The organism is Planococcus chinensis (assembly GCF_042681545.1).
In the GTDB taxonomy this organism is placed as follows: Bacteria; Bacillota; Bacilli; order Bacillales_A; family Planococcaceae; genus Planococcus; species Planococcus chinensis.
The window spans coordinates 1-56,523 of the sequence record NZ_JBHUFW010000009.1 but is presented as its reverse complement, the minus strand read 5'-3'; the positions used below and the strand labels follow the sequence as shown (position 1 = coordinate 56,523).

Below are 56,523 nucleotides of genomic sequence, written 5' to 3'. Positions count from 1 at the left end.
TCCTTTTCTTTCGGATTTGCAAAATCACTGATATCGAAGAGGGAAATCTTCATGCCCCCTGTCACGACACGCGGCTCTCCGTCCTTCACAGGCTCCAGCTTCGTATCGGATCCGAACCCGATCAGATGGTTTTCATCCAATGGATGCAGGTAGTTTGAAAAGCCGGGAATCTTTAATTCGCCCAGGACTTTTGGGGCTGAAGGTGTGGCTACATCGATGACAAACAGTGGATCGGTTTCCTTGAATGTCACCATATAGGCTTTGTCTCCGATAAAGCGTGCAGAGTAGATGCGCTCACCCTTCGCCAAATCTTCAACAGATCCCACCTGCTTCATGCCGGCGTCAAGCACGAACAGATGATTTTTGGAAGGAGCGTCTTCATTCCATGAAAATCCTTCCGTCGTCACGATGCGGAAATAGCCGTTGTGTTCATCCATTGAAAATTGGTTCAGCAAGGTTCCGGCCACTTCGCCCGATGCCAGGAATTGCACGTCCGTGCCTTTGAGGCTGAACTTGAAAACTGCGGTATTGGCCAGCTGCGGCAGCCAGATCCGCACGTCCTCCCCTTGTGTATCTTCTTCTGCCGGCAGATAGGCTGCGGCCGTCAGGTACAAATGGTCTTTCGTCATATACAATTGTTCACTGCCGCCGAGGAAGCCTTTCGTACTGACTTCGTTCTCCGCAGGATTGGACAGGTCGATGGAAGAGATGATGCTGTAGCTGCCGGACATCGTTCCGGGCAGAATTGCCAGGTTGCTGTATTCCATCGCTTTCATGTCTCCGCTGTCCTTGGAATCATAGGTGAGGGGGCGGAGCTCCGCATCGTCCTGCTCTTCCATCCGCCAGAAATCGGGATAGACATTCGTGACATAATACAGCACATTGTCCGCCAAGCGCGCGCCATTCAAATAGCCTTCTGTGCCGAAATCCCGGATCAACACAGGCGATGCCGGATCTTTCACATCGTATAGCGAGACCGTCGTCATTCCGTCGCGCGGATAGATCCCTTCTTCAATTCCGTCTGCAGGCTGCATGACATACCGGTTGCCAAGCACCGCCAGCACATCCCCAGAAAGGAACAGCTGCTGCGGATACCATTCTTTTTTAAATACCAGTTCATCCGCAACCTTCAAATCTGCCGGATCTCGGACATCCGAGATGACAACGCGGTTCTCGCTTATGGAGTAAATGTAGGAACCGTCTGTTTTCACCATGTCCGCTTCGTCTACACCTTCCACCTGCTTGTTGGTTGTGGAATAATCGCCGCCTTCAGCACTGCCGCCCGAGCTGTCTGACGATTCTTCGGTCCCGCCAGCCCTCTCGGCCATTCCGTCTTTTCCTTCATTGCTCTTTTGCAGAGCAAGCAGCTGTTCAAAATACGCTTTCAGTTCTTCTTCGCCTGATACGCTCTGGATTTTCTCCTGCACTGTAAATGCGACTTCATCTTTTTCCAGTGTCTTGAAGAAACTGCCGGCTACTGCTGAATTTTTGATGTGGAGCTTATACTCTCCAGGCGGCAGCTGCGGAATTTCCAGCGTCTGCCGGTTTTTCAATAGCACCATTTCCGTCTCGACCGCTTCACCGGCTGCATCCGTCAAATAGATATCGCCTTCGGCCACAGCTCCGGGCTGAAGCACAGAAGAGAAGTTCACCCGCCACCCCTGTTCCGACAAAGCGACTGCCGGGGCGCTTACAGCCACTTTTTCAAACATGAACGCTGCTGCAATGGCGATTGCTGCAATGATTACAGCCCCCGCCAGCCATTTGCTTTTTCGTTTCATCCCTGCTCCCGCCTTTCGAGGCTCACTTTTCCCATTAGACAGTCCCCACTGAAAAAAGTTACAGAATTCCCTGCATATTTTTAACAACTCTGCGGAAAGCCTTGCTTAATTCCACCGATGACTGCGAATTTTCTCCGCCGCCTTGGACAAAACCGGCGTTGCCTCCGCCTTTGCCGGACGTCAGTGCCAGCAATTCCTTCAGCACGTCCCGGACGTCCCCTTCCGCTTCCGCGCCTTTCGCACAGACGAACCTCATGCCCGAAGCATCCTGTACCAGAAAAAGCAAATAGGCTTTCGGAAAGTCCGCGGCCACGAGCCGCGCCAATTGCTGGACTTCTTTCACTGAACGGTTGGTGAATTCTTTTTCAATCACTCCATCCCCGTCCGGCTGGAACATTGCTGCCTCTGCCTGGAGCAATTTCGACTGGATTTCCTTCAGCTCTTTTTCAAGCGCCGTTTTCTCGTCCAGTACCGCTTCTGCCGCTGCCGGCAATTCCTGCAAAGGGGCATTCAACAGACCGACCAGCTTGTCCGAAACGCGGATGAGCTCGCGGAAATAGCTTGCCGCCCGGCCTCCGCAAAGAAAATAAACCCGGGTCCCGCCTTTCGATTTTTCCGTGCTGATGATTTTAATTTGGCCGATGTCTGCGGTATTTCCGGGATGCGTCCCGCCGCAGGCATTCAAATCGACTTCCCCGATTTCCACCAAACGGATCTCCCCGCTGACAGCAGGCGGCTTGCGCAAAGGCATCGCTTTCGCCTGAGCGTCGCTGACCCATTGCACCGTGATCGGCAGATGCCGGCGGATCACTTCGTTAGCCGCCTCTTCTGCCTCTTGCAGAATTTCCGGAGAAATTTCCGGCGCATCCAAATCGATGGACACCCGTTCCGCTCCCAAATGGAAACTGCTGGTCTTCAATCCATATCCGTCATCGAAAATAGCGCTCAGCACATGCTGGCCCGCATGCTGCTGCATATGGTCCCACCGACGGTTCCAGTCAAGCGACGCCCGGTAGCCGCCCGCTTCGACCCTTTCACCGGTGTAATGCCGGATCTCGCCTTCTGCAGTCTGCACGTCGAGCACGCGTACTGTGCCGATTGTTCCGGTATCTGCCGGCTGTCCGCCTCCCTCAGGGTAAAAGGGCGTTTTGTCCAGAACAGCATAGTCGCCCCGGCTGTCCTTTCCGGTATGGATCACTTCAATTTCCGCTTCTTTCATTTCAGGATTTTCGTAATATAATTTCAAGGTCATCAATGATCGTTCCTTTCGGTTTTCGGCCCCTTGCTTCGGTGTTTACCAGCTTCTGTTTAGTGGAAATGAATACCGACAGCACTTTTAGGAGGAATAAGCATGCCGAGATTTGATCGTTCCATTCTATTGTATAACGGCACTGCGGGAGCGTCCACGAGCGGCACCATCATCCCTTTGGCAGTACCGGCGCTCGCGCGCGCCTCCAAGCATCTGGAGCTGATCCAAACGGACTCCCAGGAAGAGTTTGAAGAAGCCTGCCGCTCTTCGTGCGACGCCCTTTTTGTGGCAGGCGGCGACGGCACCGTCCATACAGCCGTCCAGGCATTGAGCGGCCTGGACAACCCGCCGGTCCTTGGCATCTTGCCAAGCGGCACCTGCAACGATTTCGCCCGCACATTGAACATTCCGCTGCTCCTTGAAGAAGCGGCCGAAGCGCTTGTTGACGGCGAAATCAAGGCAATCGACACTGCTCTTATCAATGACGGTTCGTTTTTGAACTTTGCTGGCATCGGCCTGATTACCGACGCTTCGCTCAACATCGACCCCGACCTGAAAGAACGCTATGGCAAACTGAGCTATTTTATGAGTGCGTTGCAGACGATGCGGCAATCTGCGCCATTTTCCGTGGACTTGGAAGTGGACGGCATCCACTATGCCGAAAAAGGCGAAGCTGTGCTGATCATGAACGGCAAATCGATTGGCACGCATATGCTGCCGATGGAGGAAATCAGCCCGTCTGACGGCCTGCTGGATGTATTCATCATCCAGGCAGCGACACTCGCTGCTATCCGTGAATGGTTCTCGCTCAGCCGGCCGAATATAACGCCGGATGACCTGGAATACATCACTCATTACCAAGGGAAAAATATCAAAATCCGGACGGAAAATGAGATGCAGGTGGATACCGATGGCGAAGTCTATCTGACGACCCCCCTGGATATCCGCATCCAACCGAAACAGCTGATGATGCTGGTGCCGCGTCCTGCGGCCGAAACTCTCCCGGAATGAAAAAAAGGATGAGCGGGTTGCGCTCATCCTTTTTTTTGCCTTGTCTCGGGTTGCTTTTATCCTTCTGCCGGCCAGTCCGGAAGCATGCGGTTCAGCTTTTTATCGCTGCGTTTTCCAAGAACGTATTCCGCCTGCATGATGGTATGGATTTCACGCGTGCCTTCATAGATGACCGGCGCTTTGGAATTCCGCAGAAAACGGGCGACTGGATATTCATCCGAATAACCGTAGGCGCCGTGGATCTGCACCGCATCGTCTGCCGCTTTGTTGGCGAAGTCGCACGCCTGCCATTTCGCCAGCGAGGTTTCACGGGTATTGCGAATCCCTTTGTTTTTCATCTCGCCGGCACGGTAGACGAGCAGCCGGCTCATCTGATAGCCAGCTTCCATATTGGCGATCATTTGCTGGACCAGCTGGTGATCGCCGATCGGCTTGCCGAACGTCGACCGTGCATGGCAGTACTTCACGCTTTCTTCCAGGCAGGCCATGAGCAGGCCGACTGCCCCGGCCGCTACAGTAAAGCGCCCGTTATCGAGCGAAGCCATGGCGATTTTAAAGCCTTCCCCTTCTTCGCCCAATAGATTTTCTGCCGGAATCCGCAAATCGTCGAAAAAAAGTTCGCCCGTATTTCCGGAACGGATGCCGTATTTGCCCTTAATCGCTTTTGAGGAAAACCCTTCCCGCGTCCGTTCGACGATAAATGCGCTGATGCCGTTATGCTTTTTCGCTTTATCGGTATAGGCGAAGACGATGAAGTGGTCCGCCACGTCACACAGCGAAATCCAGGTCTTCTGCCCGTTCAGGACGTATTCATCCCCCTCCCGTACAGCGGTTGTCGATAATGCCGCTACGTCGGATCCGGCCCCAGGCTCCGTCAATCCGAAAGCACCGATCTTCTCGCCTTTTGCCTGGGGAATCAAATATTTCTGTTTCTGGTCTTCTGTCCCCCATTGCAGAAGCGTCATCGAATTCAGGCCGGTGTGCACGGAAACCGCGGTGCGGAAAGCCGTATCGCCGCGTTCCAGTTCTTCGCAGACAATGGCCAGGGAATTATAGTCCATGCCGCTGCCGCCGTATTTCTCCGGAATGCAGACCCCCATCAGCCCTAGGTCTCTCAGCCGCTCCCAGATTGCCGGATCGAATGCACCCCCGGCGTCCCAGTCGGCAATATGCGGCACAATTTCGTCATCGACAAATTGCCGCACGGTTTTTCTGAGCAATTCCTGTTCTTGTGAAAATCCGAAATCCATCTGTATTCCCCCTTCGTGTTCGAAGCTTCAGTTTTGGTAAGCGGAACGGTGCACGGCTTCTTCGATCATCACACCGCGCTTTGCCATTTCCTTGATATAGACATCCCCCGGGACAATGAGTTCCGGCGGATAGGATCCTCGTTTGCTGATGGTGCCGTTGCCGATCAGTTGGGCAACGACCGAAATCGTATACGCGGTCGCCCGCGCCATCGCCGTTACGCCCGCATCTTCCCGCAGCGTAATCATATTGTATTCATATGTGAGCGCTTCTCCATCTTTCGTTCCGGAGACGCGGACCCGAAGCAGGACGGCATCCTGCTTTTCACCAAGCGCGGTTATTGGCGCCAGCACTTGACGCAGGACATCCCGAAGCCTGATTTCCACGCCATTGACCGTAACGGTTTTTTCACGATCGGTGAATCCGAGATCGACAAGCAGCCTGAATTTTTCTGCGTGCCCTTTATAGCGGACGGTCTTGTATTCGAGCGTGTCCACATCGCTGAACGTATCGATCAGCGTCGACGTGCCGCCGGACGTATGGAAGGCCTCCAGTTCGCCGAAGCCTTCAAATTCAACATGTTCGATTTCGGATAAAGACCGGACCTCGACTTCCCTGCCGTTCCGTATGACATGCGACGGGTCGCTGTAATGGTCGAACACGCCTTCTAAAGAAAACACATGATTGTATTCGAGCGGAGGCTCCGGTTCCACGGGAATGCCGCCGACGAATATGCGGATGTCCTGAACGCGGTCCAACTTTCCTGCCCCGTACCCGGCCAGAATATTCATCATTCCGGGCGCGACCCCCAAATCCGGAATGAGCGTCACCCCTTTTTCTTCTGCCTGCTCGTGGAGCGACAAGACCGCATCGGTTGCCCCGCCGATATGGCCTCCCAGATCGACCGCATGGACGCCGCACTGAAGCGCAGTCCGCGCCACTTTTTCATTGAAAGTATAGAACAGCGCATTGACCACCACATCGGCTTTTGAAATCACCGCTGCGAGCGCTTCGTCATCGTTGGCATCAAGCTGCAGCACGTGCAGTTTGGCGCTCCCCAATTGCTCTTTGAACAATTCGGCCTGTGCGACATGAAGATCCGCCAAGAAGACTGCTTCCACCTCCGGATTTTCCACCAAATCACCGGCAGCCTGCTTTCCCATCAACCCTGCTCCCAATACCGCTACTTTCATCCTCCTCGCCCCTTTCCCTTCAGTTGTCGTTATCGATTTGCGCACGCTGCAGTTTGCCGCTGTAGTCGACGTAAATGCTTTTCCATTCCGTAAAGACATCGAGCGCCGCGACGCCTGAATCCCGGTGGCCGTTTCCGGTCCCTTTGGTCCCGCCGAACGGCAGATGGATTTCCGCGCCCGTAGTGCCGGCATTGATATAGACGATGCCCGTATCCAGGTCGCGCTGCGCCTTGAACACCCGGTTGACATCCTGTGTATAGATGGAGCTCGACAAACCATAGATAACGCTGTTATTGACTTCAATCGCCTCTTCGAAGCTTCCGACTTCAATCATGGAAACGACCGGACCGAAAATTTCCTCTTGCGCAATCCTCATATCCGGCGCCACTTCCGAGAACACTGTCGGTGCGTAATAGTTCCCTTTATCGTAAGGGGCTTCTGACAGGATGGTGCCCCCAGTGAGGAGTGTTGCCCCCTCCTGCTGGCCGATTTCAATATACGAGTGGATCTTCTCCAACGCTTTCTTATTGATGACCGGGCCTACCTTGACCGACTCATCGAGCCCATCCCCGATGGTCAGTGTTCCGATTTTTTCAAGGAGGCGCTTTTGCAGATCCTCTTTGACATCCTTATGGACAATGACGCGGCTGCAGGCAGTGCAGCGCTGCCCGGCCGTCCCGTACGCGCTCCATAGAATCCCTTCGACGGCAAGGTCCAAATCCGCATCTTCCATAACGATCACGGCGTTTTTCCCGCCCATTTCAAGGGATACTTTTTTCAGGTTGCGCCCACAGGCTTCCGCTACTTTGCGACCTGTCTCCGTCGAGCCAGTAAATGAAATGACCCGGATATCCGGGTGTTCAATCATTGCAGTCCCGACTTCCGATCCGCTGCCGAAGACAATATTGGCGACGCCTTCCGGCAGCCCGACCTCATCAAAGATTTTAGCCATTTCATATGCCATCATCGGCGTCTCAGTCGCCGGTTTCCACAGGAATGCATTTCCCGCCACAATCGCCGGGAAGGATTTCCATGTAGCGATGGCCACCGGGAAATTCCAGGGCGTGATAAGCCCAACGACTCCGATCGGCGAACGGACGCTCATGGCGAATTTATCGGCAAGCTCCGAGGGGGTCGTCTCTCCGAACAGCCGGCGCCCTTCGCCTGCCATGTAATAAGCCATATCGATCCCTTCCTGGACTTCCCCCCGTCCTTCTTCAATCACTTTGCCCATTTCCTTAGTCAGTACCTGGGCCAGATGCTCTTTCCGTTCTTTCATCAGACGCCCGATTTCGTATAAATAATCCGCCCGTTTGGGAGCAGGGACTTTCGCCCATTTTTTCTGTGCTGCTTTTGCGGCCTTTACGGCGGCTCCGACATCTTCTGCTGTCGCCAGCTGCACTTGTGCCAATTCTTCCCCATTAGCCGGATTCAGTACGGGAGCAAATTCAGCTCCTGCAGCGTCCTGCCACTTCCCGTTCACATAATTGGTCAATTTCAATTTGAATCCCTCCTATGTATTTTTTGAAAGCGCTATCAATCCCATTATTTCACAGCCCCTTGTAAACTGCCACCCCCTCAAATGTAAAATTAAGAATTTTCTTTCTATAATAATTGTGAGTGAATAGACCCGTTTTAGAAAATGCGTTCCCCTGCCTCTTTGTGAACAATGTGCCATTTCAGAGAATTTCTTTTTATTCTATTGACACTCACGGTTCGTAATAGTCTAATCTAAAGGTAGAGGTGATGATAATCGTGTACAAAGTACAGGAAGTAGCAAAGATTGCAGGAGTCAGTGTCCGCACACTCCACCATTACGACAGCATCGGGTTGCTGAAACCCTCCAATATCGGAGCCAACCGTTACCGTTATTACAACGGCGAAGATTTGAAGTTGCTCCAACAGATCCTTTTCTTGAAAGAACTCGGATTTCCATTGAAAAAAATCCAGGAAGTCGTGGAGCACGGCTTTGATTCGAATTTTGCACTGACCCAGCACATTGAACTTCTTCGCCAGAAGAAAGCGCGCTTGGAAGGATTGATCGAAAACGCCGAGCAGACATTGCTTGAAAACGCCGGCGCACTTTCATTGACAAATGAAGAACGTTTCGCTGCATTCTCCATCAAAAATTCCGCCGACAACATCAATTTGTACAAGATGGAAATTCCGGAACTGGCCCAAGAAGAGCTGATTACGCAAGAAGCGGCTGAAACGGAAGAACCGGAGCTGGTTGAAGCGCTTGTCCAGGCAACCGCCTCTGCAGCAGAGACGGGTGGCGAGGGCAATTCGTTTACAGCTGAAGATCCTGCGGAAGCGGTAGTTTACGAAGAAGCACCGGCAATAGAAGAAAAGCCGGAAAAAGAGGAAGAGGATCTGGAAGAGATCAACCGTGAAGGCAACCGCATCTACTCGGCGGTCGCTTCTCTCATGCACCTTCCAGCCGATACCGCTGAAGTCCAAGTTGAAATGCAGGCTTATTACACGCTGCTCAACCGCTTCTATGACTGCACACCGAGAATGTTCCGCGGGCTTGCTGACCTTTACGCATCAGACCAGCGTTTTGCAAGCAACATCGACCAGCATGGCCAGGGGCTATCCCAATACCTGAAAGAAGCGATGTACATATACGCCGCCGGGCTTCAGGATGCGTGAGCTTATCGGACCTTGCAGCAATTGCGGCAAAGACGTTTATTGCCGCGACGGGTTTTTGGACGGCACTTATATCGACGGTGAACTATTCTGCTTCGACTGTGCAGAAAAAGAAGAAACGGCGCAAAAGTAACCCTTTTGCGTTTTTTTCTATATCTATTTGGTAAATAAAGGATGTTCCATCAACACTGAAATGAGTGACGCAGATATGTCTTTGCAGCAAAGAATCTTCTTATTCGGCGCATTTTTCATCTCCACCGCCATGGTGGTCGCCGGCCTTCTCTTTTATATGACCATTTCCGATGCCATCGAGGAACAGGTCGGAAAGCGGGCGTTGAACATTGCGGTGACTTCCGCGGAACGGCCCGATATCCAGGCAGGCTTCTCGGCCCCGAATCCTGCGGCAGCCCTTCAGCCGATCGCTGAAGAGATCCGCAAGCAGACCGGCGCTGAATACGTTGTCATCGGCAATAAAGACGGGATCCGCTATTCGCATCCGATGCCCGACCGGCTCGGCAAAAAAATGGTCGGCGATGATAACGAACGAGCGCTTGTCCAAGGGTTGTCCTATATTTCTGAAGCTACCGGCTCCCTCGGCCCTGCCCTGCGCGGCAAGGCTCCGATCCGCGATGAAGCCGGCACGATCATTGGCGTGATCTCCGTCGGATTCCTGAAAGCCGATATGGCATCCGTCTTCCATGAATACTTGGACTCCATCAGCGCCATCGTTTTCATTGCCATCGTGATCGGTTTGTTCGGTTCGATGGTGTTGGCACATAACATCAAAAAAACGTTGTTCGGCCTCGAACCGACAGAGATTGCCAACCTCTACAATGAACGGAACGCCTTGATCGAATCCGTCCGGGAAGGCATCATCATGGTCAACAAGACCGGAGAAGTCACGATGGCGAATGCTGCGGCGTATGACATGCTGTCCTTGCCGGAAGGCAGCCGGCTCATCGGAAAAGCCATTGATGATGTATTGCCGAATACGCTGCTGCCTCAAGTGCTTGAGACAGGCGAGCCCCAACTGGACCGGCCGATGAATTTCCTTGGGAAGAAGACGATCGTCAACCGCATTCCGATTTTGATGGGTGATGAGATTGTCGGCGCGGTTTCAAGTTTCCGCCTTCAATCGGATATTGAAGGGCTCAGGAGCGAACTTTCACAGGTCAGGCAATATGCTGAAGCCCTGCGTGCACAGACCCATGAACACCAAAATTCCCTGTATACCATTTCCGGATTGATCCAGCTGAATTCGCTCGAAGAAGCGATGCAATTGATCCATCATGAAACCGAGGAACAGCAGTCGCTCGTGCACTTCGTTACGACGCGGCTGAAAGATGCGTTTCTTGGCGGTCTGGTCATCGGGCTCTACAACCGGGCGCGGGAACTGAAAGTGCGCTTCCTGCTCGACGAAGACAGTTACTTGGACGAACTTCCGGCCCAATTCGAAAAAAGCCTGTTTGTCTCGATCCTCGGAAATTTGGTAGCGAACGCCTTTGAAGCGGTCGAACACTTGCCGGAAGAAGAACGGATTGTGCGCCTGTTGATTGCTGATAACGGCAATGAGATACTGATTGAAGTGGAAGATTCAGGTTCCGGGTTGGACCCATCCATCCTGCCGGTTCTTTTTAAAGAACGGATTTCCACCAAGCCGGGCGACGACCGCGGCTACGGCATGGTCAAGGTCTTTGAAAGCGTGCGCGACCTTCACGGCGAAATCGCGATGGAGACAGGCGACCTTGGCGGCGCGCTGTTCATCATTTCCATAAAGACGGAGGAATTATAAATGATTGAAATTCTTATCATTGAAGACGATAAGCGTATAGCGGATATCCACAAGCGATTCATTGAAAAAATCGACGGCTTCCAAGTGGTGGGCTCTGCCCATAACGGCGCAGAAGGGAAAGACTGGATCGAAGCCCTGAAGCCGCAGCTGATTCTGCTGGACGTCTACCTGCCGGATATGAAAGGCACCGACCTTCTTCCATTCATCCAAAAGGAAAGCCCGGACTCCGACATCATTTTCATCACAGCGGCGTCGGAAACCGAAATCGTGAAAAAAGCGTTTCGCAGCGGTGTCGCGGATTATATTCTCAAACCGCTGACTTTCGGGCGCTTCCAGGAAAGCCTGCTGGCGTACCAGGAAAAAAAGCGGGCGCTTGAAAAAGACGGAACGTTAGACGAAGCGGCCATCCAACGGCTATGGAATATGGACCGCCGAAATTCCCTTGAAGCTGCAGAAACGCCAAAAGGCATCGATCCGAACACCATGTCCCGCATCCGGGACCGGCTCACCGGCTCACCCGAAGGAATGACGGCGGAAGAAATGGGAGCCGCTTGTGGAATGAGCCGCTCGACAGCGAGGCGCTACCTCGAACACCTGGTCACCGAGCACCTGGCGATTGCGGAATTGCTTTACGGCACAATCGGCAGGCCCGAAAGGCGCTACTTCCCCCAGCCGTGAACTTTATGAACAAAATTATTAATTTGAACAATATCCCCCTTATTTCCAAAAACTTTAATTGCATAAAAGTTCTGATAAATTAAAGACAGCGCATGAAAGCGCTGTCTTTATTTATTTCAAAGGGGGATGTTCAAATGTTGAAAAAAATGATTTCGTTGTCATTGGCAGGTGTCATGGCGTTCAGCTTGGCCGCTTGTTCATCAGGCGGAGAAACAGCAGCAGACAAGGAAGCAGGTTCTAATTATCCTGAACGCGGCATAGCTATTGTTGCTCCATCAGGCGCTGGCGGTGGATGGGATTTAACCGCACGTTCAATCGCGAAAACGATGAACAGCACAAAACTGATCGAAGAACCGATTACCGTGGAAAATAAACCCGGGGGCGGCGGTGCTGTTTTCATGGCAGAGTATGCTACCAAAGAAGTGGATAATGATTATATGATGATGGTGAAATCACCGCCAATCTTGATCAATAACAACAAAGCTGAAGGCAATAGCCCTTATGGCTATAAAGATACTACCCCGCTTGCGCAATTGACGCGTGATTACGGCGCAATTGTCGTTAAAGCGGATTCAGAATACCAGACATTGGAAGAGCTGCTCGAAGCAATCAAAAAAGATCCGACAGCCATCACATTGGCAGGCGGTTCTGCACCCGGATCGATGGACCATCTTGTCGGCATCCTGCCTGCTTTTGAATACGGCATCGATGCGAAATCCGTAAAATACGTTTCTTATGACGGCGGCGGCGAAGCAGTCGCAGCACTTCTTGGAAGCAATGCAGATGTGATCGCCACGGATGCTTCCACAATTGCCGAGTATGTGAAATCCGGCGATGTCCGCGTCCTTGCAGTGAGCTCACCTGAGCGCCTTGAAGGCGAATTGAGCGAAGTCCCTACTTTCAAAGATTCCGGAATTGATGCAGAATTCACGATCTGGCGCGGAATCTTCGGACCTAAAAATATGTCTGAAGGCGCGAAAACATACTGGACTGAAAAGCTGGAAGAAATGTCGAATACCGACGAGTGGAAAAAAGAACTTGAGCAAAACGGCTGGCAGAGCGAATACAAAAATGCCGCTGATTTTGAAGAATACTTGAAAAACCAGGAGCAAGTCATCGTTGAATTGCTGACTGCACTTGAAATGCAAAAATAATGGGCAAGCGGCTTCGGCCGCTTTCTCCATTTAAGGAGTGGAATTTATGAGTAAAACGTTTGACCGCTTTGCGGGAATCGCCTTTCTTTTGATTGGGCTTCTTTTCGTTCTGGAAAGTCGGAAAATCTCTGAAAGTTCTTATGGATCTTCTGTCGGTCCGGACATTTTTCCAATCGGCCTTGGCATCCTGTTGATTTTGCTGAGCATGCGGCTATTGTATGAAACCTTCCGCTACCAGGCGGTTGACGGCAATTCCGAAGGAGTGCAGTACGGCAAATTCCTGGTGATCTTCATCGGCGCAGTCCTTTACGCAGCGCTTCTTGAACCCCTGGGGTATGTCATCACCACTTTCGCTTTCCTGCTTCTTGCTTTTCAGACAATGGAACGCGGCAAGTGGATTCAGTCCCTTGTGATTGCCGGCGCATTTTCATTCGGCGTCTATTACTTATTTGCGGAATTCCTCGGCGGTTCATTGCCCGGGTTCCCGGTATTTTAACAGGAAAGGCGGAATATCATGAGCACTTTACAATTCTTGATGGATGGCTTCAGCGTCGCCTTCCAATGGCAGAATATCCTTTTCGCTTTTGTTGGTGTCTTGATCGGAACGGCAGTCGGCGTTCTGCCGGGCATCGGTCCGATGAGCGGTGTAGCCCTGCTGATTCCGGTTACAGCTACGCTTACAGCTGGTCTGCCGCCAGAAGCGGCTGCCGCGAGTTCGATCATCCTGCTGGCCGGCGTCTATTACGGGGCCATGTATGGCGGTTCCACCACCTCGATTTTGCTGAACACTCCAGGTGAATCCTCTTCAGTCGTAACGACGCTTGACGGCTACCAGATGGCGCGGCAAGGCCGTGCCGGGGCAGCGCTTTCGATTGCAGCAATCGGATCGTTCGCAGCGGGGATCATTTCCCTGATCGGCCTCGTCCTTCTGGCGAAGCCGTTGTCGAATATCGCACTCGAGTTCGGCCCTGCCGAATATTTCGCATTGATGCTCCTTGGGCTTGCTGCTGTAAGCGGGCTTGCAGGAAAATCGATGACCAAGGCATTGATGATGACCGTTTTCGGTTTGATGCTCGGCACCATCGGCATCGATGCCGTGTCAGGCATTGCCCGCTTTACCTACGATTTGCCGATCCTTTATTCCGGCCTGGAATTCTTGACGATTGCCGTCGGGCTTTTCGCCCTTGGCGAGGTTTTCAAAACAGTACTTGAACGCGATCATGAAACAGGGTCGATCGCCAAGATCGGCCGCATCCTTCCAACCCGGCAGGATATGAAAGACAGCACTGCACCGATCTTGCGCGGTTCATTCCTAGGGTTCTTTATCGGTGTTTTGCCGGGTGCCGGCGCCACATTGGCATCGTTTTTCTCCTATATTGCCGAGAAGAAATTCAGCAAAACGCCTGAAAAATTCGGAACCGGCGCCATTGCGGGCGTAGCGGGACCGGAATCGGCGAATAACGCTGCTTCCGGCGGAGCCTTGATCCCCCTCTTGACGCTTGGCATCCCGGGTTCCGGGACAACTGCAATCTTGATGGGCGCGCTCATCATGTACAACATCCAGCCTGGCCCGCTGCTTTTTGACGACCATCCGGAAGTAGCGTGGGGACTGATTGCAAGTATGTTCGTCGGGAACTTGATGCTTTTGGTGCTGAACATGCCGCTTGTAAAAGTGTTCGCTAAAATCATTCAGACGCCTAAGAAATACTTGCTGCCGATCATCATTGCCATTTCTTTCTTCGGTGTTTACGCAGTGCAGTACACAACGTTCGACTTGTTCCTTCTGCTTGGCTGCGGAATACTCGGCTACCTGCTTGTCCGGAACGATTTTCCAGTGGCACCGCTCGTATTGGCGCTTGTGCTTGGACCGATGATCGAGAACAACATGCGCCGCGCATTGACCATCTCGAACGGCGATTTCTCCATTTTCGTCACCAAACCGATTTCCCTGGCTCTTTTGATCGTCGCCGCTGCTTGGCTGCTTGTGCCGCTGCTGCTGAAATTCAAAGGACGCGCCATCATTGTGAACGAAGAAGATTAAGCTCAATAGAAAGCATGTGAAAAAGCCGTCCTCAAAAGGACGGCTTTTAGCTTGTAGACAAAGTTTAATTATGATGAATAGAGATGTATAAGCCCGACCGGGCTGGCCACTTCGCTTTCCGTGGGCTCGGCTTCAGCCGCTTCCCTCGCTTCGCTCAGTCCAGGGTCTTCAGCTCGAGCTGGTCCCACAGGAGTCTTCGTGGCCAGCCCGGTCGGGAGCGTCACCTGTATCATAAAAAAGGATTAAGACGCTAATTCTACTTTGTGCAGCTGGATGCAAGCCGCTGGCTTCAAGATCCGCTACGGAAGGCGGCGTCTCCTGCGGGATAGCGATGTGCCGAACTAACTCGGACGCCAGTCCGAGTTAGTTCGGCGCGAGCCCGCGGAAAGCGTCCGCCTGAAGTGAAGGATCCTACACAGCTTCCATTAGTTTTATTCAGCTAATTGAAAAATTATTCTTTTGTCTACAAACTGAAAGCCGTCCCCAAAAGGACGGCTTTTTCTATGTTCTTAGACTTCAGTTGTTTCTTTTAGTGCATCCAAACGTGCCTGTACGTCTGCACCAGTCAACCCATGCTCGAAAGCATAGCGGTTGCGCGGGTGCTCGCGGCATTCGTCTGAACAAGAACGCATGTATTTGTGTTCGTTTTCTTCAGAAGCAAGGATTTTCTTGTTGCATTCGGGATTCGCGCAGTTCACGTAGCGCTCGCATGGTTCGCCTGTGAAATGGTCTCTTCCGACGACGACATGTTCCACTTGGTTGACCGGAACGGCAATGCGCTCGTCAAAGACGTACATCTGCCCGTCCCAAAGCTGTCCTTTGACTTCCGGATCTTTTCCGTAAGTTGCGATGCCGCCGTGCAATTGCGCCACATCTTCAAAACCTTCTCTTTTCAGCCAGCCGGAGAATTTTTCACAGCGGATTCCGCCTGTGCAGTACGTCAAAATTTTCTTGCCTTCGAACATTTCTTTATTTTCACGGACCCATTCCGGAAGATCGCGGAAGTTCTCTACATCCGGACGCACAGCGCCGCGGAAATGGCCCAAGTCATATTCATAGTCGTTGCGTGCATCAAGCACGATGGTATCCTGATCCTGCATGCGTTTATAGAATTCAGCAGGCTCTAAGTAAGTGCCAGTCAATTCATGCGGATTGATGTCTTCTTCCAATCCCAAGTGAACGATTTCTTTTTTCGCGCGCACATGCATTTTCTTGAATGCATGGCCTTCCGCTGCATCAATCTTGAAGACGATATCAGCAAAACGCGGATCGCTTTTCACCATTTCCATGTATGCATCCGTCTGTTCGATCGTACCGGAGCAAGTACCGTTGATTCCTTCATGGGAAACCAGAATACGGCCTTTCAAACCGATTTCTTTGCAGGCCGCCAAATGTTCAGCCGCAAAAGCTTCCGGGTCTTCGATCGGTGTGTATAAATAATAAAGTAAAACGTTGTGCGTATGATTTTGCATGAATCATACCCCCTATTCTTCGATTAGTTCTCGTTGCCAAAAAAGCATTAAAAACCTAAATCATTTTACAATAAAACCCGGCAAACTTCAACTTCTCTTCAAAGGAAAGGACAGCTGCACAAAGCAGCCGCCCTTTTCTCCAAATTCTTTCATTGTTCTTTTTCAGCGTTCAAGTCCCAGACAAATCCGAATTTGTCTTTCACTTTCCCGTATTTGGCGCCCCAGAACGTATCCTGCAATTCCATGAGCACCTGTCCGCCTTGGGCCAGCTTTCCGAATATCGCGGTTGCTTCCGCTTCGCTTTCGCATTCGACGACCAAGGCTAGTCCTGAGCGGGGCTGAGCCGGCGCTTCCTCGACGGAATCCGCCATCATCAGGCGGAAATCGCCCTTTTGCAGCAAGCAATGCAGCAAATACTCTTTTGCGTGCTCCGGTGCAGGAAAACCGGCATTGCCGTATGTCTGGCTTCCTTTCAGTTCCAAGCCGAAAATTTCTTGGTAGAACGCGGACGCTTCAGCTGCTTGTCCGTAAAATGTCAAATAGGGCGTGATTGCACCTTTCATGGGCTTCTTCTCCTTTTTTTCAGCAGAGCCGGTTTTCGACTTTTCCACCTTCAAGGCAAGCCTTGATGGCTTTCGCGTTCATGTCCATCATCGCCAGGCGCGTCTGGACAGTGGCACTGCCGATATGCGGCAGTACGGTAACATTCGGCAAAGTCAGCAATGGATGATCAAGCGGTACCGGTTCCTGCTCGAACACGTCGAGGCCGGCTCCCCAAATCCCGCCTGATTTCAGCGCTTCGTAAAGCGCCGTTTCATCCACGATGCCTCCCCGCGCGACATTGATCAGGCATGCCGTTTCTTTCATCAGGGAAAGCTCCCGGGCGCCGATCATGCCTCTCGTCTCTTCTGTAAGCGGGGTCAGGAGGACCACAAAATCGGACTTGCCCAAAAGTTCGTCCAATGCTGCGTATTTGACATCTTCAAAACTGCGCCGTGTCCGGTTATGGTACAGCACTTCCATACCGAAGCCCTGTGCACGCCGTGCGACCGCTTCCCCGATGCGGCCCATGCCGATGATGCCCAGTGTAGCGCCGCCGACATTCCGGCCAGCCATGCCCATCGGCGTCCATGATTTCCAATCGCCGGAGCGGACCGAGTCCGATGCTTCGACAATGCGCCTTGCTGTCGCCAGAAGCAGCGCGAACGTCAAATCAGCTGTGCTTTCCGTCAGCACTTCCGGTGTATTGGTCACCATGACATGATGTTCATGCGCCGCATGCAAGTCAATGTTGTTGAAGCCGACCGCAAGATTGGAGACGATTTTCAGGTTCGGCGCATTTTCGAATACTTCCTTGTCAATCTTATCGGAAAGCATTGTCCATAACGCATGCGCCTCTTTGGCTTGGCGAAGGAGCTCCTCGCGCGGGGCCGGCATCTCTTCGTCTTCCCACATCCGGACTTCGAATGATTCCTGCAGTCCGCTGACCGCTTTTTCTGGCAATTTTTGCGTAATAAAAATAATTGGTTTCATAATGGCCTCCCTCAGATTCTATTATCAAACAATTATAACAACTAAAAAAACTGCCGGCAAATGCCAGCAGTTTCCAGTTCTGTTCAATCCATCGGACGGGTCCGGATTTTTTTCATGTAATACCAAACGGCCAGTAGTCCTACCAAGACAATCAAGGCGTAGACAATGTTCGAATAAACATCCAATTGTTCCAGAATCGCTTCACGGTTGTCCCCCACCGCTTCACCGACGTAGACGAGAACCGTGTTCCAAAGCAGCGTCCCGAGTGTGGTGAACGTCAGGAACAGCCAAAATTTCATGTTCGACATCCCGGCGGGAATTGAAATCAGGCTCCGGACCAGCGGAATGAGCCGGCCGAAAAACACGGTCCAGATGCCGAACCGGTCGAACCAGGCGTCAGCCCGGTGGATATCTGCACGCTTCACACGCAGCAGGCGTCCGTATTTGTCGACGATTTTCTCCAGCCGTTCAACATCCAGCAGCAATCCGATGCCGTACAAGACGACAGCACCCGAAAGCGACCCGGCTGTCGACGCCAATATGACGCCCGGAATGGTCATGGTCGTAGTGGTGGTCATAAAACCCCCGACCGTCAGAATGACTTCTGACGGAATCGGCGGGAAGACGTTCTCTAACATAATCAGTAAAAATATTCCAAAATATCCGTAGTCAGACATGATGTCTGTAATCCATTGTTCCATGCATACTCTCCCTTTACATTGCTTTTTCGAATTTCATTTTAATCGACCATAATTCAGAACGGCTGCCGATCCGGATTGGAGGTCCCCAGAACCCGAAACCGGAACTTACAAGGAAATGGGTTTTGCCGATTTTCCTGTGTCCATAATCCAGCTCGAACACCTTTCGGGTGATGAGGCTGTTCGGCCACATCTGCCCTCTATGGGTATGTCCGGAAACATGGAAATCTGCCCCCAGCTGGACCGGCTTTTTCAGATCCGACGGCGTATGGTCCATGACAATCCATGGCAGCGTTTTTTCAGGAGCCAAGAGGTCGAGGCCATGCCGCTTTCCATTCGTGCGGTCTTCGCGCCCTGTTAAATAGAAACGATTGGCAACCAAAATAGTTTCATCCCGGAGAATCCGGACTCCCGAACTTTCCATCAAACGGACGAGCAGTGGGATTTTCCTGCCGTAATATTCGTGGTTCCCTAGGACGCCGTAGACGCCGAGCGGCGCGTTCAGCCGCTCCATTTCCTCCTGCATGCCATACCGTGCATACCAGATCGGATCATCATCAACTAGATCGCCTGCCAAAAGCGCCACATCCGGTTTCAAACCATTGGCCTTGTCGACAAAACGCTTCAAGTGGCGCTTGCCCGACAAGACGCCGAGATGGAAATCGGAGCCTACAACGATATGCAGAGTTTCCGCCGGTCCATGCTCTACCAGAATCTCCACTTCCCTGACGACCGGGCTATACGCCAGGTAAGAGCCGGCCAAGAAGATGCCAGCCATCAGGACAGCTATGCCATTGCCGATGAGCATGGCCTCCTGCGGCCAGTCGACCAGCAGGCTCAGCACATTCGCCAGCGGGAAGAGAAGGAGCCCGTATTGGAAGAACGCGAACCAGTAAGAGCCGATGATGCTGAATGCCAGCCATCGATGTCCGAAGCGGCCGATAAAGAAACTGAAGGCAATAACCATCCATGCTCCCCAAAAAAGCCAGGCATTCATATCCGGCAGCCACGAAATGAGCCAAATGCGGACATTCCAGCCCAAATAAATGGCCAGCGCCAGGTAGATGCTGATCCCGCCGCCAATGGCAGCAATTTTTTTCATAGAGTTGTCCCTTTCTTCATTCCATATAACAGGTATTATATCATTTTCACAGGCAAACCACCTCTCCCGATTCCAACTACGCCTCAAGGCTTAGAGAAAGATGCAGTCAGGGTCCATGTCGGAAAAATGCGGTGCTTGATAAGATGAAGGTACAAATTGAGAGGAGGAACAAATATGAATAAGTTTTGGATGATCACACTCGGCGCCATCGCGGCCATCATCGTCTTGTCGAACCTGGGCGCGATTGCTGCATTGGCAATTTCGGCGCTGATCCTGTATGCGGGGGTGCATTATTATTTGCGCAGCACCGCAACCGCCGGAAAAATCTGGTGGGGATTCGTTGCTGCCATCGGCGCTATTTCGGCCATTTCGAATGTACCCGCTTTGATCGGCGTTGCGGCAGCTGCAGGGCTATGGATGATTTACCAGAAATGGAATGACTGCCCGGCTGCTTTTACCGAAACAAAAGATCCTTTCGTAAATTTCGAGAACCAGTGGAACAAGCTCAACAAATAAGGAGGAGAAGACAAAATGACAACACTATGGGAACGCTTTAAATTCGCAGTCGCAACTGATTTGGACGCCGTGGTTTCAAAAAAGGAGGAGAAAAATCCGATTGCCGCACTGAACCGCTACATCACAGAAGCTGAACGCCAAACGGAGGCAACCGGCAAATGGGTGGAACGCCAGACCCAGCTCAACACAAAGCTCCAAAAGGAACTTTCAGAAACAAGCAACATGCTCGAAAAACGCCGGGCCCAATACGAACTTGCGCAATCTGCAGGAGAAAGCGAATTAACGTCCTTTGCTGAAATGGAAGTGGCTTCCTACTCCCGCCGCGCCGATGATCTGAAAGCAGCGATTGCTGAAAATCTCCATGAGATCAACAGCCTGGAACAGCGCTTCGAGGAAATGAAACACAAAGTGAAAGACATGAAAGTGCGCCAGCTGCAATTGATGGGGAAAGAAAATGCCACGCGCGCCCATCATCAGATGGATAAGGTCCTGAGCCCTCAACTCGCAGCAGAACGCCTCGGCTCTTTTGATGACATGGCTTCCTACATCAAGAACCTGGGAGCGAAAGTCGAAGAAGAGCACGAACGGACAACAATGGAACGCCGCTTGGAAGCGCTGGAAAAAAACAGCGCAAAGCAAATCGAAATTGGTTAAAATAGAGTGAGAAGAAGAATCCCTTCTTCTCGCTTTTCCGCTGCAAAGAAGGAGGCAAAAACACGATGAAAGAACTGACAACCAACCGGCAAGCGCTGATTTTCTGGAGCGCTTTATTGCTCGTCTTTGTAGAAGTTGCCTTTTTCCGGAACGGCAGCGTATTTTTGGTTCTTCTTGGCATTGGAATTCTGTATTACGCAATGAACAAAGCTCCTCAAACCCGGAAAATATATGTTTGGACCAGCGTCATCCTAATCGGCATTTCGGTGCTGTCGATGTGGAGCCTGCGCCTGATCATCTTTTCCATCGCCATGTATCTTTTGGTCCGCCTCTGGAAAGGCGAAGACTGGCAGCAGGATTTGCCGCTCGGCGGAACAGTCGACAAAGGGCTCATCCAGAACCGCTTTTTCGCGGCGCAAAGTACACCGATTGAAGCATACGAATGGAAGGATATCCATGTCCAGGGATTCGCAGGCGATTTGTTGATTGATGCGACCCAGACCGTCCTTCCCAAAAAAACGTCATTCGTATCCATACGCCAGGGCTTCGGCAAAGTGAAGATCATACTGCCTTACGAAGTTCCGGTCCGCATTTATTACAATACCCTCTTAGGGGATGCCCGGTTTTTCACCAGCACCAAACAGCGTGTTTGGAACGGAGCTGTGCATACTGACAATGGCTATCCTTCAGACGGCCGGACCGAAATGATCATCACAATCACCACGTGGATGGGCGATGTCGAGGTGATCCGCCGATGAGGCAGATTCTCCCGCGCGGCCTTTTCTTCATGGGGCTGTTCGCGTTGATCGTCTTCAGCATTCTGATTGTGCTGTTAGGGCTTCCAACTCTCGCAACCTGGGATGTGTTATGGGAAGATTTTGTCGCCGGCCTCCCCTTTGGGATCTGGCTGCTGGTTCTTATGCTTGCTTTGTCAGCAGGCATCGCCTGGTGGTCGGAATCGCTGTCCCGTTCAAAGGTCCAGGACATCGATGAAATTTTCCAAGCGCTCCTTCGCAACGAAGATCAAGCGGCCATCGAAGCTGCCAAGATGAAGGCGCTGCCGCGCAATTTATCTTCATCGATCCTGAAGCTGCAGAAATTGATGGAATCCCAGCGCAAAAGCCTGGCGCGCATTTCGAACGAACGTGCCGAAAACCAGGACAAAATCATCCAGGAACGACTGGTCATGGAGCGCCAGCGCCTCGCCCGGGAACTGCACGACTCCGTGTCCCAGCAATTGTTTGCCGCCTCGATGCTGCTGTCATCGATGACCGAGCGGGAAGCCGCTTCACCCGCGCTTTTACAGACTGAGAAAATGGTCCAGCAGGCACAGCTGGAAATGCGGGCATTGCTATTGCATCTGCGCCCTGCCGCCCTCCACAACAAAAGTTTGTGCCAAGGCTTGGCAGAACTGATTTCCGAACTGAAGGAGAAAGTCTATTTCGCCATTGACAGCAAGCTTGAAGAAGTGCCGCTTCCCAAAGGGGCGGAAGACCACCTGTTCCGCATCGCCCAGGAAACGCTGTCGAATACCCTAAGGCATTCCAAGGCGACCGAAGTCCATATCCTGTTTGTGGAACGCGACGGGTTCGCTATTTTACGGGTGCAGGACAACGGAATCGGATTTGAAAGCGAACAATCGAAATCCACTTCCTACGGCTTGAAGCATATTGAAGAACGCGCGATTGAAATCGGGGCCGTCAGCAAAATCGTGTCGGTGCCGTCGGAAGGCACTATCGTTGAAGTGAAAGTACCGATCGAAAGGAAGGTTTCTGATGATCCGAATCTTATTGGCCGACGACCATGAAATGGTCCGCATCGGCGTATCTGCCTACCTCCAATCACAGCCGGATATGGAAGTGGCCGGGGAGGCAGTGAATGGTGAAGAAGCTGTCCGGATGGCCCTTGAACTCCGTCCGGATGTCGTGCTGATGGACATGGTCATGCCGGTGATGAACGGCGCAGAAGCGACCGACGCCATCATCCGGAAATGGCCGGAAGCGAAAATCATGATCGTCACCAGCTTCCTGGATGACGATAAAGTGTATCCGGCTTTGAAAGCCGGAGCCGTCAGCTATATTCTGAAAACGTCCAAAGCTTCGCGAATCGCCGACTCCATCCGGGAAACGATGAACGGCACACCGGTCCTCGAGCCGGAAGTGATGACGAAAATGATGAAACAGATGCGCCATGACCGCGTCCCGCACGAAGAATTGACGGAGCGGGAAATGGAGATCCTGCTGTTGATCGCATCGGGAAAAACCAACCAGGAAATTGCAGACGAATTGTTTATCGCCCTCAAGACTGTGAAGACCCATGTCAGCAACCTGCTTTCCAAGTTGGACGTCCATGATCGCACCCAGGCGGCCATCTATGCGTTTCAGCACCGCCTCATCTCACCGCCGCAATGATTTAATCTGCCAAAAAAGCCGTCTGCATTCGCTGGACGGCTTTTTTTAATAGAATAAATGAGCGGGTTGTTCCAGTTTTCTGAAATGTGAATTAAAATGGAATAAATGCAAGCCCATAACAAAGCAAGGGAGCTGGAGACATGATCAGTAAGGTCGGACAAGTGATGCTATACGTCAACAACCAAGACGAGGCAGTGGAATTCTGGACAAAGAAGCTGGGATTCACTGTAGTAGCGGATGAAAAAACTGAAGGTATGAGATGGATTGAAATTGCGCCATCGGTTAACGCGGAAACAAGCATCATTCTGCACGACAGGGAAACCGTTGCTAACATGTCGCCCGGAGTGAATCTGGATACTCCATCGTTGATGTTCTTCACTGAAGATGCCGAAAAGCTGCACAAGGAGTTTGCTTCCAAAAACATCACAGTCGGGGAAATTGTCGAAATGGCTTCAAACAAGGTATTCAACTTTGCGGACAATGAAGACAATTACTTTGCGGTCATGGAGAAATAGAGCCAGCAAAAAAAGGGCCCGCGGGAGCCCTTTTTTGTTTGTCTTTTGATTCATTTGTTCGTACTGGTTCTTACAGGCTGTTGATGGTGACCGTCACTTTGAACAAATCCCCGTCCACTTCGATTTTCATCGTGCCGCCATGGAGTTCGACAATCGATTGGGCAATCGCCAGACCTAAGCCCGAGCCTTCCGTCTGGCGGGAAGCATCTCCCCGTTTGAAGCGCTCAAACAATTCATCCGGATTTTCTCCGAGTTCGTAGCGAGTGATATTTTTGATAATGAATTGTGCCTGCCCATCCATTTCCTCGAGCGTAACATATACTCGCGTGCCCGGCAGCGCATATTTGATGGCATTCAAAATAAGGTTATCAAGCACGCGCCACCATTTCTGGCCATCGGCATACACCTGGATCGGCCGTTCCGGCAGCGATACCCGGAAGTCGAGGCCCGATTGGCAGATGTCTTCGGCGTGTTCCGCCAGCGCCTGCTGGAGCAGCTGGGCGACATCCAGTTTCGACCGTTGAAGCTCCATGTTGCCGCTTGCCATTTTCGATACTTCGAACAAATCCTCAATCAGCGTTTTCAGGCGCTGGGATTTCCGATCAAGGATCGCTGCATACGACAAACGGTCCTCATCCGACAAGTCCGGTGCTTTCAGCAGGTCGGTATACGTAATGATCGAAGTTAACGGCGTCCGCAGATCATGGCTGACATTCGTGATAAGTTCTGTTTTCAAGCGTTCGCTTTTCGCCTGTTCCGTCATCGACAGCCGCACGCCTTCTTTCAGCCGGTTCAGCTGGCGAGCATGATTCGCAAGCGGCGAATTGCCGGCAACGGGCACCGGCTGATTCAACTGCCCCATCGCCATCGCTTCCGTTTCCTGCATCAATACATTCAGATAACCGAAGCGTTTCATCATCATGACCAGGACCGGGATGCCGATCAGCAACGTCGCCGGGATCCAGAGAAGCACCATTCCCGGAACGACGACTGTCAACAGTGTACCGAATCCCCAGAAAAAGATGACGATCAGCAGGATCAGCATCTGGACGCCGATTGTTTTATTGAGAAATGCCTGCCTCATCACCAGCAAATTCCGATGGATGAGGCTGTTCTGGAATTCATTCCGGAGAAGGCCCGGTTTTTTGTAATAAGCAAACAAATAGATTCCCTGCAGGAGTGCCAGTGCGATCACCGCCAGTGCCACTCCGAATTCCAATATGGAATCAACGATGTTCAGCGCATAATCATCGCGCCAAGAAGAATTCAGTGCATAAAAAGCAGAGAACGAGGCATAAAGCGCATAGATGCCTGACAGAATAAATGCAACTAGACGAATCTCAATAGACCAACCGGTCCATTTTTCATATAAGCTGCTGAATGTAAACCATTCCAAGCGGAACTTCAGAACCGTAAGCAGCAGCCCTAGCCCTGCTACAGTAATGATAGAGAAAATATACAGTATTGATTTTGCGAGCGTAAATCTTTGCAGTTCGATTCCTAAATTCGAAGCTGCCAAAAGTTCGCGGTCGACCTGAATAGTGCCTTCAAATCTTCCTTCTCCCAGGAACCCATCTGTGTCATCAAGACTATAATCCATTTCTGTGTCCGTTAACGGTTGGCGTGCCGAATAGCTTCTTTCAAAAACCGGATTCTCCAAAAGCTCTCCTTGTGTAAAGGTTTCTCCTGTATCGATATTTTTCAGGCGGTAAACGTAATAACCATTATCTTGCTCGAAGTATGCCCTTTCACTTTCTGTTCTTTTCTTCAATTCAAGGATTTCCTGGCGCTTTTCTTCTATAACCTTTTCGCGCACCACATCTTCATCGGCAAAATTGCTTTGGACTGCATCGATTTTCCGGTCCCGTTCTTTCACCAGGATTTCTTCAACACTACTGTTTCCGGACGCCTTGGCTTGGTCAATTTCATCAGCATATTGCATTTGAATATTATCTACCTGATCCGCCAACGAGCCGTACCTTGTGCGATATTCCTCGATTTCACTGGCTGTCACCGTAATCTTTGTTTCTTCATCCAGGGGTGCAAGTTCATGAGCGAACAGCCGGTCCGTATAGAATTCATAGGACATATCAAATTCAGCCGTTTCCGTATAGGATTTCCCGAAATGAGTCGGCCCGAGTTCCATAATGGTAAACGCTCCGAGCAAAACAAGTGACGCAGCCAAAAGCCATAGCCATTTCTTCATCATCATGCTCCCCCTTTCGGAAGGAGCCGGAGCGAAGCCAGCAGTTCAGCTGCAGAGGTATCTTTCAATATCTCCACAACAAAAGCGAAACAATATAATAGTGAAAACAATGCTAAGATGACTGCGGCAATTGACCACAGATCATTTTTCCATTTTGTAGCCAACGCCCCACACCACCTTTAGGTACCGCGGATTTTTCGGATCCGCTTCGATTTTTTCCCGTATCTTCCGGATATGGACAGCGACAATGTTTTCAGCATTGTACGCCGGTTCGTTCCAGACCCGCTCATAAATGTCCTGGATGGAAAACACCCGCCCGGCATTCGCCATCAGCAATTCCGTCACTTTGAATTCAATCGGCGTCAGCTTGATCGGTTCCCCGTGAAGCGAGACATCTTTCGCTTCTGTATCAAGCACCAGCCCATCGATCTCAATGCGCTGGGTTTTGTCCTCATATGTCCCAAGACTGACGTACCGTCTCAGTTGGGACTTCACCCGGGCGACCAATTCCATCGGATGGAACGGTTTCGTCACATAATCGTCTGCACCGACCGACAACCCATGGATCTTATCGGAATCCTCTGCCTTGGCGCTCAGCATGATGATCGGAATATTGCGCTGTTCGCGGATCTTGAACGTAGCTGCAATTCCGTCCATCTTCGGCATCATGATGTCGAGGATGATGACGTGGACGTCGCTCGTTTCCAACAACTCGATCGCTTCAACTCCGTTAGCGGCTTTCAACACATTGTAGCCTTCATTCTTCAAATAGATTTCTATGCCGTCGCGGATATCCTGATCGTCATCAGTCACCAGCACCGTAAATTTCCCCATCGTCAACACCTCTTTCATCTCTGTAATTTATTGTAAACGAAACTTCTTAAGCAGACCTTAGGAAAAATATGAAGAAATTCTTAAGAAAAGCGCAGGCGGCCTGTTAGATTCGACGGGCATAAGACGGACCGGCGAAGCGGCGCTTTTTGCCGCACAGCCGGAACGGCTTATGACCCCGAGAATCTGGCCGCCGGAGTCTAGACAAAAAGAAAAGCGCAGGCGGCCATCTAGCCCCGACAAGCGCTGGAGGAAGTGCAATGAACGGCGCTTTTTGCCGTTCGCAGCACTTCCGAAGCGACCTCGAGGGGCTGGCCGCCGGAGTCTGGACAATAAGAAAAGCGCAGGAGCCCTGTTAGATTCGATAGACACTTCCTTATACGGCCGCTTTTCTTTTGCCCATCGTCAAAATCAGGATTCCGCCGAGAAGCAATAGGACACCAAACCAAGCAGAGCCGCTTAAGCTTTCGCCAACAATGAAGACACCTAGCAGCGCCGCCGTCATCGGCTCCCCTAGCGACAAGGTCACTGCTGACGACGACGGAATTTTTTTCAACCCGGCTGAAAACAAAATATAAGACAGGCTGGTTGCGCCAAGCCCCAAATAGACGATAACGCCTAAATTGCCGAAATCCGTTATGTAGGAGATGTCATAAAACAGCAAGAACGGCAGGAGGCACAATGCGCTCAGCGAAAAGATGACTGCGACCGCCGGAACGGCGTCCATCTTTTCGAGTACCTTTTTGCTGGTGATCGCATAGCCTGCAAAAGACACACCCGCACCAAGCGCCAGCAGGATGCCGGCAGGATCGGCCGATGCCGAGCCGTTGCCCAAAAACAGCAGGAAGCATCCGGCAATCGCTGAAACCGTCGCGGACACCCAGATTCTATCCGGCCGGCGCTTTAACAGCACCCATTCCAGAATCCCCGAAAATACCGGCGCGCTTCCGATCGTAGCGACAGTGCCGATTGCCACGCCTGTCAATTGGACAGCAGAGAAGAACAGCGGCTGAAACAGCGCCATCAAAACGGCAGAAGCGAGCGCGGCTTGCCAAGGGATTTCACGCCATCGCAATCCTTTGGTCAATAAAACAAATGCAAGAAGCGCAAATCCGCCGACGCTCAACCGGAGCGCCCCGATTGTCAGCGGATGCGCTTCACCATTGATAAAACTTTGCGCAGTCCCTGTAGTCCCCCAAAGAACCGCTGCTGCCAACACCCAGATATAGGGCCAAAACTTCACAAAAAACACCTCTATTCCAATATTCCAGCCATTAGCTTACCATCAATTGAATGGTTTGAGATACCTTCTCTCTTCCATTATAATAAAAGAAAAAAGAGGAGATGATCATATGTATATGACAGTCCCGGAAACTGCCGCTTTTCTGTCGATGCCTGAAGAACAGGTCACCCGGTATGTTTTAGAAGGCCGCATCCGCGCAGTCCATGACGGTGAACAGTACTTGGTCAACACCTCCCAATTCGAAACGCATTTCCAACAATTGGAGCTGGCAAAGCAAGCCTTGGAAGAATGGCAGATGACTCCGATTCCAGATGATGTGGATATCAAAGACGAAGATTGAAAATATGCAGCAAAGCATCCCGGCATTGATTGCCGGGATGCTTTTTTGAATGGATTATCTCGGATAGCGGATATACTGCCGCTGGCCTTCAATGATTTTCTTATTATCTTCGACCATCTTATCGTAGTTAAGCTTTTTCATTTCTTCAAAATCATTGCCTGGGATTACGTTCAGCCCTTCCAAGCTCTTGCGCATTTTCTCGGCATTGCCGGTGATTCCCTGGACAAATTTCTGCGATTCTTTCCCCATCCGCTCCCAGCCTTCAGTAGTTTTCAAAAATGAAGCAAACGCCTGGATCTCTGAATTCTTTTCCAGCAGGGTCTGCAGGTTGAGGAATTGATACAATGTCAGCAGATTTGCAGTTTCCTGCGTTCTTTCCACATCAGCCTGGGTGATTTCCTTGCGGACCAATACGTCATTGTCGTAATAGTTCTTGTAGTCTTTGACCATCGAAGAAAGCTTTTGCTGTATTTGCCAGAGTTCGGCAAATGCATCCCTTCCTTTCAGAGCAGAAGCATCGGCCCCAGAAGCCGGGATGCTCAACGGCTCGGTGAAATAGGCCGCATTGATTTTCAGGTAATCCATGCCGATGTTGAAGATGTTGCTGCTCAGATCACCGAAAAGAGCCAGATGGCGCTGGGCTTCAAGCGCTTCTTCCCGGTTCTCTTCACCCGGCGTCAAATAGGCGGTGGCGACAGACGCATTGTTCTTCGTGAATCCTGCCATGTAATAAGGCTTCCCATTCACCGTCCAATAAACCGGGTTTACAAAAACGCCTTCGGTCCATTTTTTATGTTTTTTCACTTTTTTCAGGAGCAGTTGCGTAGTCTGGTCATTCATTGTCGAATCTCTCCTTTAACCAATCTTACTAAATGATAGCATTACCCGAACAATCCAGTAAATGAATTCCATCCTTTGGCAATCGCGTCACCCGCTTTTGAAGCAGTGCTCTTGATGCCTTCCCAGTTTTTCGCCACGTATCCGGTAAGCTTCGAAGCACCCCATAAAGCGGCCCCTGCTACAACGATTCCGGCCCCGATGGCTTGGGCACCAGGAAAGGCCGCTGTTACGACGCCAGCGCTCATCATTGTAGCTCCAAGGCTGGCCGTCGCATCCGCAACTGCGACTGTTTTGTCTGCGCCGCTGGCATTCGCATCATTGAATGTATCCGTGACGCCGCCATCGCCAAATGTTTTCATATACGTGTCAATTCCGCCGAGCACTGTTCCGCCGACTGCAGCGACTACATTCAATTTTCCTAAAGCTCCCATGGCCGCCGGTCCAGCAGCTGTTGCTCCGCTCATCGCACCACCGACAGCTGAAGCGTTCGAGGCATTCCGCGCATTCTGAATGGTGCTGATTGACTGTGCAGCAGTGAAGCCATTGCCTAGGGCATCATTTGCATCAGATATTCCATCTAAAATAGGGCTGTCAATCCCCAGTTTCAAGCCGTTCAATAACAAGCCGGACAAGAAAAATGCAGACCCTCTGCCCATCTCTCCGCTCGTTGCCGTCAATGAATTCCCTGCTAGATCCACTTGTCCAAGAATGACATCTTTGGCGATATAATTGAACACTTCATAGCCATCCGGCCCGTCAGAATTTGTGCCGTCCCCCGAGGTCGCATCGCTGNACTTCATAGCCATCCGGCCCGTCAGAATTTGTGCCGTCCCCCGAGGTCGCATCGCTGCTCGTACCGTCGCCCGAAGTTCCGTCGCCGCCTGTGCCGTCGCCCGAAGTTCCGTCGCCGCTCGTGCCGTCGCCCGAAGTTCCATCTCCGCTCGTGCCGTCGCCTGACGTTCCGTCACCGCTTGTGCCGTCGCCCGACGTTCCGTCACCGCTTGTGCCGTCGCCCGAAGTTCCGTCGCCGCTCGTGCCATCGCCCGAAGTTCCGTCGCCGCTCGTGCCGTCGCCCGAAGTTCCGTCACCGCTTGTGCCGTCGCCCGAAGTTCCGTCTCCGCTCGTGCCGTCGCCCGAAGTTCCGTCTCCGTTCGTGCCGTCGCCTGACGTTCCATCGCCGCTTGTGCCGTCGCCCGACGTTCCGTCACCTTGCCACGAGTCGCCTTGCCATGTATCGCCAGTCCACGTATTGCCTTGCCATGGCGTGCCTTCCCAAGTGTCGCCTTTCCACGTATCACCCGTCCACGAATTGCCGCTCCACGGTTGAACAGAAGCTGCTGCAACTGAATAGAAGAAAGATTGAGCGACAGTCAATAAAATAACCGCAATCACTACACTTCGTTTCATTAATTTCTCCATGATGTTCCTCCCTCTTTATGTTTCACTCTGAAAATCCGGTTTCTTTGTTCCCAATAGCAAACAAGCTCATGTCTTCTCTCCATTTCGCTGTGTACGCCGCAAGAATCAAGTAAAACAATGGAAGGAAGATTGTATTCAAGAAAATATGGCAAATAGCGATTGCCAGGAAGGAAGTCGTGATGTCCATCACAATGGTCTGTAAAATATAGGAGCCGATGATTTCTGCGAATCCGAAGGCAGCTATCAGCAATACGATTTTCCAGTGATGGACTTTAAAAATCCGGATGCTTTCCCGGACTGATGTCCAGACAGACTCTTTGTCCATGATTGCTAAAATAGGGGCTAGCGAGAAAATTCCTAGCAGAATCACTCCCGGGAGGATAAAAAGCATCAACCCGATCGTGACCGCTGCCGCTGCGACAACCGAAAACAAAAAGAAATGAAAAGCTTTTAAAGCAAAATGCAAAAATGTCTGGCGCAGCGGATTCTCTACACCCATTTCTTCGCTGTGCCAAAAATGGACGAACGGCACGAGCGCAAAGAGAAAGAATGAAAAGACGATAAACGCGTTGTAAACATCGGCAATGCTGAAAAGGGTGCCGAATGTCGGGGTAACCGCCAGAATATAATTGGCTGCAAAAAATTGGATCAAGATGACAGGCAGCTGAATGAAAAGCACAAGCAGCAGGATGCGCTCGTATTTATGGCCGAAAAAAGTTAACGCTGACCGGATTGGCCGTTCCATCTTAAAACCTCCATCCTTTTATTGTTTTTGAAGCTGGGCTAAATGATTCTTCCTCATAAAGGGCAATGCCAGCCCTACCGCAATGGCGGTGAATGGAAAAGCACCATCGCTGAAGAGCCATTCGAATACTGTGACAGGCACGAAGATGCCGTAAAAGAAAAGCATCAACATCAAATAAATTCGTTGCCATTTTTTCTGTTTGCTCATTAGAGACCTCTATTCCAGGGAATACGTTCTCCCTTCCCATCCGGGTATTTTCTGCACAAATTTCACTTCAGGTCCTTTGGAAGACTTGTAAAGGTTTTTCTGAATGCCGGCGAAAAAGCCGTTATAGGCGATTGCCCCTGCTTCATGCGAGGACTCCACCACGATCTGCCCATCATCAAACACGGTCATGACCGCTCCTTCAAGCTCTCCTCCATTGGCCAAAATCGTGTTGCGTGCACTTTCTTTCATCGATTTGATCCATGCAAATTCCAGTTCTTCACTCATTCTTTTCTTTAACAGACCATTGCCCAGGCCCTTGTCCAATTCTTTGGCCAAGATGCGGTCAATGGCTTCGTTGCGGATTTCATTGAGTGTGTAGTCCGCCATCTCCCCGGAAAGTTTTTCGGTTTCTTCCTGGATCAATTCATCCAGCGTTTTTTCCTCTTTTTCCTTTTCCGGCGCTTCCTCATCCCCTGGCACTTCAGGTTCAGCCGGTTCAGCCGCATCTTTAGCAGCTTCCTCTTCTTCCAAGAACTCTTTCAAGTCTTTTTCATAGGAAAGGATGAAACCGGGAAGCTCTTCATAAAGCGTCGCCGTAGCCGCCAGCGCCGCTTGCTGCGACGTGGACATGGCCTGCTCCTTCACAATCAGTGCGCCTGCCAGGTTCAGGATAAGCAAGAACAGGATGATCATAATGCTGATCAGCCCCAGCACGAACAGCGCCACGTTCCCTTCTTCATTTTCAAGGCGGTTCCGGATCCTGTTCATTTGATCACCTTGCCCGATGTATCAGCGCTATAGGAAAATGACGGTTTGCCTCCGCCGAACATGCTGGCCGGCAGAAAGACGAAGTCGATGTTGACGTTGACGGCTGCTGTAAATTCGTTGGTGCCCGATATCGGGGCGCCGGCAAAGCTGATGTAAGTGCCTCCGGCGTCCACAATTTTCTGTGCCGCAGCAGTCGCTTCTCCCGCGTCCGCCGTCACCGAATAGACTTTGGCAGCCTCGCTTGCGGCAGATTCTGCAATCATCAAGCCATGGAAGCCGGCGATGAACTGCCAGGCAATCATCATGACCGTAAAAATCAATGGCACAACCCCTAAAAATTCAATTGTCGCTGAGCCTCGTTCGTTCATTAATTTTTTCATGGCCTCCACCTTTGCTGACAGACTCCCGCTTTTCCGGCTTATTTTGCAGGGGGATGCATAAATAAGCCGGAAAAAGGGGAGTCCCCTTTTTACTGTTGATCTGCGTCATCCGGATACTTTTGATCGATTTCGGCGCGCATCTTTTCAAGCCCTTGCTCTTTTATCCGGTTCAGTTCAGTAACCAGTGTTTCCCTTGACTCTTTTGCCAGCTGCTCAATTTCTGCTGCTCTTGCAGTCAATGCGTCGACTTGGTTGAAAGTCAGGTATCCTTTTTCCTGCAACAATCCGAAAACGCGGATTAGTCCTAAATGCTGCTGGTCCGTACTTGCATGCCAGCGATTTTCAAATTTTGTGATGGCCAGCCAACTGGCGTTGCTGGCTGCAAGCACATCCACTTCCGAATCCACTTTCCAGGCTTCCCATCGCGCCAACACTTCCTGGGACTGCTCGAATTCCTCTGTCAGTTCCGTGCCGCTATTGACATTCGAGAAAATGCCGTTTGCAGCAGCCGCCACTTCTTTTAACTGTTGCTGTGTTTCACTGTCTGCATTAAAGCCGATGACATTGATAATCGGCGATACATCGCTTTCGGAGAAAGTTTTTGCAACAGCTACAGGGTCTCCGCCGCACGTTTCGATGCCGTCGCTGACCAGGTATACCAGGTTTGTATTGGTTTTTGCGTCAAGCCCGGCAAAACTTTCTTTTGCTGATTCCAATGCTCCGGCTACCGGCGTCCATCCTGCCGGTTCAAAAGCATCCAATGCCTGATTGAATTTCGCCTCATCAAATGCTCCGCGTTTGTACACTTCATCGATTGTTTCGCACGAAGCGGCTTTTTGAGCTTCCGTCCCGTCGCCTTCATGGCCATAAACCCGCAGCGAAACGTTCGCTTCTTCGGGAACTTGGGTCATGAACTCACGGATGGCTCCTTTTGCCAATTCCATCCGAGTCTCCCCTTCGATAAGGTTGGCCATCGAACCGCTTGAATCCAGGATGATTTCAACATTGTAATTTTCTTTAAAAGCAAAGCGCGGATCTGCTTCCGGTGTTCCGGACAATGCAAATTCCATTTGATCCAGGACGTCCTGAGGATCCTGGAAGTCATAGGCTACGAGCGAATAAATATAATTGAAATACAAATCCAGTTGTTCTTCAGAGGCATCTTCCGGCAATGGCGGAACTTCTCCGAATTCTTTCAAGAAAGCTTCTTCGACTTGCTGTCGCTCTTCAGCGTTTACGACATAGATATCATTGATTTTGCCTGAAGGCTGAGCGATCAAATCTTTTTCGTCTGCCGGGAGAGGCAGCATTTCTTTTTCTTTAAGAACCGCTGATAAGTCTTCTCCATTTTCTTTTGGTGCTTCTTCAGAATCTTCTTGTGCTTTTGGCTCTTGTTGTCCACTGGCTTCCGCTTGAGGCTTTTCTGGCTGCGCTTGTTCCTGGCAGCCTGCCAAGAACACGGCAAGCAAGGCCACCAGCAAGTATCGTGTTTGCTTCATCGGATGCTCCTTTCTAAACTGGCAATAATAAAACAGGAGGGATTAAGCCCCTCCTCCGATTTTGCTGATGAATCCTTCAAATTTTGAAACCAGTGTATCGCCAAACCCGCCGCCTGCGAACGCTTGGGAAACAACACCTACGACAATTACGATGACCGCTGCAATGCCGATCCATTCCAATGTTTGTGATCCTCTTTCATTCGCTACTTTCGTTTGTACTGAAGACACCATCTGCAAGCTAAGGTCGTTTAATTTTTCTTTCATGTCAATTCCTCCTAAGTTTTAGTCCAAAATGTTGAATATGCTGTTTTCTCCATAAATCATGTTCAAAAGCATCAGTCCTGCAATCATCATGATCGAGACCGGCGCCACGACGAATGTCGTGACGAGCGTCACTTTCGGGGAGGCCTTGGCCGCCAGTTCCTTGACGCGTTCCTGCCGCAGCTGGCGCATGTCTTCTGCCTGGATCTTGAATGTCGTGGCAATCGGGACACCGAGCTTCATGCCCTGCAGGAGGGATTTGATCAACTGCTGGAATTCCTCGTTGTCGTTTCGTTCCAGCAAGTTTCGATAAGCCGTTTCACGCTGCACGCCCAAGTCTATTTCTTGCATGAAGCGCATAAATTCCTCCCGGAGCGGACCGTCGAAAAAGCGAATCACCTCCCTTAATGCCTGATCCATGCTGACCCCCGCCTGGATACTGGTGCTGATCGTATCGAGGAAATCCGGAAGGTCCCGGCTCAGTTTCTCCTGCCTCATTTTGGCTTGGCGCCTGACGATGTAAATCGGTATGAAATAGCCGATCAGCGGCAGGAACACCAAACCGTATTTAGAAAGCGGGAAGCCGATGATGAAAGCCAGCATCGCCGCGAAAAAACCGATGATGAACAAAAGGATTTTCAGCCCTTGGAAGCGGGCCAATGTGAGGTTGTAGGGATTGCCTGACTTTTTCAGCCAATCCGCCACCTCGATGTTCTCGCTGAAAAAATTGATGCGCTGGCCAAGGTCTGCAAATTCATCCGCATACCCCGTCAGCCGCTGGAACAGATTCGCTTTCTGTTTCCGCTTTTTCTTCTTTTTATCGAAAGCGTCCATGCTGGTCAGCTCGGAGACATGGACCAGCACTCCGCGTTTCTCTTGCACATACACCGACCAGTTCCGGATTCCCAGCACCACCATGAACCAAAAGACGATGACCGTAAAAATAATGAGCGCATCCATAGCCTTCACCTACACTTTTATATTTGTAATTTGCCGTATCAGGAAAAACGATAAGATGATGCCAAGCCCGAATGCGATCATCAAGATGATGCCGATCGGCGTCGTCAGCGGATCAGTAAAGCCTTCGATGATATTGTTCATGAAGAGCAGGATGAATATCGGCATCGCCGGGACGATCAAGGAAATGTAGCGCTGCTCAGATGTCATGGTCTGGATGGTCTGGTGCAGGATCTTGCGGTCTTCGAGCGTATTGGACATCGTCTCAAGCGTTGTCGCCAAGTTGCCGCCGGTCCGCTTCTGGATCAAAAGCGTTGCAATGAACAACTGGAAGTCCCGGGATTCATTCCGTTTCTGCACGGTGCGCAGTGCTGTTTCAAAAGGCACGCCGAGTTTCAATTCATTCGACAGGCGCTTGAACTCATCCCTGGCCGGTTCGTTGACTTCCCTGGCCACCAGGTCGATTCCCTGCGTGATGGTCATGCCGGACCTTGCGGCATTCGCTAACAAGCGGCATACTTCACTCAATTGGCTGTTCAAGCGCTCTTCGTATTTGTTTTTGCGGATATAGAACAAGAGAAAATGGCTGCCTGCCAAGATGCCCGCTGTCAGGATGATGCTCGGCAGCGGCGCCATATTGAAAATCATGTTGAAAACGACATAGAACATCAATACGCCAAGTGCATGCATGCCGATATACTCGGAAGCCAGAAGATTGACGTTCGCGCTCTTCAATTTCCTGGCGAGCCCGCTCGAAGCTTCCGATTCGTCGAAGCGGTCGCCCCAGACGCTGATGGCGCTTTTGCGCTTTTCTTCCGGATACCAGGTCTTCAGCTTTTTCTTCCATTCCTGCTTGCTGCTCCGGTAGTCGAGGAACAGATAAGCGGCAAACAGCAGCGACAGGACAGCTGCTCCGTACAGAATCCCGATGCTTAAGTCCATTGCGCCACCTCCCGGCGGACATGGAACATCGACTCATCAAGCTCGATACCGAACATCCGCAAATGCTCCATGCACTGCGGCACATAGCCGGTCGGCGTGAAATAGCCCAGCACTTCGCCGTTCTTTCCGGTTCCGGTCCGCTTGAAAATGAAGACATCGCGTATTTTGACGCCTTTGTCCTCATCCACATAGACTTCCGAGATATTGACGATTTTCCGTTGGCCATCGCCAAGGCGGTCGGCCTGGATGATAAAATCGAGTGCGCCGACAATGTATTCCCGAATGATTTCACTTGGCAGATCCATTCCTGCCATGATGACCATCCCTTCCACACGGCTGATGGCATCAACCGGAGAGTTCGAGTGCACCGTCGTCAGCGACCCTTCATGCCCGGTATTCATCGCCTGCAGCATATCGAACGCTTCAGCTCCCCGGACTTCCCCGACGATGATGCGGTCGGGCCGCATCCGCAGCGAGTTCCTTACCAATTGCCGGATGCTGATTTCGCCGTTTCCTTCAACGTTCGCCGGGCGCGCCTCCATGCCAATGACGCTGCCCCGGTTGAGCCGAAGTTCCGCCGAGTCTTCGATGGTGATGACCCGTTCGCTGACCGGAATCGCTTTGGCCACTGCGTTCAGCAGGGTCGTTTTCCCGCTCCCGGTTCCGCCCGAGATCAGGATGTTCAGCTTCGCCTTGACCAGTGCTTGGATAAACTGCGCCATCGGACCGTCCAGCGAGGACATCCTCAGGAGGTCCTCCATTTCAAATGGCTCTTTGCGGAATTTCCGGATCGATAGGAGTGTCCCGTTCAGGCTGATCGGCGGAATGACCGCATTGACCCGGCTGCCGTCGGGAAGGCGGGCATCGACCATTGGCGAGCTTTCATCGATCCGCCTGCCCAGCGGCGCAATCACCCGGTCGACAATATGCCGTACATGCTCTTCGTTTTTGAACGTGATGTGCGATGCCTCAAGCCGGCCGTTCCGTTCCACGTGGATCTCTTTCGGTCCGTTCACCAAAATCTCGGTGATGGTCGGGTCTTTCAATAATTGTTCAATTGGGCCGAACCCGACCGTTTCATCAATCAGGCGGGTCAACAGCGTCTCCCGGTCTGTTTTGGAAATGACGACTTTCTCTTCCAGCATGAACTGGCTGATCAGCCGCTCGATCGATAAGCGCCGCTCGGCTTCTTCTGCAGCGATAAGCGGCTCCAGATTGGTTTCCGCCAAGAGGCGTGCCTTGTAATGCTCAAGCAATTCTTCCAGATACGGGGTCAGGACTTGGGAAGTCTGCACAGAAACATGGTCGCTGACCGCTGCAGCGGTTTCGGTTCTTTTTCTTTGAAAGAGCGACATCGCTATCCTACCTCTCTAAAAACGGTTATTTTAACATCGAGACAACCCATTTGCGCATATCTTTTGCAGCCGGCGTCAATTTCTTTTCTTTCGGCATCTTCCGGAGCGTCTCGCCTTTATTGATCGCGGTCTGGACCCCTTTGATGTCGCGCCTGATTTCAGCAGCCACCGGATATTCGATAAACCGTTCGAAATCCTTTTTGCTCAGTTCGTTTTCCCTGCCGACTTCATTCAATACGAGTTCAAGGCGGTCTGCCGTCGGAATCCCAAGCTTTTGGAACAATTCTTCCGTATGCTTGAAGACCCGGATCGATGGCGTGTCGAGCAAAGTCGTATAGTAAATCCGGTCCGCCTCCACAAGCGCGGTATATGTCCGCTCATCCATATTGACCGGCAAGTCGACGACGATGAAGTCATAGGCGCGCCGGCAGACGCGGAGAAGACGTGTGACAAAATCCTCTGTTATGTATTCCGCCAACTCTGCATCGCATGGGCTGATCAACAGCTCCATTTTCGAAAGCGGCTCTTTTTCGGTGACATTCCGGAGATGCTGTTCTGTCATTTCTTTGATGACCGGTTCGAGATCCAGAATATTGCGCGCGGTCTCCACTCCTAGATAGGATTCGCCGCCGCCATATTGCAAATTCAAATCAATGTATAAGACTTGTGCGGTCGATTCAAACTTCAGCGTCTGGGCAAAAGAAGTGCTCAATAAGGTTTTGCCGCTGCCGCCTTTCCCGCTGTAAAAAGCGAAGACCTGGCCGCTGCCCCGTTTGAAGCTCAATTGCTTATCTTTTTCCGGAGCGGTCTGAAGCCGGGCGAGCAGGATGGAAATCTGGTTATCGAGCCCGTTCAAATCCTCTGGGATAACGTAATAATCGATCGCCCCTGCCCGGACCAAATCGCGGAACAGCTGGAAATCGTGGCTTTCATGGACAAACACTACTGGTACGTTGTCGAGCTCCTGCTGCAGGTAAGCGAGTGTTTCCAGGTCCTTCCCTGGATTGTGGAGCAGCAGGACAAGTGCAGGATCCATATTTTTCAGCTCGGAACGCAGATGGACCGGATCCAGTGAAGCATAATCGAATTCGCCTTCAAACTGCTGCATCAGCAAGGAATACATTTCGTTTTTCTGTCCGACAATCAATAGTTTGGATTGTTTCATCCCATATTCCTCCTTCAGCTTTTCGGCTTTGCAGTTTTCGGTTCTGCAGCGGCCGGCTTCTCTTCTGCCGGTTTAGCTTCTGCTGGCTTTTCTTCTGCCGGCAGCGCCGGTGTTGCAGCGGCCGGGGCTTTTTCGGCAGGCGGTTCAGCGGCAGCTTCTGCCGGGGCTTCGCCGTTGCCGACATTCGCTTTGATAATCCGAACACTGTCTGCGTAATTCTGCATATGTATGAGTAAAGGTGCCTGATCCAACGCAACTTCGACTTGCACGCCTGCAAACTTCTTGGCTTCATTGGCGACGCGGGCTACTTTTACGTCTTTCATGAATATTTCCGTCTTGTTGATGTCTTTGTCCCGCAGGGAGACGATGATATCCACCCGGTCGAGCGCTTCCAGCTGTTCATCGAAAAAGACGCGTTCCGAAGCCATCAGCGTGATCAGCCGGTTGTTTTCTTCCATCACGGCAGAGGCCTGCTTCAGCATATTTTTGGTGATCAGATCGCCGGATGACAAGGGAATGACCGATACTTTGTTTTCGAGATCGGTAGTGCTTGTAATGTGTTCATCTGTCACGAATTTCTTCGGAATCTTTTCGATCGTGACATCTTTCGGCGTTATGACGCTCCGCGAGGAGATATCCTGTCCGGCAGCGTAGACATCCACCATTGTCCCTAAATCATTGTTCAGTTCTTTCACTTTTTGCAGCGTTAAAAATCCGGCGGTTCCTGCCAGGATTGCAGCAAGCAGGAAAAAAATAATGGCTTTTCTCTTCGATTCGATCATTGCGGCACTCTCCCGGTTTTTTCTTCTTCAAATCCTTTAAAAACTATCTTGGAAAAACAACACGGTCCATCCCTTTTTCTGGAAGCATTCTTCGCTTTGATACCAGCTTCCTTTAAACGTGAACAAACTTTTCCTTACTTTATATCCTTACCACTTTCTCCTGAAGTTTGTCAAAATACTCCAAATCGACAAATGTCGTTTTTTAGGTAAAAGGAACCCAGGGTATTTTTACCTAAATTGTTATCACTCTCCTTTTTCCATTTTTTCGAATCGCTTATGCAGATACTTAGTCCTATTATTCTGATACAAATGCATAGTTCCCCATTCTCATAAATGTAAACATATTCCTTTATAATTATTTTTAACTATTTTTTCTTTTTTATTATCTTGATTTTAAGATGATTTAACTAGAGATATATTCCTGCTTGAAAGTTCTTGAACCAATAAAAAAAGCCTATGCTATCGCACAGGCTGCAGATCAAGAATGTTATTCAATTTCTCCCGGATGTGGCCATCCCATTTTTCAAATTCAACCAGGAAACCGTCATGGCCGAACGCTGTTTCCACTAAAGCCCAGCTCGCTTCGGGCTGCTTTTGGACCCAATCGCTCATCCAGGGTCCGGGATACAATAAATCATGGGTGAACGATAACGCGTGTAGCGCCACTTCCAATTGGCTTTCCTCCACGTCATGGGTATTCATTGCCTTCAGCAATGTGACGTAGCTATTAGCATCAAAGCGCCCGGCCAGCTTCCTGCCCTGATAGGACAAATAAGATTCGACATCGAATCCGCTGCCGTTATGGCCGCGGCTGAACCGGTCATTGAAGAGCCCGCCGCTCCTGTATGTCACCATCCCCGCCATTCGAGCCGTTTCAAAGCCTTTAATGAGAGAAGAATCCGTATAATTCCCGTTTTTGAATTCCGCATCATTTACGATAGCATGGATGCCGATCCAGTTGAACGCGATGCCGTAATCGCTGTAGGCGGGCGTTACTGCCAACGGAAACACCGCTGAGACGAAACGGGGGTATAGCCTCCCCCATTCCAGCGCTTTCATGCCTCCGAGCGAACCGCCGATGACAGCCGCGAGCCGGTCGATGCCCAGCTTCTGCAAAGCCGCATGCTCTGCCCGGACCATGTCGCGGATGGTGATTTCCGGGAAATCCGCGCGGTAGGGCTCGCCTGTTTTCGGGTTGACGGACAATGGACCGGTCGATCCGTTGCATCCTCCGAGCACATTGAAGGTGATGACTTGAAATTTCTCCGTATCCACGGCTTTGCCCGGCCCGGCCAATCCTGCCCACCACCCCGGATTATCCGGAGTGCCGATCGAGAACTGGTCGCCTGTCAAAGCGTGGCACAGGAGAACGACCGGAGCTCCTTCCTTGCCGCAGCGTTCATATGCGAGTTCGACACCTTCCAAGATTTCCGCCGACTCCAGCGCCAGCGTACCGATGGATACGTAAGCCATCTCTTTCACCTCCTATGCGTTTTCCAGTACAGCCGCTTTGATGGCCTGTTCGAGGTCGGCGATCAGGTCTTCCGGATTCTCCAGGCCGATCGACAAGCGGATCAATTCTTCCGTCACCCCTGAAGCTTCCAGTTCTTGAGCCGTCAATTGCTGGTGGGTCGTCGAAGCCGGGTGGATAATCAGCGATTTCGCATCACCGACATTCGCCACGTGGGACCATAAAGCGACACTGTCAATCACTTTCCGGCCTGCTTCACGGCCACCCTTCACGCCGAAATTGACAATCGAACCATAGCCGTCCTTCAAATATTTTTGGGCCAATTGGTGCGACGGGTGATCTTCAAAGCCGATATAGTTGACCCACTCCACTTGCGGATGATCCTTCAGGTATTGGGCGATGATGCGGGCATTGCTGTTGTGGCGCGGAATCCGCAGATGCAGCGTCTCGAGCCCCTGCAAAAAGGCATGTGCACTTTCCGCGCTGAGCGATGGTCCGAAATCACGCAGCAGCTGGACGCGGAGTTTGGTCGCAAATGCCGCTCCTGCCGCATCGATTCCATAGCGGATGCCGTGATAGCTTTCATCCGGTTCCGTGTAGTTGGGGAATCGCGGATTGTCGTAGTCGAATTTACCGCTGTCGACGACCACGCCGCCGATGGTCGTCCCGTGCCCGCCAATCCATTTCGTTGCCGAATGAATAACGACGTCCGCCCCGAACTCGATCGGGTTGCTGCCGTATGGCGAAGCGAATGTATTGTCGATCAATAATGGCAAGCCGTTTTCATGGGCAATCTCCGCCACTTTTTCAACATCAAAGACGTTCAGGCTAGGATTGCCGATGATCTCCCCGAAAATCGCTTTTGTCTTGTCTGTGATGGCGCCCCGGAAGTTTTCCGGATCCGTGCCGTCGACGAATTTCACCGTGATGCCGTATCTCGGCAAGGTATTGGCGAACAAGCTGACTGTGCCTCCGTACAAATTGCTGTCTGCCACGATTTCGTCGCCGGCTTCCGCCAAGTTCAATATGGAGAATGCGATGGCCGCCATGCCGGAAGACAGGGCGACAGCTGCCGACCCGCCTTCAAGAAGAGCCACACGCTGTTCAAATACATCCACCGTAGGGTTCATGATGCGCGAATAGATATTTCCTGCTTCTTTCAAGCCGAACAAGTTCTGGGCATGTTCCGTATTCTTAAACACATAGGAAGTCGTTTTATGGATGGCGACCCCTCTCGCTCCGGTCACTGGGTCCGGCTGCTGTCCGCCGTGCAATAAAAGCGTTTCTGGTTTAAAATTTGTCATTTCTATTCCTCCTAAGGTTTTTTTGATGGAAACCGCGGGTTGAGGAGGGAACAGAAAAAGCCCTCTTCGGTTAAGAAGAGGGCCGTCACATACGGGTATGCCTCCTCTCATCTGCCAGATCCCGTCTTTCCGGATCTGTAGGATTTAGCACCTTTCCAAGCTGAGCTGCTTGTCGGTTGCCGGGCATCACAGGGCCTATTCCCTCCGCCTCTCTTGATAAGAGTATTCAGATTTAGTTTTCCATCATGTCCTGAAGTATATAAAATGGATGTGGGATTTGTCAAGCGGATAATTCTAAAAATTTTGAAACCTGCGCTTCTTTCAAACGTTAAATCTATAAGAGAAGGAGTGGAAAAGATGTTTTCATGGATAGTTATTGCTCTCATCATAGGTTATATTGTCGGCTGCATGCATGGTTCACTGGTCGCGCAGCTGTTGACAGGCGTCAACATCAAAAAAGAAGGCGTCAAAAATTCAGGCGCTTCAAATGCAGCCATCGTGCTCGGCTGGAAATACGGAGCGCTGGTCGCTTTCCTGGATATTCTCAAAGGCGCAGCTGCCGTGTGGGTGTTCCGCTGGGCGCTGCATGCTTCTTCACTTTCAGAAGAAACCGTCTGGGCCCTGCTGTTCGTCGTCGGTGCCGGCGTCGTCGTCGGACACAACTTCCCTTTCTATATGAGGTTCAACGGCGGAAAAGGAACAGCGGCCGTCATCGGCGTCATGCTGGCGCTCGACTGGAAGCTTGGCTTGGCCGGCCTGCTGCTTCTTGTCGGAGCAGCACTCGCCACCAATTACCTGGTCGCGGGCGTCTTGGTCCTGTATGCCACGTTCTTCGCCATTGCCTGGTGGCCCGCTGAAGGCGGACTTCCTTTGTTCATTGCTGCTGCGCTGTTCGCGATGGCTGTATTCAAGCACACGGAAAACATTTCCCGCATCGCAAACGGCACTGAAAACAAGGTTTCTTCCGTATTCCGGAAAAAGGCTGAAGGATCTTCCTGAAATTTTTTTAAAAGAAAAGGTTGACTTTTTCAACAATCCCCCATAAAGTAGTCCTTACAAATCAAATACGTACATCACTTTCTTATCCAGAGAAACCGAGGGACAGGCCCTATGACGTTTCGGCAGCGGATTCGCATCATGCGAAAACTGTGCTAACTCCTGCAAACGCATTTTTGCGTTTGGAAGATGAGAATGAGATGGTTTCATGCCGAAGCCTTCTTTTTTCTTGTGGATAAGAAAAAAGGGGGCTTTTTTCGTTCACTTTCGGATAAAAAGCCCTCTGCGAAAAGATTTGCATTACTGGAACAGCTTGAGGAGGCTTACACTATGATTCAATTCGAGGAGGTAACAAAAACCTACCAGTCCGGCAAACAGTCGATCCACGCGCTGAACGGCATCGACCTGACTGTTGAAACTGGTGAAATATACGGCGTCATCGGCTTCAGCGGCGCCGGCAAAAGCTCGCTGATCCGGACAGTCAACCTGCTGGAGCGACCAAGCAGCGGCCGCGTGCTGATTGACGGAAAAGACATCTCCACCTTGTCCGCAAAAGACATTCGCCAGACGCGGAAAGACATCGGAATGATCTTCCAGCACTTCAACTTGCTGAATTCCAAAACCGTTTTCCACAATGTCGCCATGCCGCTCATCCTCGCCAAAACGCCGAAAAACAAGATCAAGGAACAGGTGAAGGACCTGCTGGATTTTGTCGGCCTGGGCGATCAGGCAGACAAATATCCCGACCAGCTTTCCGGCGGCCAGAAACAGCGCATCGGCATTGCCCGGGCGCTTGCCACCAATCCATCAGTTCTATTATGCGATGAAGCCACTTCGGCGCTGGATCCGCAGACCACCCAATCCATCCTGGAACTGCTGCGCCGCATCAACCGCGAATACAACATCACGATCCTGCTGATCACTCATGAAATGGGCGTCATCCGTGAAATCTGCGACAAAGTGGCAGTGCTTGAAGCAGGCAAAGTCATCGAACAGGGAACGGTGTTCGAAGTGTTCACCAATCCGCAGCACACGACGACCCAGCGCTTTGTCCGTTCCGTCATGAATGACGAACTGCCGGAATCGCTGCTGAAGCAGATCCAGGACCCGGACCGCAAGCACACCATCTACCGGATCCAGTTCACCGGCGCTTCTGTTGGACAGCCGCTAATGTCGCGGATATCCAGGGACTTTAACCTGGACCTGAATGTTTTGTTTGGCAATATCACCGAACTGCAGGGCGAACCATACGGCAATCTCATTGTCGAATTTACCGGCCCTGCCGCTGAAATCCAGCTGGCCTTAACATCCATACGCAGCAGCAATGTCAAAGTCGAGGAGGTGCGGAATTATGCTAGTTGATAACGAACAAATCTTGGAAGCCCTCTGGGAAACCATCTACATGACGGGCGCATCCTTCCTGTTCTCGCTGGTCATCGGCTTCCCGCTCGGCATTCTGCTGGTCGTTACCCGAAAAGGCCATTTATTGGCGAACGAACCGGTTTCAAAAGTACTGAATATCATCATCAATATTTTCCGGTCCGTGCCTTTCATCATTTTGATGGTCGCCATCATCCCGATCACCCGGCTGATTGTCGGCACATCCATCGGGACGGCCGCTGCCATCGTGCCGCTCGTCTTCTATGCCGGGCCTTATATCGCCCGGCTGATCGAAAACTCGCTGCTTGAAGTCGACCATGGTGTTATCGAAGCGGCCCAAGCCATGGGGGCATCGCCGTTCCAGATCATTTTCCGCTTTCTGATTCCTGAAGCGCTGAGCTCACTGGTTCTGGCCCTGACGATCGCGATTGTCGGGCTGATCGGCGCTTCTGCCATGGCAGGCGCCATCGGAGGCGGCGGACTCGGCGACTTGGCCATCACTTACGGCTATCAGCGGTTTGACACGCTTGTCATGGTCATTACCGTAGCCATCCTGGTCATCCTTGTACAAGGCGTCCAGTCGGGCGGCAACTTGCTGTCCCGGCGGGTACGCAGAAGATAAATCCGTACTGCAAATTCAATTAAACTAATCTATTGGAGGAATACATCATGAAAAAACTTTCATCTCTTTTATTGCTGGCCATCCTGGCTTTGGTCTTAGCCGCCTGCGGAGGCGGAGACGACAGCGAAGGCGCTGACGGCAACCGCAAAATCACACTTGGAATCAGCGGCTCGGATACAACAATCTGGGATTACATCGCGGACAAAGCCGAAAAAGAAGGCATCGACCTTGAAATCGTCACTTTCTCGGATTATGTAGCACCGAATATCGCGCTTGCTGAAGGCGAACTCGATTTGAACGCTTTCCAGACCATCTCCTATTTTGATGAGTTTGTCGCCGAGCACAATATCGACATCGTTCCGATCGGCTCAACGGTCATTGCACCAATGGGCCTCTACTCCGAGAAATACGAATCCATCGAAGAACTTCCGGACGGTGCACAAATCGCGCTGCCGAACGAAGCGACAAACATGGGCCGCGGATTGCTTCTTCTACAGGAAGCCGGTTTGATCAAATTGTCCGACGATGCAGGATTGACGGGCACTGCGGAAGATATCATTGAAAACCCGAAAAACATTGAACTTGTGCCGATGATTTCCGGCCAGACGCCGCGTGCAATGCCGGACGTGGCAGCATCCATCATCAATAACGGCATTGCGGTCGACGCCGGTCTGAATCCGACGGAAGATCCGATTGCCCGTGAAAGCGATACGGCAAAACCTTATATCAACCTGATCGCCGCCAGCGCTGAAAATGCCGACGATCCGGATTACCAGAAAATCGTAGAACTTTACCAGCAGGAAGACACAGCCGACTTTATCGTTGAGCATACGAAAGGCGCCCAGATTCCGACATTCGTTCCTGTCGAGGAGCTGGTCGACTACCAATAAACCGCAAGGAGGAATTTCAATGACAGCAATCAAAGAAGCAGCCTTGACCATTTCACAGTCCATCGACGCCAAACGAAGCGAGTATATCGCAACAAGCCAGGCCATCCATGCCAAGCCGGAAATCGGCAACGAAGAGGTTTTTGCCAGCGCCACACTCGTCGAATTGCTTGAAGACGCGGGATTCGCCGTTGAGACCGGCGTCGCCGGACACGAAACAGCTTTCTTTGCCAGCAAGGAAAGTTCGCTGCCGGGTCCGACAATCGCTTATCTTGCCGAATACGATGCGCTGCCGGGCCTCGGCCATGCTTGCGGCCACAACATCATCGGCACGACAAGCGCCGCTGCTGCGATTGCCCTGTCTGAGACATTCTCCACAACCGGCGGACGGGTTGTCGTGCTCGGTACGCCCGCTGAAGAAGGCGGCCCGAACGGCAGCGCGAAAGGAAGTTTCGTCAAGCACGGCCTGCTCGAAGGCATCGATGCCGCATTGATGATCCACCCTTCCGGCCGCTCCGCCGTCACAACTCCCTCACTGGCAGTGGATCCGCTGGAATTCCATTTCTACGGCAAGCCGGCGCATGCGGCCGGATCGCCTGAAGAAGGCATCAACGCGCTTGATGCGGTGCTTCAGCTTTTCAACAGCATCAATGCTCTCCGCCAGCAATTGCCTTCCGATGCCCGCGTTCATGGCATCATTACCCACGGCGGCGATGCACCGAACATCATCCCGGAATATGCATCGGCCCGTTTCTACATCCGCGGCGATTCGTGGAAAAAAGCGTCCGACACGTCCGCTAAGATCCGCAACATCGCGGAAGGTGCTGCACTGGCTACCGGCACGACCGTGAAAATCGTCCGCTTCCAGAACGAAGTGCAGGACCTGGTGGTCACACCGGCCCTGGATGCCATCGTCCGCAGCGAACTCGAAGCCGTCGGCGAAGAAGTGGCGGATTCGCGCAACACCGGAATCGGCTCGACGGACGCAGGCAACATCAGCTACGTAGTCCCGACCGCCCATCCGTACATCAAAATCGGGCCGGATGATCTGGTGGGCCATACCGCCGAGTTCCGGGAAGCCGCGAAATCTGAACGCGGCAATGAAGCCTTGATCCGCGGCGCAAAAGCGCTTGCGAACACCGGCTACCGCCTGCTGACAGAAGCAGCTTTGCTCGAAGAAGTGAAAGCGGCCCACGCGCATTCGCTGGCTGCGAAAATCTAATCTAAACGAATGAAAGGCAGCCCCATGCGGCTGCCTTTTTTGTGTAGAATCGTATTTCCGGGTTCGCTGTGCGTATTTTAACCTTCGTTGAGCGTATTTCTTTCTCCGCGGTCTCCTGCCCCACTTACCGCTGCCGAATTGCCAAAATTCCCGCTTTTCGTGCTAAAATGAAACGAATACATATTCCAGGAGGTCCATACATGATTGAAACATTGATCGAGCGCCTGGTGCGCTATGCAAAAATCGATACACAATCCGATTCTGAAAGCACTGAAACCCCTTCTACGCCCGGACAATGGGATCTTTTGAAGGAACTTGAAAAAGAGATGACTGCCATCGGCCTTGAAGACGTCGGCATGGATGCCCACGGATATCTTTTCGGCACACTGCCTGCCAATACCGATAAACAAGTGCCGGTTGTCGGCTTTCTTGCCCACATTGATACTGCTACAGATTTCACCGGCAAAAACGTCAACCCGCAGCGCATCGATAATTATGACGGCAAGGACATCCGATTGAACGAATCAGTTTCCATGAAAACCGCTGATTTCCCAGATCTGAAAAATTACATCGGCCATACCCTGCTGACGACTGACGGCACGACATTGCTCGGCGCTGACAATAAAGCCGGCATCGCCGAAATCATGACCGCGATGGAATACCTGAAACTGCATCCTGAAATCAAGCATGGCAAGATCCGTATAGCATTTACGCCGGATGAGGAAATCGGCCGCGGCCCGCATAAATTCGATGTAGAGCGCTTCGGTGCCGACTTTGCTTACACGATGGACGGCGGCCCGCTCGGCGAACTGCAATATGAAAGCTTCAACGCGGCGAGCGGCAAACTGACGGTCCAAGGGACAAGCGTCCATCCCGGATCTGCAAAAGACAAAATGGTCAATGCCCAGACTGTAGCCATCCGCTTCCAGGAAGAGATGCCGAAAAATGAAGTGCCTGAACGGACCGAAGGCTATGAAGGGTTTATTCACCTCAATAGTTTCAAAGGCGATGTTGAAGGAGCGGTGCTTTCGTACATCATCCGCGATTTCGACAAAGACGCTTTCGAGTCGAAAAAGCAGCTGATGCGAGATACTGCCGCCAAACTTCAGGCACAGTACGGAGAGGATGCAGTTCAGCTGGAGCTTGAAGACCAATACTACAATATGCGCGAAAAGATCGAACCGGTCATGGAAATCGTCGATGCTGCTGAAACGGCGATGAAAACACTCGGCATCCAGCCGAATATCGAGCCTGTGCGCGGCGGTACGGACGGTTCGCAATTATCGTATATGGGATTGCCGACGCCGAACATCTTCACAGGCGGCGAAAACTATCACGGCAAATACGAATTCATCTCTGTTGAAAACATGGAAAAAGCCACACAAGTTATTGTAGAAATCGTCAAATCGATGGAACAAAAATAAGCGCCCGCGGGCGCTTTATTTTTTTGCCTAGACGATTGTCCGCCCATTTTGCGCGAGTGCATAATGGATGCCGTGCTGCAGCGTCTGGAAGCATTCGAACTTTGAGAGGTTCAGGCCGGTTTCCGAAATGACCATGCTCATCTGCGGGGAAATGCCGACAAGGACTGTCTTGCTGCCGATGAGGGAGGCAGTAGAGCCAAGCTTGTCGATCAAACTTGCCGCATGATGGGTGAATTTCGCGTTCAAGCCGGTCAGATCCAGGATAAGATAGGTCGCTTTGTATTTCGGCAGGTTCTGCAAGGTTTTCACGAGCAATTCTTCTGCACGGGCTTCATCATATGTTCCAAGAAGCGGTACGACCACGATGTCATTCAGGACAGGAATGATCGGCGATGAGATTTCGCGGATCAGCTCATTCAGTTCCGCGGTTTTCTCTTCGACCAGCTGTTCGAGCCGGCTGATCTGCCCCGCTTCCTTGGTTCGGGCCAGGCGGTGAATATTTTCGTCAATGTTTTCTTCTGAAGGGAAATATTCGATGACCGACTCTTCGAAGCCTTCGATTTGATGGTGCACCACCTTAAACCAGATGTTGCGCCCGAAAAGCTCGGTGAAAATTCCCGCATAATGCGCCGGCAGGAAACAGCCGCCGGTTTTCTTGCCCTGCGCCACATTGATCTTATGCTCCCAGCTGTCTTTCAAATGGACTTTCAGGGTCATCGCTTCTTCATCCATTTCCACGATGCGGGCAAGGCCCCATCCTGCTGATGCATATGTATTGTTGATCAGGCCAGATGCTTCACGGATGCTGACGTTCTTCATGCCGGAAAAGTATTGCCCGACTACAAGCCCCTGACGGAAACCTGTCGATTCCATCACCACATTCGCTGCATCTTCCCCTGATATTTCTTCTATTGTGTCAAAAAACATTTTCATCGCAGTGCCCGTCCAGAACAGGACGGCATCTTCCCCTTCAAACAGGAACCTGCCTTTTTCCATATCCCATTCGAAGCTTAAGCCTCCTACGTTCACTGAAGGTTTTGTGTGCATTGTAAAACTCCTCTCATCCAATGGTTCTATTTTATCATAAAGTTCGGCACTGCTTCCATTTCAGCGCTTCCCTTCCCTCCAAATCACATATATGTGCAACGGAAATCTCTTATTCATGTTTAAATCCGGCCAATAGAGGAATAAATAAATAACACATCAACAGAAAGAGGTGCTCACTATGCCGGACAAAAAACGGTTGGATGAAGAACGCGAAAAACGGACAGGAGTCCCGATGGACAATCCTGAACAGATAAAGACAGACGACAAGACGATGCACGAAATGTTCAAAGAGGAACAGACAGTCGATGCCATTCCGTTAGAGGATCAGAAGCAGAACATGAAAGACGAAGAAAACAAACGCGCCACAAAGAACAGCTCGGGCAGCGAAGAAATCTATCCCGATTAATGGGCAGAATACATCCATTTTTCTGAAGAACAGCATGGCGGCCGCCGTGCTGTTTTTTTATGATATGATTCTCCTTGGAATAGGAGTTGCTCGAAAATGAAAAATTGGATCTACCCGGTCATGGTCGTCGTAGCGGCAAGCAGTTACGGAATTCTCTCCACCATCATCAAAGTGGCGATGGGAAACGGATTCACTGCAGCTGAAGCGGTCACCAGCCAATATTTTGTAGGGTTCGCACTTGCTGCCCTCTTGCTCATCATCACCCAACGGAAAATCCCCCGCCTGCACGGCTGGAAAACCTTGGTGCTGTCCGGTTGTTTTACGGCAGCAACCGGAACCGTCTACGGCCAATCGCTTGAATACCTCCCCGCTTCCTTAGCGGTCGTCTTGCTGTTCCAATTCACTTGGATCGGCATGTTCCTTGATTGTATCGTCCGCCGCAGATGGCTCAAACGCACGGAAGGAATTTCTTTGATCCTGTTGTTCGGCGGGACTTTGCTTGCCGCCGGAGTCATCGACGCCGATTTGAGCAGCATTGCATGGCAAGGTTGGGCTTGGGGAATCGGAGCGGCATTCTGCTTCTCCGCCTTCATGTTCGTCAACGGCAAAAAAGTTGAAGGGATGGATACCTCCACCCGGCTCTTTTATGTCTCCTTTTTTGCCGCCATCGCCGTCGGTCTGGTCCAGACGCCGGAAATCGTCTGGAACGGCCAGTTGTTTTCCGAAGGCTTATGGGTTTACGGACTGCTGCTCGGCCTATTCGGAATCGTCCTGCCCATCTATTTCTTCTCAATCGCCGTGCCCCATACCGGTTCAGGGCTCGCTTCCATCTTGAGCGCCATGGAACTTCCGGTCGCCATACTCGCGTCCGTCCTGATTCTGGGTGAAGCGCTGACGCCGCTTCAAATCGTTGGAATCGGCGTCATTTTGTTCGGCATGGTATTGCCAAGTGTGTTCGACCGCACCCCGAAAGCTGTAAAAACTGTTTGACCCGCCCGCGCTTCGCGGGCTTTTTTATGTTTAGCAAAGAGCGAAAAAGGAATAACAGGACTAATACAACTTTTAAAGGAGTGGAAAAAATGAATCAATCCGAATTGAAGCAGCAAGCATTGAACATTTTAGATAACAGCCTGGTGGGAGTTTTATCGACCATCAAGGACAACAAGCCGCACTCCCGCTATATGACTTTTTTCAACGATGAATTCACTTTATATACACCTACGAGCAAAAAGACGCAAAAAGTCGATGAGCTCCAAAACAATCCGAATGCCCATATTCTCCTTGGCTACGAAGGCGAAGGCGTTGGGGATGCGTTCCTGGAAATCGAAGGCCGGATGGGCGTCCATGAGGAACAAGGCATGATCGATAAAGTATGGAACGACCGCCTGAAAGGCTGGTTCACAGGTCCGGACGATCCGAACCTGGTCATTCTTGCCATCAAGCCGGATCGGGTGCGCTTGATCAATAAAAAAGGCGAAGAGCCGCAGTCGATTGAACTGTAAAAGAAAAAACGGCTCGAGAAATCGGGCCGTTTTTACGTATTTAATATTTCGCGAAGACCTTCCCGATTGAACAGCAGGTCCTCCAATGTATATTCGTCCAGCACAGCCAAGTACGCATGGAGCGCCTTGCCCAACACGCCGCGCAGCCCGCAAACCGGGGCAATCGGACAGCGGTTGTGTTCCCGGTCAAAGCATTCGACGAGATGGAAATCATCCTCCATGCGGCGGACAACGGTCCCGACGTTGATGTTTTGCGGCAGGTCGGCGAGGCGGATGCCGCCGCCGCGGCCGCGCACCGTATGGATAAATCCGGCCTTGCCGAGCTCGAAGGTCACTTTCATCAAATGGTTTTTGGAAATGTTATAGGAATCGGAAATTTCCTGGATTGTGGACAGCTTTCCGTCTTGTTTGGCTCCCAAGTACAGCAATACACGCAGCGAATAGTCGGTATACATGGTCAATCTCACTTTTTTCACCTTCCTGTTCCTTCATTATACCGGGTAATGGAATTGCATAAAAGGAATTGGCGCTGAAGCGCCGCAACCAGCTGAAAAGGAGAGGATTCCGATGTTGTCAGAAGAAACACGCACCATCATCAAATCCACTGCCCCCGTCCTTGAAGAGCATGGCGTCGTAATCACTACCCGTTTTTACAGCCGCATGTTCGAGGAACATCCGGAACTGCTGAACATTTTCAACCATGCCAACCAAGCTCAAGGCCGCCAGCAGACCGCATTGGCGAAAACCGTCTACGCGGCCGCCGTGCATATCGATAACTTGGAGGAAATCATGCCTGCGGTTGTCCAAATTGCTCACAAGCACGTCAGTTTGGGCGTGAAGCCCGAACATTATCCGATTGTCGGCGCCCACTTGCTGCTTGCAATGAAAGAAGTGCTGGGCGATGCGGCGACGGATGAAATCATCCAAGCCTGGTCCGACGCTTACGGCGTCATTGCAGATACGTTCATCAGCGTTGAAAGGAGCATGTACCAGAGCACCGCAAAACAGGAGAACGGCTGGAATTACTTCAAGGACTTTGTCGTCGCCCGCAAAGTGAAAGAAAGCGACGTCATCACTTCTTTTTACTTGAAACCGGCAGACGGGTCCAATGTGCCGACCTATATTCCCGGCCAGTATATTTCCGTCCGCGTCTCGATACCGGGCGACCCTTATACGTTGATCCGCCAGTACAGCCTTTCTCAGGCTTCCACACCGGATGAATTCCGGATTTCCGTCAAGCGGGAAGCGGACAATGACCCGAACGGCGTCGTTTCAATCCATCTGCATGAAAAGGTGAACGAAGGCGACCGACTTGAAGTAAGTGCGCCTGCCGGCGTATTTGTCCTGGATGCTTCTAAAACATCCCCTGTCGCCTTTCTCAGCGGCGGTGTCGGCATTACGCCGATGATGAGCATGTTCGAAACCGTGGCCACTTCCACACCGGAGCGGCCGACTGCGTTCCTTCACGGAGCACGGAACCGCAGCCAGCATGCTTTCGACGAAGATGTCCGCAGCCTTGTGGAAAAAATGGAGAACGCTTCATACAAAACCGTCTATTCCGATGAAGAGAATGGATTCATCACCCGGGATATGCTGGAACAATACGTTGATCCGCAGGGAGAAGCTTATGTCTGCGGCCCGGTGCCTTTCATGGTCGCCATGATACGCGAACTGCGCAATATCGGCATGGACGACAGCCGGATCCACTATGAATTCTTTGGTCCCGCAATGGAAATTCCGAATAATTAATGCTTAATTTCCATTTTTTAAATTCTTTATTGCAAGAACAACGGTTTCGTTTCCACTTTATCTTTGCCCGATTCCCTTGCCACACCCAGGCTTACAGCGCCTGGGTCTTTTTTATGTGACTTTTCTGTGAAGACAAATGTGTCGAAAATATTAAAGAAGTATTTTATATATATCTTTAAAGCTTCAACGGGTTTATAGTCGAACTATAGAAAACAAAAGGAGAGATTGACTATGTTATCACAAGAAACAAGATCAATTATCAAATCCACTGTACCCGTTTTAGCAGAACACGGAACGGCCATCACTACCGTCTTTTACAAGAACATGTTCGAAGCGCATCCTGAACTTTTAAATATCTTCAATCATGCAAACCAGAAAAAAGGACGCCAGCAGGCAGCACTTGCCAATACCGTCTATGCAGCGGCAGTCCATATCGATAACCTGGAAGCCATCTTGCCGGCAGTTGTCCAGATTGCCAATAAGCACGTAAGCCTTGGCGTCAAAGCCGAACATTACCCGATTGTCGGCGAGTTTCTTTTAGGAGCAATCAAAGAAGTTCTCGGCGATGCAGCGACGGATGAGATTATCAACGCTTGGGCCGAAGCTTACGGCGTCATTGCTGATGCGTTTATCGGTGTAGAAAACAGCATGTACGAACAAGCGGAAAACCAGGAAAACGGCTGGAAATTCTTCAAGGACTTTGTGGTTGCCCGCAAAGTCAAAGAAAGCGACAACATCACTTCGTTCTATTTGAAACCGGCTGACGGATCCAATGTACCAACTTACCAGCCTGGCCAGTACATCTCCGTGCGCTTGTCCATCCCGGGAGAGAAATACTTGTTCAACCGCCAGTACAGCTTGTCACAGGCTGCAAAAGCCGACGAGTTCCGCATCTCGGTGAAGCGGGAAGCAGACAACGATCCGAACGGCCGCGTATCCGTCTACCTTCACGAAGAAGTCAATGAAGGCGACAAGATCGAAGTGAGTGCACCAGCAGGCGAATTCGTTCTTGATGCTGCGAAGACTTCACCGGTGGCATTTATCAGCGGCGGCGTCGGCATCACACCGATGATGAGCATGTTCGAAACGGTTGCAACCCTTACTCCTGAACGCCCGACTGCTTTCTTGCACGCTGCACGGAATGAATCATTCCACGCTTTCGACCAGGATATCCAGAAGTACACAGCGTCCATGGAGAATGCGGCTTATAAAACGTTGTATTCCGATCAGCCGAACGGCTATATCACTCGTGAAGTGCTCCAGGAAATGGTCGATGTGACCGGCGATGTCTATGTCTGCGGACCAGTGCCGTTCATGGAAGCGATGATCCAGGAATTGCGTGCACTCGGCATGACAGAAGAACAGATCCACTTCGAATTCTTCGGCCCAGCTGTCGCTCTTCAAACTGTATAAGTGAAATGGAAAGGCTGACCGCTAAAACATGCGGACAGCCTTTTCTGTTTTTCATTTACTTGCGGTATTTTAAGTTTACTTGCAGTATCTAGCCGGTTACTTGCAGTATCTGGGATTTACTTGCGGTAAACGCCGTTTTACTTGCAGTATCCGGGATTTACTTGCAGCAAATCAAAATTACCTATAACATCAGCCGCCTCACCTTCCGGAGAACCCTTCCTTCAAAAATTCCAGCCGATTGCCAAACGGATCCGAGACGAAAAAGCGGGCACTGCCCGGGATGCTGGTATCGTTCTTTACTTCAATGCCGCGCGCTCCAAGCGCTTCCTGAAGCTCGTCAAATCCGTTGACGACAAATGCCGGATGCGCTTTCCGGGCAGCCGCGAACGGTTCTTCCACCCCGATATGAAGCTGGGAATTGCCGAATTCGAACCATACGCCCCCTCTGCCTCTCAGCGGCTCCGGCTTCTCCACTTCTGCCAATCCGAGAACCTCTCCGTAAAAGCGGCGAGCTTCTTCTTCGCATCCTTTCGGCGCGGCTACTTGCACATGATCCAATTTTTCGATTCTGAATTCCATTCCGATTCCCCCTGCTGCTGGATTTTCTCTCTTTGTATTTGTTCTCTATTGCGCTTTGCAAATCCTTTTCCGTTCCCGTAGCATATTAGGAAAGGAGTGACCCTAATGACGTTTCCGCAGCAATTGAAATATGCACTCGCTTCCCAGTCCGTTGCAGTCGACCGGACCCCTGAACAACCGCTGTCCCTTGAAATGAATCAGATGATCGAAGAGCTCCAAGACTGGGCCGGCACCGGCAATCCGGGCGTCGCAGTTTCTTATTTCTTCCGGCAGTATGCCCTTTTCGTCTCTGCCCAGTTTGATTTGATTACGCGCCACAACGCTTATTTCGCCTGCACTTGGCAAGAGCTGAAATTTGAACGGGTACATAATTACGGCTTTAATTTGCTTCAAACGCATGTTGAATCCCGTACTTTTACACAGTTCCAATCCCACGAGCGTTTTGCCGCCATGCACTTTGTCCTCATCGAGCAAACAGAAAACCTGATACAGGAATTCCGGAAACAAGTTAAAATTTCGCCGATCACCTTGTGGGAGAATGTGCTGGGCTCACTCCTGTGGTTTTATGCCAACCTGGAGCGCAGCAATCCACGCAGAGCTGCTGAAGACATAGAATGGCTTCTTGATCCGGCAAACTGGCAGCCGGCAAAGACTTCTTATCTGCACAAACTGCTCGGAGATGCTTCTTTGTCCCGCGCCGTTTCCGGCCCGCTCCGCAAAACCTGCTGCCTGTACAAGGAACTGCCAGGCTTCGCTACCTGTACATTCTGCCCCAATCCAAATTAAAAGCTCCGGCGCGATTTGAACTGAGCCCCATTTTCTAGACAGTTTAATAAAAGCACCCTGCAGCTTACGCTGCGATCAGATGACTCCGGTATTGTGCC

At 51.3% G+C, this 56,523-nt stretch carries 56 protein-coding genes and 2 riboswitches (1 of these 58 only partly in view); of the genes, 26 read left to right on the top strand and 30 right to left on the bottom strand.

The genetic code is table 11. The annotated features are described in order from the left end of the window. Positions 1-1,781, bottom strand: partial view of a beta-propeller domain-containing protein gene (locus ACFSDB_RS12030; RefSeq protein ID WP_204893497.1) — the 5' portion only. 352 nt of this gene lie to the left of the window's left edge; the window shows 1,781 of its 2,133 coding nt (coding positions 1-1,781); its start codon is at positions 1,779-1,781; its stop codon lies off the left edge, out of view. 58 nt (positions 1,782-1,839) lie between these two features. After that, on the bottom strand, positions 1,840-3,033 hold the full coding sequence (locus tag ACFSDB_RS12025; protein ID WP_204893498.1) for an alanyl-tRNA editing protein: 1,194 nt from the start codon (positions 3,031-3,033) through the stop codon (positions 1,840-1,842). 99 nt (positions 3,034-3,132) lie between these two features. Between ACFSDB_RS12025 and ACFSDB_RS12020 the strand changes: the two genes are divergently transcribed. Then, positions 3,133-4,041, top strand: coding sequence for a diacylglycerol/lipid kinase family protein (locus ACFSDB_RS12020; protein ID WP_204893499.1), 909 nt, complete (start codon positions 3,133-3,135; stop codon positions 4,039-4,041). Positions 4,042-4,097: 56 nt separating this feature from the next. Here the strand turns inward: ACFSDB_RS12020 and ACFSDB_RS12015 are convergent, their stop codons facing one another. From ACFSDB_RS12015 to ACFSDB_RS12005, 3 genes are read right to left on the bottom strand one after another with little or no spacing between them, the layout of a single operon-like run. After that, positions 4,098-5,291, bottom strand: a complete 1,194-nt coding sequence (locus ACFSDB_RS12015; RefSeq protein ID WP_204893500.1) for an acyl-CoA dehydrogenase family protein — start codon at positions 5,289-5,291, stop codon at positions 4,098-4,100. 27 nt (positions 5,292-5,318) lie between these two features. After that, positions 5,319-6,482 (bottom strand): saccharopine dehydrogenase family protein, encoded by a 1,164-nt coding sequence (locus ACFSDB_RS12010; protein WP_204893501.1) that lies wholly within the window; start codon positions 6,480-6,482, stop codon positions 5,319-5,321. 19 nt (positions 6,483-6,501) lie between these two features. Continuing rightward, positions 6,502-7,983 carry an aldehyde dehydrogenase family protein gene (locus ACFSDB_RS12005; protein WP_204893502.1) on the bottom strand — a complete coding sequence of 494 codons (1,482 nt, stop codon included), beginning with the start codon at positions 7,981-7,983 and terminating at the stop codon, positions 6,502-6,504. Between the two features lie 254 nt (positions 7,984-8,237). Here ACFSDB_RS12005 and ACFSDB_RS12000 point away from each other — a divergent pair, with 254 nt between their 5' ends. The 6 genes from ACFSDB_RS12000 to ACFSDB_RS11975 all read left to right on the top strand — a co-directional run bounded on the left by ACFSDB_RS12000 (position 8,238) and on the right by ACFSDB_RS11975 (position 14,796). Further along, positions 8,238-9,134, top strand: a complete 897-nt coding sequence (locus tag ACFSDB_RS12000) for a MerR family transcriptional regulator (protein WP_204893503.1) — start codon at positions 8,238-8,240, stop codon at positions 9,132-9,134. A 205-nt stretch (positions 9,135-9,339) separates the two neighbouring features. After that, entirely contained in the window at positions 9,340-10,923 is a 1,584-nt protein-coding gene (locus ACFSDB_RS11995; RefSeq protein WP_377340181.1) for an ATP-binding protein, read from the top strand. Beyond that, on the top strand, positions 10,924-11,601 hold the full coding sequence (locus ACFSDB_RS11990) for a response regulator (RefSeq protein ID WP_204893506.1): 678 nt from the start codon (positions 10,924-10,926) through the stop codon (positions 11,599-11,601). A 134-nt stretch (positions 11,602-11,735) separates the two neighbouring features. Continuing rightward, positions 11,736-12,755, top strand: coding sequence for a tripartite tricarboxylate transporter substrate binding protein (locus ACFSDB_RS11985; RefSeq protein ID WP_204893507.1), 1,020 nt, complete (start codon positions 11,736-11,738; stop codon positions 12,753-12,755). A gap of 46 nt (positions 12,756-12,801) precedes the next feature. Further along, positions 12,802-13,251, top strand: coding sequence for a tripartite tricarboxylate transporter TctB family protein (locus ACFSDB_RS11980; RefSeq protein ID WP_204893508.1), 450 nt, complete (start codon positions 12,802-12,804; stop codon positions 13,249-13,251). Between the two features lie 18 nt (positions 13,252-13,269). After that, complete coding sequence (locus tag ACFSDB_RS11975; protein WP_204893509.1) at positions 13,270-14,796, top strand: tripartite tricarboxylate transporter permease; 1,527 nt, start codon at positions 13,270-13,272, stop codon at positions 14,794-14,796. Positions 14,797-15,305: 509 nt separating this feature from the next. On the opposite strand, the gene trhO is transcribed toward ACFSDB_RS11975, so the two are convergent. From trhO to ACFSDB_RS11950, 5 genes are all read right to left on the bottom strand, one after another. Continuing rightward, positions 15,306-16,268 (bottom strand): oxygen-dependent tRNA uridine(34) hydroxylase TrhO, encoded by a 963-nt coding sequence (gene trhO / locus ACFSDB_RS11970; RefSeq protein ID WP_204893510.1) that lies wholly within the window; start codon positions 16,266-16,268, stop codon positions 15,306-15,308. A gap of 149 nt (positions 16,269-16,417) precedes the next feature. Next, complete coding sequence (locus ACFSDB_RS11965; protein ID WP_204893511.1) at positions 16,418-16,831, bottom strand: VOC family protein; 414 nt, start codon at positions 16,829-16,831, stop codon at positions 16,418-16,420. A 19-nt stretch (positions 16,832-16,850) separates the two neighbouring features. Next, complete coding sequence (locus tag ACFSDB_RS11960; RefSeq protein WP_204893512.1) at positions 16,851-17,801, bottom strand: 2-hydroxyacid dehydrogenase; 951 nt, start codon at positions 17,799-17,801, stop codon at positions 16,851-16,853. Between the two features lie 83 nt (positions 17,802-17,884). Next, entirely contained in the window at positions 17,885-18,502 is a 618-nt protein-coding gene (locus ACFSDB_RS11955; protein WP_204893513.1) for a DedA family protein, read from the bottom strand. 13 nt (positions 18,503-18,515) lie between these two features. Further along, on the bottom strand, positions 18,516-19,601 hold the full coding sequence (locus ACFSDB_RS11950) for a metallophosphoesterase (protein ID WP_204893514.1): 1,086 nt from the start codon (positions 19,599-19,601) through the stop codon (positions 18,516-18,518). A 174-nt stretch (positions 19,602-19,775) separates the two neighbouring features. Here ACFSDB_RS11950 and ACFSDB_RS11945 point away from each other — a divergent pair, with 174 nt between their 5' ends. From ACFSDB_RS11945 to ACFSDB_RS11920, 6 genes are all read left to right on the top strand, one after another. Then, positions 19,776-20,117, top strand: coding sequence for a lmo0954 family membrane protein (locus tag ACFSDB_RS11945; protein WP_204893515.1), 342 nt, complete (start codon positions 19,776-19,778; stop codon positions 20,115-20,117). Between the two features lie 15 nt (positions 20,118-20,132). After that, complete coding sequence (locus ACFSDB_RS11940; protein WP_204893516.1) at positions 20,133-20,771, top strand: PspA/IM30 family protein; 639 nt, start codon at positions 20,133-20,135, stop codon at positions 20,769-20,771. Between the two features lie 65 nt (positions 20,772-20,836). Continuing rightward, complete coding sequence (gene liaF / locus ACFSDB_RS11935) at positions 20,837-21,529, top strand: cell wall-active antibiotics response protein LiaF (RefSeq protein WP_204893517.1); 693 nt, start codon at positions 20,837-20,839, stop codon at positions 21,527-21,529. Further along, entirely contained in the window at positions 21,526-22,578 is a 1,053-nt protein-coding gene (locus ACFSDB_RS11930; RefSeq protein WP_204893518.1) for a sensor histidine kinase, read from the top strand. Before liaF ends, ACFSDB_RS11930 begins: the two co-directional genes overlap by 4 nt. Then, positions 22,547-23,182 carry a response regulator gene (locus ACFSDB_RS11925; RefSeq protein ID WP_204893519.1) on the top strand — a complete coding sequence of 212 codons (636 nt, stop codon included), beginning with the start codon at positions 22,547-22,549 and terminating at the stop codon, positions 23,180-23,182. The genes ACFSDB_RS11930 and ACFSDB_RS11925 overlap by 32 nt, the downstream gene beginning before the upstream one ends. Before the next feature lie 140 nt (positions 23,183-23,322). After that, a complete protein-coding gene (locus ACFSDB_RS11920; protein ID WP_204893520.1) occupies positions 23,323-23,697 on the top strand; it encodes a VOC family protein in 375 nt (124 codons plus the stop codon). Positions 23,698-23,767: 70 nt separating this feature from the next. Here ACFSDB_RS11920 and ACFSDB_RS11915 read toward each other — a convergent pair whose 3' ends face one another. From ACFSDB_RS11915 to ACFSDB_RS11905, 3 genes are all read right to left on the bottom strand, one after another. Next, on the bottom strand, positions 23,768-25,906 hold the full coding sequence (locus ACFSDB_RS11915) for a sensor histidine kinase (RefSeq protein ID WP_204893521.1): 2,139 nt from the start codon (positions 25,904-25,906) through the stop codon (positions 23,768-23,770). A gap of 138 nt (positions 25,907-26,044) precedes the next feature. Further along, the gene (locus ACFSDB_RS11910) at positions 26,045-26,737 is read right to left on the bottom strand and encodes a response regulator transcription factor (protein ID WP_204893522.1); all 693 of its coding nucleotides are present in this window, start codon (positions 26,735-26,737) and stop codon (positions 26,045-26,047) included. Between the two features lie 373 nt (positions 26,738-27,110). Beyond that, complete coding sequence (locus ACFSDB_RS11905) at positions 27,111-27,977, bottom strand: EamA family transporter (protein ID WP_204893523.1); 867 nt, start codon at positions 27,975-27,977, stop codon at positions 27,111-27,113. Between the two features lie 109 nt (positions 27,978-28,086). Here ACFSDB_RS11905 and ACFSDB_RS11900 point away from each other — a divergent pair, with 109 nt between their 5' ends. After that, positions 28,087-28,317, top strand: coding sequence for a helix-turn-helix domain-containing protein (locus tag ACFSDB_RS11900; protein ID WP_204893524.1), 231 nt, complete (start codon positions 28,087-28,089; stop codon positions 28,315-28,317). A gap of 54 nt (positions 28,318-28,371) precedes the next feature. On the opposite strand, the gene ACFSDB_RS11895 is transcribed toward ACFSDB_RS11900, so the two are convergent. From ACFSDB_RS11895 to ACFSDB_RS11830, 14 genes are all read right to left on the bottom strand, one after another. Then, positions 28,372-29,157 (bottom strand): hypothetical protein, encoded by a 786-nt coding sequence (locus ACFSDB_RS11895; RefSeq protein WP_204893525.1) that lies wholly within the window; start codon positions 29,155-29,157, stop codon positions 28,372-28,374. 1,441 nt (positions 29,158-30,598) lie between these two features. Beyond that, a complete protein-coding gene (locus tag ACFSDB_RS11890) occupies positions 30,599-31,321 on the bottom strand; it encodes a hypothetical protein (protein WP_204893527.1) in 723 nt (240 codons plus the stop codon). 18 nt (positions 31,322-31,339) lie between these two features. Further along, positions 31,340-31,528: a hypothetical protein gene (locus ACFSDB_RS11885; RefSeq protein WP_204893528.1), complete on the bottom strand. Its 189-nt coding sequence runs from the start codon at positions 31,526-31,528 to the stop codon at positions 31,340-31,342. Positions 31,529-31,537: 9 nt separating this feature from the next. Further along, complete coding sequence (locus tag ACFSDB_RS11880) at positions 31,538-32,296, bottom strand: pilus assembly protein TadG-related protein (protein ID WP_204893529.1); 759 nt, start codon at positions 32,294-32,296, stop codon at positions 31,538-31,540. Beyond that, entirely contained in the window at positions 32,293-32,676 is a 384-nt protein-coding gene (locus tag ACFSDB_RS11875; protein ID WP_204893530.1) for a TadE/TadG family type IV pilus assembly protein, read from the bottom strand. The genes ACFSDB_RS11880 and ACFSDB_RS11875 overlap by 4 nt, the downstream gene beginning before the upstream one ends. An 89-nt stretch (positions 32,677-32,765) precedes the next feature. Continuing rightward, positions 32,766-34,175: a VWA domain-containing protein gene (locus ACFSDB_RS11870; protein ID WP_204893531.1), complete on the bottom strand. Its 1,410-nt coding sequence runs from the start codon at positions 34,173-34,175 to the stop codon at positions 32,766-32,768. A gap of 42 nt (positions 34,176-34,217) precedes the next feature. Beyond that, complete coding sequence (locus tag ACFSDB_RS11865) at positions 34,218-34,439, bottom strand: hypothetical protein (RefSeq protein ID WP_377340169.1); 222 nt, start codon at positions 34,437-34,439, stop codon at positions 34,218-34,220. An 18-nt stretch (positions 34,440-34,457) separates the two neighbouring features. Continuing rightward, positions 34,458-35,396 (bottom strand): type II secretion system F family protein, encoded by a 939-nt coding sequence (locus tag ACFSDB_RS11860; protein WP_204893532.1) that lies wholly within the window; start codon positions 35,394-35,396, stop codon positions 34,458-34,460. A gap of 9 nt (positions 35,397-35,405) precedes the next feature. Next, entirely contained in the window at positions 35,406-36,335 is a 930-nt protein-coding gene (locus tag ACFSDB_RS11855; protein ID WP_204893533.1) for a type II secretion system F family protein, read from the bottom strand. Continuing rightward, entirely contained in the window at positions 36,326-37,690 is a 1,365-nt protein-coding gene (locus tag ACFSDB_RS11850) for a CpaF family protein (RefSeq protein WP_204893534.1), read from the bottom strand. Before ACFSDB_RS11850 ends, ACFSDB_RS11855 begins: the two co-directional genes overlap by 10 nt. Positions 37,691-37,715: 25 nt before the next feature. After that, positions 37,716-38,855 carry an AAA family ATPase gene (locus tag ACFSDB_RS11845; protein WP_204893535.1) on the bottom strand — a complete coding sequence of 380 codons (1,140 nt, stop codon included), beginning with the start codon at positions 38,853-38,855 and terminating at the stop codon, positions 37,716-37,718. Between the two features lie 14 nt (positions 38,856-38,869). Then, the gene (gene cpaB / locus ACFSDB_RS11840; protein WP_204893536.1) at positions 38,870-39,637 is read right to left on the bottom strand and encodes a Flp pilus assembly protein CpaB; all 768 of its coding nucleotides are present in this window, start codon (positions 39,635-39,637) and stop codon (positions 38,870-38,872) included. A gap of 459 nt (positions 39,638-40,096) precedes the next feature. Next, positions 40,097-41,110 carry a homoserine O-acetyltransferase MetX gene (gene metX, locus ACFSDB_RS11835; protein ID WP_204893537.1) on the bottom strand — a complete coding sequence of 338 codons (1,014 nt, stop codon included), beginning with the start codon at positions 41,108-41,110 and terminating at the stop codon, positions 40,097-40,099. A 12-nt stretch (positions 41,111-41,122) separates the two neighbouring features. Further along, positions 41,123-42,412 carry an O-acetylhomoserine aminocarboxypropyltransferase/cysteine synthase family protein gene (locus tag ACFSDB_RS11830; protein ID WP_204893538.1) on the bottom strand — a complete coding sequence of 430 codons (1,290 nt, stop codon included), beginning with the start codon at positions 42,410-42,412 and terminating at the stop codon, positions 41,123-41,125. 104 nt (positions 42,413-42,516) lie between these two features. After that, a riboswitch (SAM riboswitch) is annotated at positions 42,517-42,635 on the bottom strand. A gap of 134 nt (positions 42,636-42,769) precedes the next feature. Here ACFSDB_RS11830 and ACFSDB_RS11825 point away from each other — a divergent pair. The 6 genes from ACFSDB_RS11825 to pepT all read left to right on the top strand — a co-directional run bounded on the left by ACFSDB_RS11825 (position 42,770) and on the right by pepT (position 48,943). After that, a complete protein-coding gene (locus ACFSDB_RS11825) occupies positions 42,770-43,411 on the top strand; it encodes a glycerol-3-phosphate acyltransferase (protein ID WP_204893539.1) in 642 nt (213 codons plus the stop codon). 79 nt (positions 43,412-43,490) lie between these two features. Then, positions 43,491-43,604: riboswitch (SAM riboswitch) on the top strand. Positions 43,605-43,738: 134 nt separating this feature from the next. Further along, complete coding sequence (locus ACFSDB_RS11820) at positions 43,739-44,770, top strand: methionine ABC transporter ATP-binding protein (RefSeq protein ID WP_204893540.1); 1,032 nt, start codon at positions 43,739-43,741, stop codon at positions 44,768-44,770. Further along, positions 44,760-45,410, top strand: coding sequence for a methionine ABC transporter permease (locus ACFSDB_RS11815; protein ID WP_204893541.1), 651 nt, complete (start codon positions 44,760-44,762; stop codon positions 45,408-45,410). The genes ACFSDB_RS11820 and ACFSDB_RS11815 overlap by 11 nt, the downstream gene beginning before the upstream one ends. 47 nt (positions 45,411-45,457) lie before the next feature. After that, a complete protein-coding gene (locus ACFSDB_RS11810) occupies positions 45,458-46,300 on the top strand; it encodes a MetQ/NlpA family ABC transporter substrate-binding protein (protein WP_204893542.1) in 843 nt (280 codons plus the stop codon). Positions 46,301-46,319: 19 nt separating this feature from the next. Beyond that, entirely contained in the window at positions 46,320-47,519 is a 1,200-nt protein-coding gene (locus ACFSDB_RS11805) for a M20 family metallopeptidase (protein ID WP_204893543.1), read from the top strand. 200 nt (positions 47,520-47,719) lie between these two features. Continuing rightward, on the top strand, positions 47,720-48,943 hold the full coding sequence (gene pepT / locus ACFSDB_RS11800) for a peptidase T (protein ID WP_204893544.1): 1,224 nt from the start codon (positions 47,720-47,722) through the stop codon (positions 48,941-48,943). A 27-nt stretch (positions 48,944-48,970) separates the two neighbouring features. On the opposite strand, the gene ACFSDB_RS11795 is transcribed toward pepT, so the two are convergent. Beyond that, positions 48,971-49,990, bottom strand: coding sequence for an STAS domain-containing protein (locus tag ACFSDB_RS11795; RefSeq protein ID WP_204893545.1), 1,020 nt, complete (start codon positions 49,988-49,990; stop codon positions 48,971-48,973). A gap of 178 nt (positions 49,991-50,168) precedes the next feature. Between ACFSDB_RS11795 and ACFSDB_RS11790 the strand changes: the two genes are divergently transcribed. The 3 genes from ACFSDB_RS11790 to ACFSDB_RS11780 all read left to right on the top strand — a co-directional run bounded on the left by ACFSDB_RS11790 (position 50,169) and on the right by ACFSDB_RS11780 (position 51,898). Further along, on the top strand, positions 50,169-50,396 hold the full coding sequence (locus ACFSDB_RS11790) for a hypothetical protein (protein WP_204893546.1): 228 nt from the start codon (positions 50,169-50,171) through the stop codon (positions 50,394-50,396). Between the two features lie 96 nt (positions 50,397-50,492). Beyond that, entirely contained in the window at positions 50,493-51,386 is an 894-nt protein-coding gene (locus ACFSDB_RS11785) for an EamA family transporter (protein WP_204893547.1), read from the top strand. Between the two features lie 89 nt (positions 51,387-51,475). Then, positions 51,476-51,898 carry a pyridoxamine 5'-phosphate oxidase family protein gene (locus tag ACFSDB_RS11780; RefSeq protein ID WP_204893548.1) on the top strand — a complete coding sequence of 141 codons (423 nt, stop codon included), beginning with the start codon at positions 51,476-51,478 and terminating at the stop codon, positions 51,896-51,898. Between the two features lie 32 nt (positions 51,899-51,930). Here ACFSDB_RS11780 and ACFSDB_RS11775 read toward each other — a convergent pair whose 3' ends face one another. Next, positions 51,931-52,365: an RrF2 family transcriptional regulator gene (locus tag ACFSDB_RS11775; RefSeq protein WP_204893549.1), complete on the bottom strand. Its 435-nt coding sequence runs from the start codon at positions 52,363-52,365 to the stop codon at positions 51,931-51,933. 100 nt (positions 52,366-52,465) lie between these two features. Here ACFSDB_RS11775 and hmpA (ACFSDB_RS11770) point away from each other — a divergent pair, with 100 nt between their 5' ends. Together hmpA (ACFSDB_RS11770) and hmpA (ACFSDB_RS11765) are read left to right on the top strand one after the other, a co-directional pair. Further along, positions 52,466-53,647: an NO-inducible flavohemoprotein gene (hmpA, locus tag ACFSDB_RS11770; protein ID WP_204893550.1), complete on the top strand. Its 1,182-nt coding sequence runs from the start codon at positions 52,466-52,468 to the stop codon at positions 53,645-53,647. A 231-nt stretch (positions 53,648-53,878) separates the two neighbouring features. Then, complete coding sequence (hmpA, locus tag ACFSDB_RS11765; protein ID WP_204893551.1) at positions 53,879-55,060, top strand: NO-inducible flavohemoprotein; 1,182 nt, start codon at positions 53,879-53,881, stop codon at positions 55,058-55,060. A gap of 198 nt (positions 55,061-55,258) precedes the next feature. Here hmpA (ACFSDB_RS11765) and ACFSDB_RS11760 read toward each other — a convergent pair whose 3' ends face one another. Next, the gene (locus tag ACFSDB_RS11760; RefSeq protein ID WP_204893552.1) at positions 55,259-55,639 is read right to left on the bottom strand and encodes a VOC family protein; all 381 of its coding nucleotides are present in this window, start codon (positions 55,637-55,639) and stop codon (positions 55,259-55,261) included. Positions 55,640-55,744: 105 nt separating this feature from the next. On the opposite strand from ACFSDB_RS11760, the gene ACFSDB_RS11755 reads away from it, so the two are divergent. Then, positions 55,745-56,425 (top strand): hypothetical protein, encoded by a 681-nt coding sequence (locus ACFSDB_RS11755; RefSeq protein ID WP_204893553.1) that lies wholly within the window; start codon positions 55,745-55,747, stop codon positions 56,423-56,425. Positions 56,426-56,523: the final 98 nt, after the last annotated feature.

Excerpts from the sequence above, each read along its gene's own strand:
- ACFSDB_RS12025 (WP_204893498.1), bottom strand. The coding sequence starts at position 3,033 with ATGACCTTGAAATTATATTACGAAAATCCTGAAATGAAAGAAGCGGAA.
- ACFSDB_RS12020 (WP_204893499.1), top strand. The coding sequence starts at position 3,133 with ATGCCGAGATTTGATCGTTCCATTCTATTGTATAACGGCACTGCGGGA.
- ACFSDB_RS12015 (WP_204893500.1), bottom strand. The coding sequence starts at position 5,291 with ATGGATTTCGGATTTTCACAAGAACAGGAATTGCTCAGAAAAACCGTG.
- ACFSDB_RS12010 (WP_204893501.1), bottom strand. The coding sequence starts at position 6,482 with ATGAAAGTAGCGGTATTGGGAGCAGGGTTGATGGGAAAGCAGGCTGCC.
- ACFSDB_RS11995 (WP_377340181.1), top strand. The coding sequence starts at position 9,340 with ATGTCTTTGCAGCAAAGAATCTTCTTATTCGGCGCATTTTTCATCTCC.
- ACFSDB_RS11990 (WP_204893506.1), top strand. The coding sequence starts at position 10,924 with ATGATTGAAATTCTTATCATTGAAGACGATAAGCGTATAGCGGATATC.
- ACFSDB_RS11985 (WP_204893507.1), top strand. The coding sequence starts at position 11,736 with ATGTTGAAAAAAATGATTTCGTTGTCATTGGCAGGTGTCATGGCGTTC.
- ACFSDB_RS11980 (WP_204893508.1), top strand. The coding sequence starts at position 12,802 with ATGAGTAAAACGTTTGACCGCTTTGCGGGAATCGCCTTTCTTTTGATT.
- ACFSDB_RS11975 (WP_204893509.1), top strand. The coding sequence starts at position 13,270 with ATGAGCACTTTACAATTCTTGATGGATGGCTTCAGCGTCGCCTTCCAA.
- trhO (WP_204893510.1), bottom strand. The coding sequence starts at position 16,268 with ATGCAAAATCATACGCACAACGTTTTACTTTATTATTTATACACACCG.
- ACFSDB_RS11965 (WP_204893511.1), bottom strand. The coding sequence starts at position 16,831 with ATGAAAGGTGCAATCACGCCCTATTTGACATTTTACGGACAAGCAGCT.
- ACFSDB_RS11960 (WP_204893512.1), bottom strand. The coding sequence starts at position 17,801 with ATGAAACCAATTATTTTTATTACGCAAAAATTGCCAGAAAAAGCGGTC.
- ACFSDB_RS11955 (WP_204893513.1), bottom strand. The coding sequence starts at position 18,502 with ATGGAACAATGGATTACAGACATCATGTCTGACTACGGATATTTTGGA.
- ACFSDB_RS11950 (WP_204893514.1), bottom strand. The coding sequence starts at position 19,601 with ATGAAAAAAATTGCTGCCATTGGCGGCGGGATCAGCATCTACCTGGCG.
- ACFSDB_RS11945 (WP_204893515.1), top strand. The coding sequence starts at position 19,776 with ATGAATAAGTTTTGGATGATCACACTCGGCGCCATCGCGGCCATCATC.
- ACFSDB_RS11940 (WP_204893516.1), top strand. The coding sequence starts at position 20,133 with ATGACAACACTATGGGAACGCTTTAAATTCGCAGTCGCAACTGATTTG.
- liaF (WP_204893517.1), top strand. The coding sequence starts at position 20,837 with ATGAAAGAACTGACAACCAACCGGCAAGCGCTGATTTTCTGGAGCGCT.
- ACFSDB_RS11930 (WP_204893518.1), top strand. The coding sequence starts at position 21,526 with ATGAGGCAGATTCTCCCGCGCGGCCTTTTCTTCATGGGGCTGTTCGCG.
- ACFSDB_RS11925 (WP_204893519.1), top strand. The coding sequence starts at position 22,547 with ATGATCCGAATCTTATTGGCCGACGACCATGAAATGGTCCGCATCGGC.
- ACFSDB_RS11920 (WP_204893520.1), top strand. The coding sequence starts at position 23,323 with ATGATCAGTAAGGTCGGACAAGTGATGCTATACGTCAACAACCAAGAC.
- ACFSDB_RS11915 (WP_204893521.1), bottom strand. The coding sequence starts at position 25,906 with ATGATGAAGAAATGGCTATGGCTTTTGGCTGCGTCACTTGTTTTGCTC.
- ACFSDB_RS11910 (WP_204893522.1), bottom strand. The coding sequence starts at position 26,737 with ATGGGGAAATTTACGGTGCTGGTGACTGATGACGATCAGGATATCCGC.
- ACFSDB_RS11900 (WP_204893524.1), top strand. The coding sequence starts at position 28,087 with ATGTATATGACAGTCCCGGAAACTGCCGCTTTTCTGTCGATGCCTGAA.
- ACFSDB_RS11895 (WP_204893525.1), bottom strand. The coding sequence starts at position 29,157 with ATGAATGACCAGACTACGCAACTGCTCCTGAAAAAAGTGAAAAAACAT.
- ACFSDB_RS11890 (WP_204893527.1), bottom strand. The coding sequence starts at position 31,321 with ATGGAACGGCCAATCCGGTCAGCGTTAACTTTTTTCGGCCATAAATAC.
- ACFSDB_RS11885 (WP_204893528.1), bottom strand. The coding sequence starts at position 31,528 with ATGAGCAAACAGAAAAAATGGCAACGAATTTATTTGATGTTGATGCTT.
- ACFSDB_RS11880 (WP_204893529.1), bottom strand. The coding sequence starts at position 32,296 with ATGAACAGGATCCGGAACCGCCTTGAAAATGAAGAAGGGAACGTGGCG.
- ACFSDB_RS11875 (WP_204893530.1), bottom strand. The coding sequence starts at position 32,676 with ATGAAAAAATTAATGAACGAACGAGGCTCAGCGACAATTGAATTTTTA.
- ACFSDB_RS11870 (WP_204893531.1), bottom strand. The coding sequence starts at position 34,175 with ATGAAGCAAACACGATACTTGCTGGTGGCCTTGCTTGCCGTGTTCTTG.
- ACFSDB_RS11865 (WP_377340169.1), bottom strand. The coding sequence starts at position 34,439 with ATGAAAGAAAAATTAAACGACCTTAGCTTGCAGATGGTGTCTTCAGTA.
- ACFSDB_RS11860 (WP_204893532.1), bottom strand. The coding sequence starts at position 35,396 with ATGGATGCGCTCATTATTTTTACGGTCATCGTCTTTTGGTTCATGGTG.
- ACFSDB_RS11855 (WP_204893533.1), bottom strand. The coding sequence starts at position 36,335 with ATGGACTTAAGCATCGGGATTCTGTACGGAGCAGCTGTCCTGTCGCTG.
- ACFSDB_RS11850 (WP_204893534.1), bottom strand. The coding sequence starts at position 37,690 with ATGTCGCTCTTTCAAAGAAAAAGAACCGAAACCGCTGCAGCGGTCAGC.
- ACFSDB_RS11845 (WP_204893535.1), bottom strand. The coding sequence starts at position 38,855 with ATGAAACAATCCAAACTATTGATTGTCGGACAGAAAAACGAAATGTAT.
- cpaB (WP_204893536.1), bottom strand. The coding sequence starts at position 39,637 with ATGATCGAATCGAAGAGAAAAGCCATTATTTTTTTCCTGCTTGCTGCA.
- metX (WP_204893537.1), bottom strand. The coding sequence starts at position 41,110 with ATGGCTTACGTATCCATCGGTACGCTGGCGCTGGAGTCGGCGGAAATC.
- ACFSDB_RS11830 (WP_204893538.1), bottom strand. The coding sequence starts at position 42,412 with ATGACAAATTTTAAACCAGAAACGCTTTTATTGCACGGCGGACAGCAG.
- ACFSDB_RS11825 (WP_204893539.1), top strand. The coding sequence starts at position 42,770 with ATGTTTTCATGGATAGTTATTGCTCTCATCATAGGTTATATTGTCGGC.
- ACFSDB_RS11820 (WP_204893540.1), top strand. The coding sequence starts at position 43,739 with ATGATTCAATTCGAGGAGGTAACAAAAACCTACCAGTCCGGCAAACAG.
- ACFSDB_RS11815 (WP_204893541.1), top strand. The coding sequence starts at position 44,760 with ATGCTAGTTGATAACGAACAAATCTTGGAAGCCCTCTGGGAAACCATC.
- ACFSDB_RS11810 (WP_204893542.1), top strand. The coding sequence starts at position 45,458 with ATGAAAAAACTTTCATCTCTTTTATTGCTGGCCATCCTGGCTTTGGTC.
- ACFSDB_RS11805 (WP_204893543.1), top strand. The coding sequence starts at position 46,320 with ATGACAGCAATCAAAGAAGCAGCCTTGACCATTTCACAGTCCATCGAC.
- pepT (WP_204893544.1), top strand. The coding sequence starts at position 47,720 with ATGATTGAAACATTGATCGAGCGCCTGGTGCGCTATGCAAAAATCGAT.
- ACFSDB_RS11795 (WP_204893545.1), bottom strand. The coding sequence starts at position 49,990 with ATGCACACAAAACCTTCAGTGAACGTAGGAGGCTTAAGCTTCGAATGG.
- ACFSDB_RS11790 (WP_204893546.1), top strand. The coding sequence starts at position 50,169 with ATGCCGGACAAAAAACGGTTGGATGAAGAACGCGAAAAACGGACAGGA.
- ACFSDB_RS11785 (WP_204893547.1), top strand. The coding sequence starts at position 50,493 with ATGAAAAATTGGATCTACCCGGTCATGGTCGTCGTAGCGGCAAGCAGT.
- ACFSDB_RS11780 (WP_204893548.1), top strand. The coding sequence starts at position 51,476 with ATGAATCAATCCGAATTGAAGCAGCAAGCATTGAACATTTTAGATAAC.
- hmpA (WP_204893550.1), top strand. The coding sequence starts at position 52,466 with ATGTTGTCAGAAGAAACACGCACCATCATCAAATCCACTGCCCCCGTC.
- hmpA (WP_204893551.1), top strand. The coding sequence starts at position 53,879 with ATGTTATCACAAGAAACAAGATCAATTATCAAATCCACTGTACCCGTT.
- ACFSDB_RS11760 (WP_204893552.1), bottom strand. The coding sequence starts at position 55,639 with ATGGAATTCAGAATCGAAAAATTGGATCATGTGCAAGTAGCCGCGCCG.
- ACFSDB_RS11755 (WP_204893553.1), top strand. The coding sequence starts at position 55,745 with ATGACGTTTCCGCAGCAATTGAAATATGCACTCGCTTCCCAGTCCGTT.